Annotated in this window: 54 protein-coding genes and 1 tRNA gene (2 of these 55 only partly in view); 36 read left to right on the top strand and 19 right to left on the bottom strand. The window is 69.5% G+C overall.

Features of this window, described 5'->3' with window-relative positions:
- From gltB to ACO06I_RS08800, 3 genes are all read left to right on the top strand, one after another.
- On the top strand, positions 1 to 2136 hold the 3' portion of the coding sequence (gene gltB / locus ACO06I_RS08810) for a glutamate synthase large subunit (RefSeq protein ID WP_421932205.1). It extends 2505 nt beyond the left edge of the window; the window shows 2136 of its 4641 coding nt (coding positions 2506-4641); its start codon lies off the left edge, out of view; the stop codon is at positions 2134 to 2136.
- A 23-nt stretch (positions 2137 to 2159) separates the two neighbouring features.
- Positions 2160 to 3611 (top strand): glutamate synthase subunit beta, encoded by a 1452-nt coding sequence (locus ACO06I_RS08805; protein WP_421932204.1) that lies wholly within the window; start codon positions 2160 to 2162, stop codon positions 3609 to 3611.
- A gap of 65 nt (positions 3612 to 3676) precedes the next feature.
- Positions 3677 to 4120: a DUF2834 domain-containing protein gene (locus ACO06I_RS08800; RefSeq protein WP_421932203.1), complete on the top strand. Its 444-nt coding sequence runs from the start codon at positions 3677 to 3679 to the stop codon at positions 4118 to 4120.
- A gap of 4 nt (positions 4121 to 4124) precedes the next feature.
- Here the strand turns inward: ACO06I_RS08800 and ACO06I_RS08795 are convergent, their stop codons facing one another.
- Positions 4125 to 4661, bottom strand: coding sequence for a DUF4142 domain-containing protein (locus tag ACO06I_RS08795; protein WP_421932202.1), 537 nt, complete (start codon positions 4659 to 4661; stop codon positions 4125 to 4127).
- A 107-nt stretch (positions 4662 to 4768) separates the two neighbouring features.
- Here ACO06I_RS08795 and ACO06I_RS08790 point away from each other — a divergent pair, with 107 nt between their 5' ends.
- Genes ACO06I_RS08790 through ACO06I_RS08780 form a run of 3 tightly spaced genes read left to right on the top strand, consistent with a single transcriptional unit; the run spans position 4769 to position 7448 of the window.
- Positions 4769 to 5143, top strand: coding sequence for a capsular biosynthesis protein (locus ACO06I_RS08790; protein ID WP_421932201.1), 375 nt, complete (start codon positions 4769 to 4771; stop codon positions 5141 to 5143).
- A gap of 5 nt (positions 5144 to 5148) precedes the next feature.
- A complete protein-coding gene (locus ACO06I_RS08785) occupies positions 5149 to 6744 on the top strand; it encodes a hypothetical protein (RefSeq protein WP_421932200.1) in 1596 nt (531 codons plus the stop codon).
- Complete coding sequence (locus ACO06I_RS08780) at positions 6741 to 7448, top strand: glycosyltransferase family 2 protein (protein ID WP_421932199.1); 708 nt, start codon at positions 6741 to 6743, stop codon at positions 7446 to 7448. The genes ACO06I_RS08785 and ACO06I_RS08780 overlap by 4 nt, the downstream gene beginning before the upstream one ends.
- Here ACO06I_RS08780 and ACO06I_RS08775 read toward each other — a convergent pair.
- The gene (locus ACO06I_RS08775) at positions 7432 to 8604 is read right to left on the bottom strand and encodes a glycosyltransferase family protein (protein WP_421932198.1); all 1173 of its coding nucleotides are present in this window, start codon (positions 8602 to 8604) and stop codon (positions 7432 to 7434) included. The genes ACO06I_RS08780 and ACO06I_RS08775 overlap by 17 nt on opposite strands.
- An 84-nt stretch (positions 8605 to 8688) precedes the next feature.
- On the opposite strand from ACO06I_RS08775, the gene ACO06I_RS08770 reads away from it, so the two are divergent.
- The 6 genes from ACO06I_RS08770 to ACO06I_RS08745 all read left to right on the top strand — a co-directional run bounded on the left by ACO06I_RS08770 (position 8689) and on the right by ACO06I_RS08745 (position 14050).
- On the top strand, positions 8689 to 10041 hold the full coding sequence (locus ACO06I_RS08770) for an amidohydrolase family protein (protein ID WP_421932197.1): 1353 nt from the start codon (positions 8689 to 8691) through the stop codon (positions 10039 to 10041).
- The gene (locus ACO06I_RS08765) at positions 10038 to 11162 is read left to right on the top strand and encodes a dipeptidase (protein WP_421932196.1); all 1125 of its coding nucleotides are present in this window, start codon (positions 10038 to 10040) and stop codon (positions 11160 to 11162) included. The genes ACO06I_RS08770 and ACO06I_RS08765 overlap by 4 nt, the downstream gene beginning before the upstream one ends.
- Positions 11163 to 11299: 137 nt before the next feature.
- A complete protein-coding gene (locus ACO06I_RS08760; protein WP_421932195.1) occupies positions 11300 to 12049 on the top strand; it encodes an SDR family oxidoreductase in 750 nt (249 codons plus the stop codon).
- A 46-nt stretch (positions 12050 to 12095) separates the two neighbouring features.
- Positions 12096 to 12680 (top strand): glutathione S-transferase C-terminal domain-containing protein, encoded by a 585-nt coding sequence (locus ACO06I_RS08755; RefSeq protein WP_421932194.1) that lies wholly within the window; start codon positions 12096 to 12098, stop codon positions 12678 to 12680.
- Between the two features lie 22 nt (positions 12681 to 12702).
- Positions 12703 to 13167, top strand: a complete 465-nt coding sequence (locus ACO06I_RS08750; protein ID WP_421932193.1) for a carboxymuconolactone decarboxylase family protein — start codon at positions 12703 to 12705, stop codon at positions 13165 to 13167.
- Positions 13154 to 14050 carry a sigma-70 family RNA polymerase sigma factor gene (locus ACO06I_RS08745; RefSeq protein ID WP_421932192.1) on the top strand — a complete coding sequence of 299 codons (897 nt, stop codon included), beginning with the start codon at positions 13154 to 13156 and terminating at the stop codon, positions 14048 to 14050. The genes ACO06I_RS08750 and ACO06I_RS08745 overlap by 14 nt, the downstream gene beginning before the upstream one ends.
- A 19-nt stretch (positions 14051 to 14069) precedes the next feature.
- Here ACO06I_RS08745 and ACO06I_RS08740 read toward each other — a convergent pair whose 3' ends face one another.
- The 5 genes from ACO06I_RS08740 to ACO06I_RS08720 all read right to left on the bottom strand — a co-directional run bounded on the left by ACO06I_RS08740 (position 14070) and on the right by ACO06I_RS08720 (position 16735).
- Entirely contained in the window at positions 14070 to 15083 is a 1014-nt protein-coding gene (locus ACO06I_RS08740) for an inorganic phosphate transporter (protein ID WP_421932191.1), read from the bottom strand.
- A 4-nt stretch (positions 15084 to 15087) separates the two neighbouring features.
- Entirely contained in the window at positions 15088 to 15732 is a 645-nt protein-coding gene (locus ACO06I_RS08735) for a DUF47 domain-containing protein (RefSeq protein WP_421932190.1), read from the bottom strand.
- A gap of 93 nt (positions 15733 to 15825) precedes the next feature.
- A complete protein-coding gene (locus tag ACO06I_RS08730) occupies positions 15826 to 16104 on the bottom strand; it encodes a DUF5985 family protein (RefSeq protein ID WP_421932189.1) in 279 nt (92 codons plus the stop codon).
- Positions 16101 to 16364, bottom strand: a complete 264-nt coding sequence (locus ACO06I_RS08725; protein WP_421932188.1) for a DUF5985 family protein — start codon at positions 16362 to 16364, stop codon at positions 16101 to 16103. The genes ACO06I_RS08730 and ACO06I_RS08725 overlap by 4 nt, the downstream gene beginning before the upstream one ends.
- A complete protein-coding gene (locus tag ACO06I_RS08720; protein WP_421932187.1) occupies positions 16361 to 16735 on the bottom strand; it encodes a hypothetical protein in 375 nt (124 codons plus the stop codon). The genes ACO06I_RS08725 and ACO06I_RS08720 overlap by 4 nt, the downstream gene beginning before the upstream one ends.
- Before the next feature lie 227 nt (positions 16736 to 16962).
- Between ACO06I_RS08720 and ACO06I_RS08715 the strand changes: the two genes are divergently transcribed.
- The 5 genes from ACO06I_RS08715 (at position 16963) to ACO06I_RS08695 (ending at position 27975) form a co-directional block, all read left to right on the top strand.
- A complete protein-coding gene (locus tag ACO06I_RS08715) occupies positions 16963 to 18228 on the top strand; it encodes a HAMP domain-containing protein (protein WP_421932186.1) in 1266 nt (421 codons plus the stop codon).
- Positions 18219 to 22808, top strand: coding sequence for a HAMP domain-containing protein (locus ACO06I_RS08710; RefSeq protein ID WP_421932185.1), 4590 nt, complete (start codon positions 18219 to 18221; stop codon positions 22806 to 22808). The genes ACO06I_RS08715 and ACO06I_RS08710 overlap by 10 nt, the downstream gene beginning before the upstream one ends.
- A gap of 4 nt (positions 22809 to 22812) precedes the next feature.
- Positions 22813 to 24900: a response regulator gene (locus ACO06I_RS08705; RefSeq protein ID WP_421932184.1), complete on the top strand. Its 2088-nt coding sequence runs from the start codon at positions 22813 to 22815 to the stop codon at positions 24898 to 24900.
- A gap of 102 nt (positions 24901 to 25002) precedes the next feature.
- Positions 25003 to 26655, top strand: a complete 1653-nt coding sequence (locus tag ACO06I_RS08700; RefSeq protein WP_421932183.1) for an amidohydrolase — start codon at positions 25003 to 25005, stop codon at positions 26653 to 26655.
- Between the two features lie 57 nt (positions 26656 to 26712).
- Positions 26713 to 27975 (top strand): MFS transporter, encoded by a 1263-nt coding sequence (locus ACO06I_RS08695; RefSeq protein ID WP_421932182.1) that lies wholly within the window; start codon positions 26713 to 26715, stop codon positions 27973 to 27975.
- Here the strand turns inward: ACO06I_RS08695 and ACO06I_RS08690 are convergent.
- The 3 genes from ACO06I_RS08690 to ACO06I_RS08680 all read right to left on the bottom strand — a co-directional run bounded on the left by ACO06I_RS08690 (position 27972) and on the right by ACO06I_RS08680 (position 30915).
- On the bottom strand, positions 27972 to 28970 hold the full coding sequence (locus tag ACO06I_RS08690; protein WP_421932181.1) for an isopenicillin N synthase family dioxygenase: 999 nt from the start codon (positions 28968 to 28970) through the stop codon (positions 27972 to 27974). The genes ACO06I_RS08695 and ACO06I_RS08690 overlap by 4 nt on opposite strands.
- Entirely contained in the window at positions 28970 to 29695 is a 726-nt protein-coding gene (locus ACO06I_RS08685; protein ID WP_421932180.1) for a glutathione S-transferase N-terminal domain-containing protein, read from the bottom strand. Before ACO06I_RS08685 ends, ACO06I_RS08690 begins: the two co-directional genes overlap by 1 nt.
- Positions 29696 to 29856: 161 nt before the next feature.
- Positions 29857 to 30915, bottom strand: coding sequence for a glycine zipper 2TM domain-containing protein (locus ACO06I_RS08680; RefSeq protein WP_421932179.1), 1059 nt, complete (start codon positions 30913 to 30915; stop codon positions 29857 to 29859).
- A gap of 261 nt (positions 30916 to 31176) precedes the next feature.
- Here ACO06I_RS08680 and ACO06I_RS08675 point away from each other — a divergent pair, with 261 nt between their 5' ends.
- Positions 31177 to 31584: a response regulator gene (locus tag ACO06I_RS08675; protein ID WP_421932178.1), complete on the top strand. Its 408-nt coding sequence runs from the start codon at positions 31177 to 31179 to the stop codon at positions 31582 to 31584.
- A 122-nt stretch (positions 31585 to 31706) separates the two neighbouring features.
- Entirely contained in the window at positions 31707 to 34448 is a 2742-nt protein-coding gene (locus tag ACO06I_RS08670; protein ID WP_421932177.1) for a PAS domain S-box protein, read from the top strand.
- Here the strand turns inward: ACO06I_RS08670 and ACO06I_RS08665 are convergent.
- Entirely contained in the window at positions 34445 to 34918 is a 474-nt protein-coding gene (locus tag ACO06I_RS08665) for a hypothetical protein (RefSeq protein WP_421932176.1), read from the bottom strand. The two genes, ACO06I_RS08670 and ACO06I_RS08665, sit on opposite strands and share 4 nt — an antisense overlap.
- Before the next feature lie 32 nt (positions 34919 to 34950).
- Positions 34951 to 35811, bottom strand: a complete 861-nt coding sequence (locus tag ACO06I_RS08660; RefSeq protein ID WP_421932175.1) for an MBL fold metallo-hydrolase — start codon at positions 35809 to 35811, stop codon at positions 34951 to 34953.
- Between the two features lie 73 nt (positions 35812 to 35884).
- Between ACO06I_RS08660 and ACO06I_RS08655 the strand changes: the two genes are divergently transcribed.
- The 4 genes from ACO06I_RS08655 to ACO06I_RS08640 all read left to right on the top strand — a co-directional run bounded on the left by ACO06I_RS08655 (position 35885) and on the right by ACO06I_RS08640 (position 39173).
- On the top strand, positions 35885 to 36214 hold the full coding sequence (locus ACO06I_RS08655; protein ID WP_421932174.1) for an ArsR/SmtB family transcription factor: 330 nt from the start codon (positions 35885 to 35887) through the stop codon (positions 36212 to 36214).
- Between the two features lie 2 nt (positions 36215 to 36216).
- Entirely contained in the window at positions 36217 to 37002 is a 786-nt protein-coding gene (locus ACO06I_RS08650; protein ID WP_421932173.1) for a sulfite exporter TauE/SafE family protein, read from the top strand.
- Positions 37003 to 37057: 55 nt separating this feature from the next.
- A complete protein-coding gene (locus ACO06I_RS08645; RefSeq protein WP_421932172.1) occupies positions 37058 to 37657 on the top strand; it encodes a glutathione S-transferase family protein in 600 nt (199 codons plus the stop codon).
- Positions 37658 to 37739: 82 nt separating this feature from the next.
- Entirely contained in the window at positions 37740 to 39173 is a 1434-nt protein-coding gene (locus tag ACO06I_RS08640) for a coniferyl aldehyde dehydrogenase (protein WP_421932171.1), read from the top strand.
- Here ACO06I_RS08640 and ACO06I_RS08635 read toward each other — a convergent pair.
- A complete protein-coding gene (locus ACO06I_RS08635; RefSeq protein WP_421932170.1) occupies positions 39170 to 39520 on the bottom strand; it encodes an Hpt domain-containing protein in 351 nt (116 codons plus the stop codon). The genes ACO06I_RS08640 and ACO06I_RS08635 overlap by 4 nt on opposite strands.
- A gap of 93 nt (positions 39521 to 39613) precedes the next feature.
- On the opposite strand from ACO06I_RS08635, the gene ACO06I_RS08630 reads away from it, so the two are divergent.
- From ACO06I_RS08630 to ACO06I_RS08620, 3 genes are all read left to right on the top strand, one after another.
- Positions 39614 to 39689: transfer RNA gene (locus tag ACO06I_RS08630), tRNA-Lys, on the top strand.
- Positions 39690 to 39867: 178 nt separating this feature from the next.
- On the top strand, positions 39868 to 41679 hold the full coding sequence (locus ACO06I_RS08625) for a flavin-containing monooxygenase (protein WP_421932169.1): 1812 nt from the start codon (positions 39868 to 39870) through the stop codon (positions 41677 to 41679).
- 80 nt (positions 41680 to 41759) lie between these two features.
- Positions 41760 to 43391, top strand: a complete 1632-nt coding sequence (locus ACO06I_RS08620; RefSeq protein ID WP_421932168.1) for a Na+/H+ antiporter — start codon at positions 41760 to 41762, stop codon at positions 43389 to 43391.
- 4 nt (positions 43392 to 43395) lie between these two features.
- Here ACO06I_RS08620 and gcvA read toward each other — a convergent pair whose 3' ends face one another.
- On the bottom strand, positions 43396 to 44352 hold the full coding sequence (gene gcvA, locus ACO06I_RS08615; protein ID WP_421932167.1) for a transcriptional regulator GcvA: 957 nt from the start codon (positions 44350 to 44352) through the stop codon (positions 43396 to 43398).
- Positions 44353 to 44529: 177 nt separating this feature from the next.
- Between gcvA and cobA the strand changes: the two genes are divergently transcribed.
- From cobA to ACO06I_RS08585, 6 genes are read left to right on the top strand one after another with little or no spacing between them, the layout of a single operon-like run.
- A complete protein-coding gene (gene cobA / locus ACO06I_RS08610; RefSeq protein WP_421932166.1) occupies positions 44530 to 45378 on the top strand; it encodes a uroporphyrinogen-III C-methyltransferase in 849 nt (282 codons plus the stop codon).
- On the top strand, positions 45375 to 45734 hold the full coding sequence (locus tag ACO06I_RS08605; protein WP_421932165.1) for a DUF2849 domain-containing protein: 360 nt from the start codon (positions 45375 to 45377) through the stop codon (positions 45732 to 45734). Before cobA ends, ACO06I_RS08605 begins: the two co-directional genes overlap by 4 nt.
- A 5-nt stretch (positions 45735 to 45739) precedes the next feature.
- Positions 45740 to 47395: a nitrite/sulfite reductase gene (locus tag ACO06I_RS08600; protein WP_421932164.1), complete on the top strand. Its 1656-nt coding sequence runs from the start codon at positions 45740 to 45742 to the stop codon at positions 47393 to 47395.
- Complete coding sequence (locus ACO06I_RS08595; RefSeq protein WP_421932163.1) at positions 47379 to 47882, top strand: DUF934 domain-containing protein; 504 nt, start codon at positions 47379 to 47381, stop codon at positions 47880 to 47882. Before ACO06I_RS08600 ends, ACO06I_RS08595 begins: the two co-directional genes overlap by 17 nt.
- Before the next feature lie 2 nt (positions 47883 to 47884).
- A complete protein-coding gene (locus tag ACO06I_RS08590) occupies positions 47885 to 48622 on the top strand; it encodes a phosphoadenylyl-sulfate reductase (RefSeq protein WP_421932162.1) in 738 nt (245 codons plus the stop codon).
- Between the two features lie 19 nt (positions 48623 to 48641).
- On the top strand, positions 48642 to 49451 hold the full coding sequence (locus ACO06I_RS08585; protein ID WP_421932161.1) for a ferredoxin--NADP reductase: 810 nt from the start codon (positions 48642 to 48644) through the stop codon (positions 49449 to 49451).
- Here ACO06I_RS08585 and ACO06I_RS08580 read toward each other — a convergent pair.
- Positions 49418 to 49987: an AAA family ATPase gene (locus ACO06I_RS08580; protein WP_421932160.1), complete on the bottom strand. Its 570-nt coding sequence runs from the start codon at positions 49985 to 49987 to the stop codon at positions 49418 to 49420. The two genes, ACO06I_RS08585 and ACO06I_RS08580, sit on opposite strands and share 34 nt — an antisense overlap.
- A 96-nt stretch (positions 49988 to 50083) precedes the next feature.
- Positions 50084 to 50563 (bottom strand): 3D domain-containing protein, encoded by a 480-nt coding sequence (locus ACO06I_RS08575; protein WP_421932159.1) that lies wholly within the window; start codon positions 50561 to 50563, stop codon positions 50084 to 50086.
- Positions 50564 to 50730: 167 nt separating this feature from the next.
- Between ACO06I_RS08575 and ACO06I_RS08570 the strand changes: the two genes are divergently transcribed.
- The 3 genes from ACO06I_RS08570 to ACO06I_RS08560 are packed head-to-tail and all read left to right on the top strand — an operon-like array spanning position 50731 to position 52807.
- On the top strand, positions 50731 to 51312 hold the full coding sequence (locus tag ACO06I_RS08570) for a glutathione S-transferase family protein (RefSeq protein ID WP_421932158.1): 582 nt from the start codon (positions 50731 to 50733) through the stop codon (positions 51310 to 51312).
- A 41-nt stretch (positions 51313 to 51353) separates the two neighbouring features.
- Positions 51354 to 52361, top strand: coding sequence for a S1/P1 Nuclease (locus tag ACO06I_RS08565; RefSeq protein WP_421932157.1), 1008 nt, complete (start codon positions 51354 to 51356; stop codon positions 52359 to 52361).
- On the top strand, positions 52361 to 52807 hold the full coding sequence (locus ACO06I_RS08560; RefSeq protein ID WP_421932156.1) for an NUDIX domain-containing protein: 447 nt from the start codon (positions 52361 to 52363) through the stop codon (positions 52805 to 52807). The genes ACO06I_RS08565 and ACO06I_RS08560 overlap by 1 nt, the downstream gene beginning before the upstream one ends.
- 22 nt (positions 52808 to 52829) lie before the next feature.
- On the opposite strand, the gene ACO06I_RS08555 is transcribed toward ACO06I_RS08560, so the two are convergent.
- Entirely contained in the window at positions 52830 to 53330 is a 501-nt protein-coding gene (locus ACO06I_RS08555; RefSeq protein ID WP_421932155.1) for a low affinity iron permease family protein, read from the bottom strand.
- Positions 53331 to 53411: 81 nt separating this feature from the next.
- On the opposite strand from ACO06I_RS08555, the gene folD reads away from it, so the two are divergent.
- The gene (folD, locus tag ACO06I_RS08550) at positions 53412 to 54308 is read left to right on the top strand and encodes a bifunctional methylenetetrahydrofolate dehydrogenase/methenyltetrahydrofolate cyclohydrolase FolD (RefSeq protein ID WP_421932154.1); all 897 of its coding nucleotides are present in this window, start codon (positions 53412 to 53414) and stop codon (positions 54306 to 54308) included.
- Between the two features lie 163 nt (positions 54309 to 54471).
- Here folD and ACO06I_RS08545 read toward each other — a convergent pair whose 3' ends face one another.
- On the bottom strand, positions 54472 to 55104 hold the full coding sequence (locus ACO06I_RS08545) for an ABC-type transport auxiliary lipoprotein family protein (RefSeq protein ID WP_421932153.1): 633 nt from the start codon (positions 55102 to 55104) through the stop codon (positions 54472 to 54474).
- Positions 55101 to 55800, bottom strand: the 3' portion of a protein-coding gene (locus ACO06I_RS08540) for an MlaD family protein (RefSeq protein ID WP_421932152.1). It continues 239 nt past the right edge of the window; only the last 700 of its 939 coding nucleotides appear in the window; the start codon falls outside the window, past its right edge; the stop codon is at positions 55101 to 55103. Before ACO06I_RS08540 ends, ACO06I_RS08545 begins: the two co-directional genes overlap by 4 nt.

The following is a 55800-nucleotide window of genomic DNA, read 5'->3' as shown; positions in this document are numbered from 1 at the left end:
CGCGGCAACCTGCCCGACGAGTACAAGGCCTTCGCCGCCGGCATCAACGAACAGTCCCAGCGCCTGCTGACCATCCGCGGCCTGATGCGCTTCAAGTTCGCCGAGACGCCGCTTTCCCTCGACGAGGTCGAGCCGGCCAGCGAAATCGTCAAGCGCTTCGCCACCGGCGCCATGAGCTTCGGCTCCATCAGCCGCGAGGCCCACACGACCCTGGCCATGGCCATGAACCGGATCGGCGGCAAGTCGAACACCGGGGAGGGCGGCGAGGAGTCCGACCGCTTCAAGCCTCTGCCCAACGGCGACTCCATGCGCTCGGCCATCAAGCAGGTGGCCTCGGGCCGCTTCGGGGTGACCACCGAGTACCTGGTCAACGCCGACGACATCCAGATCAAGATGGCCCAGGGCGCCAAGCCCGGGGAGGGCGGCCAGCTGCCCGGCCACAAGGTGGACGCCAACATCGCCCGGGTCCGGCATTCCACGCCGGGCGTCGGCCTGATCTCGCCGCCGCCGCACCACGACATCTATTCCATCGAGGACCTGGCCCAGCTCATCCACGACCTGAAGAACGCCAACTCCAAGGCCCGCATCTCCGTGAAGCTGGTCTCGGAAGTCGGCGTCGGCACGGTGGCGGCGGGTGTGGCCAAGGCGCGCGCCGACCACATCACCATCTCGGGCTTCGAGGGCGGCACAGGCGCCTCGCCGCTGACCTCGCTCACCCACGCCGGCTCCCCCTGGGAGATCGGCCTGGCCGAGACCCAGCAGACCCTGCTGCTGAACGGCCTGCGCACCCGCGTGGCGGTTCAGGCCGACGGCGGCCTGCGCACCGGCCGCGACGTGGCCGTGGCCGCCCTGCTGGGGGCCGACGAGTTCGGTTTCGCCACCGCGCCGCTGATCGCGGCCGGCTGTATCATGATGCGCAAGTGCCACCTGAACACCTGTCCGGTGGGGGTGGCGACCCAGGACCCGATCCTGCGGGCCCGGTTCACCGGCCAGCCCGAGCACGTCATCAACTACTTCTTCTTCGTCGCCGAAGAGCTGCGCGAGATCATGGCCCAGCTCGGCTTCGCCACGATGAACGAGATGATCGGCCAGGTGGAGCGCCTGGACATGCGTGAGGCCGTCGACCACTGGAAGGCCGGCGGCGTGGACCTGTCCAAGCTGCTGCACGCCGTGCGTCCCGAGGGCCAGAAGGGTCTCTGGAACATGGACCGCCAGGACCACGGCCTGGAGAAGGCCCTGGACAACACCCTGATCGCCGACGCCAAGGACGCGCTCGCCAACCGCACCCCGATGCGCGGCGAGTACCCGATCAAGAACATCAACCGCACCGTGGGCGCCATGCTCTCGGGCGAGGTGGCCCGCGCCTATGGCCACGCCGGCCTGCCGGAGGACACCATCTCGCTCACCTTCCACGGGGCGGCGGGCCAGAGCTTCGGCGCCTTCGCCGCGCGCGGGGTCAGCCTGGAGCTGATCGGCGACGGCAACGACTATGTGGGCAAGGGCCTGTCGGGGGGGCGGGTGGTCGTGCGCCAGCCCAAGGAATCCACCCGCGACCCGACCCAGAACATCATCGTCGGCAATACGGTCCTCTACGGCGCCATCGCCGGGGAGGCCTATTTCCAGGGCGTGGCCGGCGAACGCTTCGCCGTCCGCAACTCCGGCGCCGTCACGGTGGTGGAGGGCACGGGCGATCACGGCTGTGAGTACATGACCGGCGGCGTGGTGGTGGTGCTGGGTGACACCGGGCGCAACTTCGCGGCCGGCATGTCCGGCGGCATCGCCTATGTCTACGACCCCAAGGGCCGGTTCACCCCGCTGTGCAACACCGCCATGGTGGACATCGAGAAGGTCGCGCCCGCCAGCGGCGGCGCCGATGATCCCGGCCGTCCGAGCCAGCGCTCGATCTCGGTGGAGAACAACGGCATGGGCGACATGCTGGCCTTCGACGCCGAGCGACTGAAGATCCTGGTGGAGCGGCACCTGCTCTATACGGGCAGCGCCCGGGCCCGGGAGATCCTGGAGAACTGGGACACCTGCCTGACCTCCTTCGTGAAGGTCATGCCCAAGGACTACCGCCGGGCGCTCACGGACATGGCCGCCGAACGGCTGGCGGCCGCCGCCGTCGCCGCCGAATAGCATTTCAGAGTCGGAGTAGACCCATGGGCAAGCCCACCGGCTTCCTGGAGATCGAGCGCCAGGATCGCGGCTATGAGAGGCCGCAGGACCGCCTTCGCACCTGGAAGGAATTCGTCCATCCGCTGCCGCAGGAGACCCTGAACAAGCAGGCTGCGCGCTGCATGGATTGCGGGATTCCGTTCTGCCACACCGGCTGTCCGGTCAATAACCAGATCCCGGACTTCAACAACCTGGTCTATCGCGACCAGTGGAAGACGGCGCTGGAGAACCTCCAGTCCACCAACAACTTCCCGGAGTTCACCGGCCGCATCTGCCCCGCCCCCTGCGAGGCGTCCTGCACCCTGAACATCATCGACAGCCCGGTGACCATCAAGACCATCGAGTGCGCCATCGTCGACAAGGGATGGGAAGAGGGCTGGATCACACCGCAGATGTCGCCGCGCGGCACCGGCAAGCGGGTCGCCGTGGTGGGCTCCGGCCCCGCGGGCCTGGCCTGCGCCCAGCAGCTGGCCCGCGCCGGCCACGCGCCGACGGTGTTCGAGAAGAGCGACCGCATCGGCGGCCTGCTCCGCTACGGCATCCCCGACTTCAAGATGGAGAAGCACCTCATCGACCGCCGCGTGGCGCAGATGGAGGCCGAAGGCGTCATCTTCCGCACCAATATGGAGATCGGCGTCACCGTCTCGGTCCAGCGGCTGCTGGACGACTACGACGTGCTGGTGATGGCCGGCGGGGCCGAGAATCCCCGCGACCTGGAGGTCCCCGGCCGCGAGCTGGACGGCATCCATTTCGCCATGGACTTCCTGGTCCAGCAGAACAAGCGCAACGCCGGCGACGACGAACTGCGCGCCGCGCCGACCGGCGCGATCTCGGCCACCGGCAAGCATGTGGTGGTGATCGGCGGCGGCGACACCGGCTCCGACTGCATCGGCACCTCCAACCGCCACGGCGCGGCCTCGGTGACCCAGTTCGAAATCATGCCCGAGCCGCCGGCCCGGGAGAACAAGTTCATGACCTGGCCCGACTGGCCCATGAAGCTGCGCACCTCGTCGAGCCATGAAGAGGGCTGCGAGCGCGACTTCGCCGTGGCCACCAAGCGCGCCATCGGCTCCAACGGCAAGGTCGAGGCCCTGGAATGCGTGCGCATGGAATGGGCGCCGGGTCCTGACGGCCGTCAGGCGCTGAAGGAAGTCGAGGGCAGCACCTTCCAGATCAAGGCCGACCTCGTCCTGCTGGCCATGGGCTTCGTCTCGCCGCGCCACAACGCCTTCACCGAGCAGGCCGGCGTGGAGTTCGACGCCCGCGGCGCGGTCAAGGCGCCGGTGACCGACTACAAGACCACCACGCCCAACATCTTCTCCTGCGGCGACATGCGCCGGGGCCAGTCCCTGGTGGTCTGGGCCATCCGCGAGGGCCGCCAGTGCGCCCAGGCGGTGGACGCCTTCCTGATGGGGGCGAGCAAGCTGCCGCGCTGAGGTCGCCAGACTCGGCGCGAGGCGCCAAGCTCTGCGGTGGGTGATCCATCCGGGGAGGGCGCGGCGTGAGACAGAACCGGCAGTTGGCGGCGGTCTATGGACTGTTGGCGGTCATCGCCCTGGTCCTGACCTGGAGCCAGAACCTCGCCTATTTCGGCGGCGGCGGCGGCCTGTCTGCGTTTCCGGCCTTCCTGCGGGACGCGGCGGTCAATCCCGCCAGCCGGTCGGTGACCTTCGACATCGCCCTCGTGCTCTACGCCGCGGCGGTCTGGATGGTGTTCGAGGGACGGCGGCGGCGCATCCCCTTCGTCTGGGCCTATGTGATCGGCGGATTGCTGGTGGCGATCAGCGTCACCCTGCCGCTATTCATGGCCGCCCGCGAACTGAAGTCCGGCGCGGCCCCCGAGATCGAGGGCCGGCCGGGCCTGCTGGACGGCGTCGGCCTGGGGGGCCTGGCCATCCTGGTCGTCGGGCTGTGCGCCTTCGTCCTCAAGGCGCCTGCGGGCTGAGGCCCTACCGCCCCGGCAGGTTGTTCACCGCGTCGAGCTGATCGGCCACGCGGGCGGCCGTATCCACCGCGTAGTCCCGCAGGATGTCGTTGTCGCCCTCGGCGGCGTAGCGCTGGTGCAGGGCCAGCGCCTCCTGCTGGGAGCGGCGTTGCTGGGCCAGGTAGGTGTCGTCGAAGTCACGGCCGGTGGTCTGGGTCAGGGCGTCCATCTGCGCCCCCTTGGTCATGTCTCCGGACGGCGAGGTGGGCGGCGGCACATTGGCGGTCTCGGCGGCGGTGAGCAGGGCGTTGGTGGTCATCTCCGCGTCGTCGATCATGCGCTGGGCCAGTTCGCGGACGGCCGGGTTGCGCGAGCGCGCCAGGGCCAGCCGGCTGGCGGTGACCTCGAAGGCGTCGGCGGCGAAGGCTTCGTCCACGTAGGACGCGGCGTCGGTGGGGGTGGGGGCGGGACGATCGGCCGGGCCCAGGCTGGGCTGGGCGAGGCTCGGGGAGGCGGCGGCGAGGGCGGCGATCGAGGCCGCGGCGACGAACGAGGCACGCATGGGGTTTCCTTCCGTTCGGAACGTGAACTGAAGGGGCAAACCGGCGCCGGGCCGCGAGGTTCCGGCGGCGCGCGGGGTCGGGGCTCGAATCGTCCTACATCTGACCCATGAAACGGCTGGTCTTCGATCTCGACGGCACCATCGCGCTCGACGATCCGTCGCGGACCTATGCCGAGCGCGAGCCCAACCTGCCGGTGATCGCCCGCCTGCGCGAGTACCGCGAGCAGGGGTTCTCCATCATCATCGCCAGCGCGCGGAACATGCGCACCTATGGCGGCCAGATCGGCCTGATCAACGCCAACACCCTGCCGGTCATCCTCGACTGGCTGGCCCGCCACCAGGTGCCCTATGACGAGGTGCATGTGGGCAAGCCCTGGTGCGGAACCGAGGGCTTCTACATCGACGACCGCGCCGTGCGGCCCTCGGAGTTCCTGACCCTGTCCCTCGACGAGATCGCGGCCCTGATCGCCGCGGAGGCCTGAGGCCGATGACCGTCCGCCTGATCATGTCCGGGGCGGTGGTGGGCCAGGAACTGGCCGCCGAGTTCGGCCCCCTGCCGCCGTCGATGCTGCCGGTGGGGGTGCAGAAGCTCTACGAACTGCAGCTGGCCGCGGTCGGCGGACACGGCGCCGTCCACCTGGTGCTGCCCGAGGCCCACGCGGTCTCGCCCTACGACAGCGACCGCCTGGCCGCCCTGGGGGTGGAGATCGTCCCCATCCCCGAGGGCCTGAAGCTGGGGGAGGCGGTGGTCTATGCGCTCAACGCCATCGGGGCGGGGGACGGGCCCGTCCACATCCTGCACGGCGACACCCTGATCTCCGATCCACCCCTGGAGGCGGCCGACCTGATCGTCGGGGGCCAGCGCGGCAACGAATACGCCTGGGCCGAGATGGAGATCGGGGAGGGCCGCCGGGTCCTGTCCCTGGTCAACAGCGCCGCCGGCGAGGATGGCCACGAGGGCTGGCCCGTCGCCACCGGCTATTTCGCCTTCGCCTCGGGCCTGGACCTGCTGCGGTCGCTGACCCGGATGCGCGGCGACTTCATCGAGGGCGTGAACCATTACCTGGCCGAGCACGCGGTGCGTCTGGTCCCGGCCCAGGGCTGGCTCGACTTCGGCCACCTGCAGACCTTCTTCCAGTCGCGGCTGGCGGTGACCACGGCGCGGGCCTTCAACACCGTGCGCATCGACGGCCTGACGGCGCGCAAGTCCAGCGCCGACCAGGCCAAGATCTGGGCCGAGACCCACTGGCTGCAGGAGGCGCCGCCTGCCGTCCAGGTCTATTGCGGCCGCCTGCTGGGCTTCGGGGCCGAGGAGGGCCGGGTCTTCTACGAGACCGAGTACGAGTACCTGCCGGTGCTCTCCGAGCTGTTCGTGCACGGGGCGGTGGGGCGCAAGCCCTGGCTGCGCATCCTGGCCTCCTGCGCCGATTTCCTGACCGCCTGCGCCGCCCACAAGGGCCCGGGCTCCGGCGACGCGGCGCTCCGGCTGCTGGTGGCCGACAAGACCCCCGCGCGGCTGGAGGCCTTCGCCAGCCAGTCGGGGTTCGACATCGACCAGCCCCTGTCGCTCTCGGGCAAGCCCATGCCGTCCCTGCGGGCCATCAGCGAGGCCCTTGTCCCGGCCTATGGCCTGGACGCCGGGCGGCCGGACTCCATCCTGCACGGCGACTTCTGCTTCTCGAACATCCTCTACGACAGCCGGGTGCGGCGCATCAAAGCCATCGATCCCCGCGGCCTGGTGGGGGACAGGCCCACCATCTATGGCGATCTGCGCTACGACCTGGCCAAGCTCGCCCATTCCATCGTCGGCCGTTACGACCAGATCATCGCCGGCCGCTGCGCGGTCACCGTCGAGGGGTCCGACTACGCCATCGCCTTCGAGGAGATCGCCTGCCAGCCCTGGCTGGAGGCCGGCCTCGCCGATCTGCGCGTCGATGGGGTGGCGGGGCTGTCAGCTGAGGTGCGCGCCATCATGGTCAGCCTGTTCCTGTCCATGATCCCCCTGCACGCCGACCGGCCCGACCGGCAAGAGGCCTTCGTGGCCAACGCCCTGCGGCTCTATGCGGAGCTCGAGGCGGCGTGATCGTCATCCCCATGGCCGGCCGCTCGCAGCGGTTCTTCGACGCCGGCTACGGTGAGCCGAAATATCGGCTGGACCTCAATGGCGTCAGCGTCTTCGCCCATGCGGTGGAGAGTTTCCGCGGCCAGTTCGAAACCCACCCCTTCCTGTTCATCGTGGCGGCAGAGGCCCTTGAGTTCGTTCGGGAAGAGGCTCGCCGCCTCGGGGTGAGGGAGGTCAGGGTCGTCGCCTTGCCGGGCCCCACGGCGGGCCAGGCCGAGACGGTGGAGCTGGGGCTGGCCGGCGAGGGCGACGCCACGCCCCTGACCATCTTCAACATCGACACCTTCCGCCCGGGCTTCGCCTTCCCGGGGCCCTGGTACGAGGCCCTGGACGGCTGGCTGGAGGTGTTCGTTGGCGAGGGGGACAACTGGTCCTATGTCCGGCCCGCGCCCGGCGACGCGCCCCTGGCCCTGGAGACCGCCGAGAAGCGGCCGATCTCCAACCTCTGCTGCACCGGCCTCTACCACTTCGCCCGCGCCGGGGATTTCCGCGCCGCCCTGGCCGCCGAGCGGCTCGCGCCCCAGGCCAGGGAGCTCTATGTCGCCCCGCTCTACAATCACCTGATCGGCCGCGGCGCGCGGATCGGCTATCACCGGATCGGGCGCGACGAGGTGATCTTCTGCGGAACCCCGCAGGAATATCAGGGCCTTATCCGGCTTGCTTGACGATCTTGACGAGCTTGGCCGCCCGCGCGGTCCAGGTGTGTTCGGACAGCGCCCGCTTGGCGCCTGCCCGTGCGAGGGCGGCCAGGGCGTCCTGGTCCTCCAGCAGGGCGGCGATCTGGCCCGGAACCCGGTCGAGCTTGTCCCAGGCATAGACCGCCATCTCGCGGCCGGGCTTGAAGGCCTCGGCATAGTAGCGGTTCTCGTCGGAGATCACCGCCGCGCCGCCGCACATGGCGGTGAAGACCCGCTCGTGCCCGCCGGCCACGAAGCCGTTGTTGGAGTTCAGCACCAGCCTCGTCCGCCGCAGCAGATGCAGGGTCTCCTCGAAGCTGCCGGCCCCGCCATAGACGAAGGACCTGTAGCGCTCCAGCAGCGGCTCCCAGCCATTGCCGTAGATGTGGATCGGCGTGCCCGCCTGGCCCAGGGTGTTGAGCAGGGCGTTGCGGTGGTGGGCCTCGGCGTAGAACTGCGGGGCCTGCAGCAGGGGCAGGAACTCCTCGAACAGGTCCGGGGTCAGCTCCCCGCCCAGGCGGGCGATCACCGCCTTCAGGGCGTCCAGCACCGCGAGCTTGCCGTCGGCGGCCATCCGCTGGGCGATCTCCTCCACCGCGTCGCGGCCGATGCTGGGGGGTTCGTCGCGCCAGGGGGCGAGGGGTTCGCCGCGATAGGTGCCGGTGAACAGCAGCGGGATGTCGCGGGCCAGGAAGGCGCCGTCGGTGGTCTCCAGGGGCTCGTCGATCTGGTTGGCGCCCGGCGGCAGGAAGGCGAGCTGCGCGAAGCCCCGGCCCTTGGACCAGGCGGTCATGAACTGGACGTGGCTGCGGTCGAGGAACAGCCCCACCTTCTTGCGGATCGGAACCGAGAGCCGCTGGGTGTGGTGGATCGGATGATCGACATAGAGCGAGGCGTAGGTGGCCCCGATGGCGTCGTAGACCGAGGCGTTCCCGACCTGGATCTCGGCCCCGATGCCGCTGATCCCGAAATAGCAGTCGGCCGGGGCGGCGAAGCTGGCGTTGACCTTCTCCACCGCCTCGGGGGCGGTGAGGTCGATGACCGCCGCCTCGTGCCCCAGCCCGGCGAGGGCGGCGGCCAGCTGGTCGATGTGCAGCCGCAGCGATCCGTACTGCGACTGGCCTTTGAACAGGACGAACCGCACGCGAACCCCTCACAATCCCAAGGTCGGCAGAGTCCGCCGATTCCGCGCTCGCCCCAAATCGCGACCTGGGGCTATGTCGAGGGCATGATCGCCAAGCTCCTCCTCGCCGCCGGCCTCTCCCTCGCCGCCCTCGCCGCCCAGGCCGCCGAGCTGCCCTATGTCGTCTATCGCGGCGCCAGCGTCATCGACGGGACTGGCGCCGGTCCCAGGCCCCACATGAGCATCCTGGTGAAGGGCGACCGGATCGAGAAGGTCTGGGACGCCACCCAGCTGGCCTTGAAGCTGCCGCCCGACACCAAGGTGGTGGACGTCGAGGGCCTCTACGCCCTGCCGGGCCTGATCAACAGCCACGAGCACCTGGCCACCCCGCCGGTCCGCGCCTTCGCCCAGGCCCAGCTGAAGCGCGACCTCTATGGCGGGATCACCGGCGTCCGCGACATGGCCGACGATCTGCGGCTGGTGGGGGATCTGGCGCGGGAGACGAGGATCGGGGCGATCCCGGGGCCGGACATCTACTACGCCGCCCTGATGGCGGGGCCCGAGTTCTTCGACGATCCCCGCACCCACGCCGTCACCGCCGGCGCCGTGGCCGGTCATGCTCCCTGGATGCAGGCCATCGAGGCCAGGACCGACCTGAAGGTCGCCGTGGCCCTGGCCCGCGGCACGGGCGCCTCGGCCATCAAGATCTATGCCGACCTGCCCGGCGAGCGGGTCAAGGCCATCACCGCCGAGGCCCACCGCCAGGGCGTGCCGGTCTGGGCCCACGGGGCGGTCTTCCCGGCCAGTCCGCAGCAGGTGCTGGACGCCCAGGTCGACGCCGTGAGCCATGTCTGCATGCTGGCCTACCAGGCCTCCAAGGCCCTGCCGCGCGCCTATCACAACCGCGCGCCCGTCGACTATTCCGCCTTCATGAACGGCGACAACCCGTTGATGACCAAGCTGTTTTCCCAGATGAAGCGGCAGGGGACGGTGCTGGACGCCACGGTGCTGGTCTATGCCGGCCTGGACGCGCGCGCCGCCGCCAATCCCAAGGGCCCCAAGCCCTACTGCACCGCCGACCTGGCCGCCAGGCTGACCCACCAGGCCCTGCGCGCCGGCGTCACCATCTCCGCCGGCACCGACGGATTCTCCGAGCCCGACGACGCCTATCCGGGCCTGCACGACGAACTGGAGCTGCTGGTGGCCAGGGCGGGCTTCACGCCGCTGCAGGCCATCTCGGCGGCCACCCTGGGCGGGGCGCTGGCGGTGACCAAGGACCCCGACTTCGGGACCCTGGCGCCGGGCAAGCTCGCCAACTTGGTCTTCGTGGCCAAGGACCCCAGCGCCGACATCAAGGCCCTGCGGACCGTGGTCCTCACCGTCAAGCGCGGGGTCGATTACCCCCGCGCCGACTACGACCCCCAGAGCGACGCCGCGGCGCGCAAGGAGCCCCAATGATCTCGCGCCGCAGGACTCTCGGCCTCGGGGCCGCCGCCCTGGCCGCCACGGCCTTCCGCCCCGCGATGGCGGCCGGCGACCCGATCATCGTCAATGCGCTCGGCGGCCTGATCAATCCGAACCGCGCCATCGGCCGCACGGGCCCGCCGCCGCCCATGGAGGCCGACTTCGACGCCCGCTCCATCGCCGACGCCAAGGCCTCGGGCCTGACGGCGGTGAACACGACGCTCGGCTACGTCTTCGGCCCCGGCGATCCCTATGCGGAGACGCTTCGCAGCCTCGACGCCTGGGACGCCATCCTCGCCGCCCATCCCGCCGACCTGATGAAGATCACCAAGGCGGCCGACTTCGCCAGGGCCAAGGCCAGCGGCAAGGTGGGGCTGATCTACGGCTTCCAGAACGCCGTCCAGGTGGGCGACCACCTGGAGCGGGTGGACGAGTTCGCCGCCCGCGGCGTGCGCGTCATCCAGCTCACCTACAACCCGGAGAACAGCCTCGGCGACGGCGCGATGGCGCCGGCCAATCGCGGCCTGACCGAGCAGGGCCGCAGGGTGGTGGCCAAGCTGAACGAAGCCAGGGTGATGGTGGACCTTTCCCACTCGGGCGAGCGCACCTGCCTGGACGCCATCGCCGCCTCCAAGGTCCCGATCTCCATCAACCACACCGGCTGCCGGGCGCTCACCGACCTGCCGCGCAACAAGACCGACGCCGAGCTGCGGGGCGTGGCCGAGCGGGGGGGCTTCGTGGGGATCTACTTCATGCCTTTCCTGACCCTGGACGGCCACCCGAAGGCCGTCGACGTGGTCGCCCATATCGAGCACGCCCTGAAGGTCTGCGGCGAGGACCATGTCGGCCTCGGCACCGATGGCTCGATCACCACCATCGACGACCTGGCCGCCTATCAGGGCGCCCTGGAGAAGGAGATCGCCGAGCGCCAGGCCGCCGGCATCGGCGCCAAGGGCGAACGGGCCGACACCTATCCCTTCGTGGTGGACCTGCGCGGCGTGGACCAGTTCCGCAGGCTGGCGGGCCTGCTGGCCGCCCGCGGGATCAGGCCGCGGGTGATCGACAAGGTGCTGGGGAGCAACTTCGTGGACTACGCAAGGCGGGTGTGGGGCTAGGCACGCCCTGGGGCCTCTCGAAGATTAATTCCGCCGGTCGTGTCACTTCGCGTTCCGTCATCTCGTCTCACTCCCGAACGTCCGCCTGGCCCTTGGACTTCCCCAGGGCCTGAGCCGGACGCGATGGGAACACCGATATGAAGATCGTCGTCATCGGCGGAACCGGCCTGATCGGCTCCAAGGTCGTCGCCAAGCTGCAGGCCCTGGGTCACGAGGCCCTGGCGGCCGCCCCCAACACCGGGGTCAACACCCTCACTGGCGAAGGGCTGGCCCAGGCCCTGGCCGGCGCCCAGGTGGTGATCGACGTGGCCAATTCGCCCTCCTTCGAGGACGCCGCGGCCCTGGACTTCTTCCAGACCTCAGGGCGAAACCTGCTGGCCGCCGAGCAGGCGGCCGGGGTGGCCCATCACGTCGCCCTCTCGGTGGTGGGGACCGAGCGCCTGCAGGCCAGCGGCTATTTCCGCGCCAAGCTGGCCCAGGAGCGGCTGATCGAAACCTCGCCGGTTCCCTACACCATCCTGCGCTCCACCCAGTTCTTCCCCTTCGTCGTCGGCATCATCCAGTCGGGGACGGTGGGCGACACGGCGCATCTGTCATCGGCGAAGGTCCAGCCGGTCGCCGCCGACGACGTGGCCGCCGCCCTGGTGGAGATCGCCCTCTCCGAGCCGCGCAACGCCATGGTGGAGATCGCCGGACCGGAGGCCCTCGGCCTGGACGCTTTCGCCCGCCGCTACCTCGACGCCCGGCACGACACGCGCAGGATCATCGCCGATCCGGCCGCGCTCTACTTCGGGGCCGTGCTGGACGACCGGTCGCTGACACCGGGCGACCATCCGCGCCTGGGCAAGGTCTCCCTCGAGGACTGGCTGCGCGAGCTGCCCGCCTGATCGGCCGCGGCGCCCGCCCACATCCTCTCCCTCGAAGGACCCCCTCATGAAACTCTACTATTCACCCCTGGCCTGCAGCCTGGCCGACCACATCGCCCTGCGCGAGGCAGGTATCGCCTTCGACATGGAACGTGTCGACCTCAAGACCTGCCGGACCGAAGCCGGGGCCGACTTCCGCGCCATCAGCGCCAAGGGCTATGTCCCGGCCCTGGTGCTGGATGACGGCGAGCTGCTCACCGAGAATGTCGCCGTCCTCGACTGGATCGCCACCCAGGCGCCGAGCCTGGCGGTCGAGGCGCCGCTGGGCCGCACCCGCGTGCTGGAGGCCCTGACCTACATCACCACCGAGATCCACCGCGCCTTCAAGCCGATGTGGCACGCCGGAACCGCCGAGGCCAAGGCCGCCGCCGCCGTCACGGTGGCCAAGCTGTTTCGCCCGCTCTCGGACGGCCTGAAGGACGACTACCTGTTCGGCGATCGCCCCAGCGTGGCCGACTTCTACCTCTTCGTGATGCTGCTCTGGGCCGAGCGGTTCGCGGTCGAGACGCCCGCGCCGCTGATCGCCCTGCGCGACCGCGTCCGTGCCCGCCCTGCGGTGCGGGTGGCGCTCTCCGAAGAAGGCCTGATCTAATCCCCTGTCCCAGGAGCTCGACATGACCCCCCGCGTGAAAACCCCCTTCAAGCACATTCCCGACGGCCTCAAGGCGATGATGGCGGTCGAGTCCAGCGTCGCGGCCAGCGGCCTGGAGCACAGCCTGGTGGAGCTGGTGAAGCTGCGCGCCTCCCAGATCAACGGCTGCGCCTTCTGCATCCACATGCACGTCACCGACGCCCGCGCCCACGGCGAGAGCGAGATGCGGCTGTACATGCTGAACGCCTGGCGTGAGTCTCCCCTCTACAGTGATCGGGAGCGGGCCGCGCTCGCCTGGACCGAAGCCCTGACCCTGCTGGCGCAAACCGGCGCGCCCGATGAGGATTACGAGATGTTGAGGGCCCAGTTCAGCGAGGCCGAGCAGGTGAACCTCACCCTGGCCATTGGCGCCATCAACCTTTGGAACCGGCTGCAGGTGGGGCTGCGAGCCGTCCATCCCGTGGACGCCGCCGATGTCGCCATCTGACGCCAGCGCAATCTTCGAGGCCGAACGGCCCCGACTGGTGCGCATCGCCTACCGCATGCTGGGGTCGATGGCCGAGGCCGAGGACGTTGTCCAGGATGCCTGGCTGCGGTGGCGGTCGGTGGACTCAGGCGAGGTGCGTCACCCCGCTGCGTTCCTCGCCCGCACCGTCACCCGCCTCTGCCTCGACACCATGAAGTCCGCCCGCGCCCGGCGTGAGACCTATGTCGGAAGCTGGCTGCCCGAGCCGATCTTCGAGGCCGAGGAAGAGGTCCTGCCCCTGGACGAGCTGACCCTGACCCTGATGCTGGCCCTGGAGCGGCTCTCGCCCCTGGAGCGGGCGGCCTTCCTGCTTCACGACGTCTTCGACGTGCCGATGGAGGAGGTGGCCGTGACCCTGCAACGCGACGCCGGCGCCGTGCGCCAGCTTGCGGTGCGCGCGCGCAAGCACCTGCAGGCCGCCCGGCCTCGCTATCCGGTAGAGCGCACCGAGGGCGAACGCATCGCCCAGGCCTTCTACGCCGCCTCAAGTCAGGGCGACGTGGCCGGGCTGCGGGACATCCTGGCCGACACGGTGGTCCTGCAGTCCGACGGCGGCGGCAAGGCCTACGCCTTCCTGCGGCCGATCATCGGGCTGGAGAAGGTGGTGCGGATGTTCGCCGGCATCCGGAAGAAGTTCGCGGCCACCCCGTCGGTGTTCGTGGAATGGGCGTGGATCGACGGCCTGCCGGGCTTCATCAGCTATGAACGCGACGGCGCCCTCCAGACCACCGCCCTGGAGATCGAGGACGGCCGCGTCGCCGCCGTCTACATCATCCGCAACCCGGACAAGCTGAGCCGCGCGGCCCGTCATGGCGGTCCCCGCGCGGGGGAGGCGCGCCACTGAGCGCGGGTCGAGGCGCTGGCTAGCCCATCCAGCGCCCCACCAGCCAGAAGGCGCCGGCCGAGATCAGGGCGGCGGCCGGCATGGTGAGGATCCAGGCGGTGACGATGTCCTTGGCCACGCCCCAGCGCACCGCCGAGGCCCGCCGCGCGGCGCCGACCCCGACGATGGCGCCGGTGATGGTGTGGGTGGTGGAGACCGGGACCCCCAGGCTGGTGGCCAGGAACAGGGTGATGGCCCCGCCGGTCTCGGCGCAGAATCCCTGCATGGGCGAGAGCCGGGTGATCTTCGAGCCCATGGTGTGGACGATCCGCCAGCCGCCGAACAGGGTGCCCAGGCCCATGGCCGCCTGGCAGGACAGCACCACCCACAGGGGCACGTGGAACTCGCCGGTTCCGGACCCCATGCCGTGGGCGATCAGCAGGGCGGCGATGATGCCCATGGTCTTCTGGGCGTCGTTGCCGCCGTGGCCGAGGGAATAGAGCGAGGCCGAGACGAACTGCAGGCGGCGGAAGGTGGAGTCCACCGCGAAGGGCGTGAACCTCACGAAGGTCCAGGAGACGATCAGCACCAGCAGCAGGGCCAGCAGGAAGCCGGTGCCGGGCGACAGGACGATGGCGATCACGGTCTTGTTCAGGCCCGCCCAGATCACCGCGCTGAAGCCAGCCTTGGCGATCCCGGCCCCCACCAGGCCGCCGATCAGGGCGTGGGAGGACGAGGACGGGATGCCGGCCCACCAGGTGATCAGGTTCCAGGCGATGGCCCCCATCAGGGCCGAGAAGATCAGGCCGTCGGAGACCAGGTCCGGCGAGATGATCCCCGACCCCACGGTCTTGGCCACGTGCAGGCCGAAGAACATGAAGGCGATGAAGTTGAAGAAGGCCGCCCAGATCACCGCGTATTTCGCCGAGAGCACCCGGGTGGAGACGATGGTGGCGATGGAATTGGCCGCGTCGTGCAGGCCGTTCAGCAGGTCGAAGGCGAGCGCCGTGACGACCAGGATGATCAGGAGCGGCGTGACCCCGGCGAAATCCACGGGGTCAGACCTGTTCGATGACGATGCCGCTGATGCGGTTGGCCACATCCTCGAAGCGGTCGAGCACCTTCTCCAGGTGGCTGTAGACGTCGACGCCGACGATAAAGGCCATCGGGTCGTCGTGGCGATGGGCCGCGAACAGCGCCTTGCGGCCCTGGTCGTAGATGGTGTCGGACTTGTCCTCGATGTGGGTGATCTGCTCGGTGATCTGGTTCAGCCGGTGGGCGTTCTGGCGCATCTTGCCCATCAGGCCCACCGCTTCGCGGGTCAGTTCGGCGGCCTGGACGATGATGTCGGCCATCTCCTGCATCGGCGCCTCGAAGTCCCGCAGCTCGAACAGCATGATGACCTTGGCGGTCTTCTGCATCTGGTCGATGGCGTCGTCGAGGGAGGTGATCAGGTCCTTGATGTCGCCGCGGTCGAAGGGGGTGATGAAGGTCCGGCGCACCGCCAGCAGCACGTCGCGGGTGATCAGGTCGGCCTCATGCTCGAAGGCCATCACCTTGGCGCAGTCCTCGAGCACCCCGTCGCCGCCCTTCAGCACCCCGCGCAGGGCCCGGGCGCCGGAGACCAGGGTCTCGGCATGGGCCTCGAACAGGTCGAAGAACTTGTGCTCCTTGGGCATCATCGCCTGGAACCATGAGAGCATCGTCGATCCGCCGTCTGAAAGTCCGGGCGCGGAGGACTCAGCGCCGCCGTTCGGCCGCTCCATAGCCTGTCGCGCGCCGCGGCTGAAATGGAATCACGGCCGGGGGCCTCCGCCGAGGTTCTTCCCCAGCACCGCCACGATGATCAGGATGAAGGCGCCCAGCCGCAGCAGGTAGATCCCGCTCTGGTTCTCGCTGGCGATGTCGAGCAGGACCGGCAGGGCCTGGTTGAGGGCCATCAGCCAGAAGGCGCCCGCGAAGGCCAGGAACAGGGCGTCGCGGGTCCGCGTCCAGAACCGCAGGAAGAAGGCGCCGGCCACCACATAGCCCAGGGCGATGGCGCCGCTCACGAAGGCGATCAGGACGGGGGTCATTCGGCCTCCCGGATGAAGCCGAACAGCAGGACGCCGATGGCCGCCAGCGCGCTGGCGTGGCGCAGGGGCCGGAAGTCGATGTCGGGGAACACCACCAGGTCGGCCACGAGGAACAGGTTGTTCAGGGCCAGGAAGGCGAAGCACAGGGCGGTCCACAGCAGCAGGCTGGTCCGCGCCCGCAGATAGGCGCGCGCCAGCAGGCCCGCGCACGCCAGGCTGGTGGCCAGGCACAACAGGTAGACGGCGGTCGGCGCGGTCACTTGGGGTCCCTCTTGATCCGGAAGGCGTCGGCCAGGGCCTGCATCCTGTCGGGCGGGGTGACGATGGCGTTGATCACCGCCACCGACCGCTCACGATAGGCATGGTCGAGTTCGTCGCAAAGCCGCGCCAGGGCCGGGGCGGCCGGCTCGAACCGGTAACGCCCGTCCTCCGTCCGCAAGACCAGGCCCGCGCGCTCGAAGCGGGCCAGGTTGTCGCCGACGATGCTGGTGGAGGCGCGCAGCTCGCCGAGCAGCTCCTCGACGCCCCAGGCGCGCTCGGGCGACCGGCGCAGGAGCAGCAGCAGCTCCAGCGCCCAGACGGACCTCACATTCTCCCGAATGAAGCCCAGAAGGTCCTGATCCACCGACACGCCGCGCGTCTTCCCCCCGCCGAAGGCCGCGGAAGCTAGGCCGGCCAGCCGATTTTCTCAGCTCAAAATCTGTTGTTCGCGAGAAGGGAACCGTTTTTCACCGAAGGGCGTTTCGCGCAATAGGGCGGGGGTGCGTGCCGCTTTGAGGGGGAGATGTCGGTCCGCGGAGGCGCGGCGCCATGGACCTCGGCGCGCCGTCCCGCGGGTTCGCACCGTTCGGGGGAAACATGCCTGCATCTGCCACCCTTCAAACCACCTCCAAGTCCCGCCGCGCCAATGGCCGGGAGCCCCTGGGCCTGGAGACCCGGGAGCTGCTTGCGGCCCTGCGCGCCTTCCGGCGCGGGGACTTCTCGGTTCGCCTGCCGCGCGGGCTGGACGGCGCCGACGGGGAGATCGCCGAGGCGTTCAACGAGGTCGTCGAGCTCAATGACCGCATGACCAAGGAGTTCGAGCGGCTCGGCGACGTGGTGGGCAAGCAGGGCAAGATCAATCACCGCGCCAAGCTGCCGGCGGCCACCGGCTCCTGGGCCGCCAGCGTCGACGCGGTCAACACACTGATCACCGACATGGTCCACCCCACCGCCGAGATGGCCCGGGTGATCGGCGCGGTGGCCAAGGGCGACCTCTCCCAGACCATGGACCTGGAGAACGAGGAGCGGCCCCTGCGCGGGGAGTTCCTGCGGATCGGCAAGGTGGTGAACACCATGGTGGGCCAGCTCGGCTCCTTCGCCTCCGAAGTGACGCGGGTGGCGCGCGAGGTCGGCACCGAGGGCAAGCTGGGCGGCCAGGCGCAGGTGCGCGGGGTGACCGGCGCCTGGAAGGACCTCACCGACAACGTGAACTTCATGGCCGCCAACCTGACCGGCCAGGTGCGCAACATCGCCGAGGTGACCACCGCGGTGGCCAACGGCGACCTGTCGAAGAAGATCACCGTGGACGTGAAGGGCGAGATCCTGGAGCTGAAGTCCACGATCAACACCATGGTCGACCAGCTCAACTCCTTCGCCTCGGAAGTGACCCGGGTGGCCCGCGAGGTGGGCACCGAGGGTAAGCTGGGCGGTCAGGCACAGGTGAAGGGGGTGGCCGGGACCTGGAAGGAGCTCACCGACAACGTGAACCTGATGGCCGGCAACCTCACCGGCCAGGTCCGCAACATCGCCGAGGTGACCACCGCCGTGGCCCGCGGCGACCTGTCGAAGAAGATCACCGTCGACGTGAAGGGCGAGATCCTGGAGCTGAAGAACACCATCAACATCATGGTGGACCAGCTGAACGCCTTCTCCTCCGAAGTGACCCGGGTGGCGCGGGAAGTGGGCACCGAGGGCAAGCTGGGCGGTCAGGCCCGCGTGGAGGGCGTCACCGGCGCCTGGAAGGATCTGACCGACAACGTGAACTTCATGGCCGGCAACCTGACCGGCCAGGTCCGCAACATCGCCGAGGTGACCACCGCCGTCGCCAACGGGGATCTCTCAAGAAGATCACCGTGGACGTGAAGGGCGAGGTGTTGGAGCTGAAGAACACCATCAACATCATGGTGGACCAGCTGAACGCCTTCTCCTCCGAAGTGACCCGGGTGGCGCGCGAGGTGGGTACGGAAGGCAAGCTGGGCGGCCAGGCCCAGGTCCGCGGGGTCGGCGGCACCTGGAAGGACCTCACCGACAATGTGAACATGATGGCCGCCAACCTGACCGGCCAGGTCCGCAACATCGCCGAGGTGACCACGGCGGTGGCCATGGGCGACCTGTCCAAGAAGATCACCGTCGACGTGAAGGGCGAGATCCTGGAGCTGAAGAACACCATCAACACCATGGTGGACCAGCTGAACGGCTTCTCCTCCGAAGTGACCCGGGTGGCCCGTGAAGTCGGCACCGAGGGCAAGCTGGGCGGTCAGGCCCAGGTGAAGGGGGTGGGGGGCACCTGGAAGGAGCTCACCGACAATGTGAACCTGATGGCCGGCAATCTCACCGGCCAGGTCCGCAACATCGCCGAGGTGACCACCGCCGTCGCCAACGGGGATCTCTCCAAGAAGATCACCGTCGATGTGAAGGGCGAGATCCTTGAGCTGAAGAACACCATCAACACCATGGTGGACCAGCTGAACGGCTTCTCCTCGGAAGTGACCCGGGTGGCGCGCGAGGTGGGCACCGAGGGCAAGCTGGGCGGTCAGGCCCAGGTGAAGGGCGTGGCCGGGACCTGGAAGGAGCTCACCGACAACGTGAACTTCATGGCCGCCAACCTCACCGGCCAGGTCCGCAACATCGCCGAGGTGACCACGGCCGTCGCCATGGGCGACCTGTCCAAGAAGATCACCGTCGATGTGAAGGGCGAGATCCTTGAGCTGAAGAACACCATCAACACCATGGTGGACCAGCTCAACTCCTTCTCCTCCGAAGTGACCCGCGTGGCGCGTGAAGTCGGCACCGAGGGCAAGCTGGGCGGTCAGGCCCAGGTGAAGGGGGTGGCCGGGACCTGGAAGGAACTCACCGACAACGTGAACCTGATGGCCGGCAACCTGACCGGCCAGGTCCGCAACATCGCCGACGTCACCACCGCGGTGGCCAAGGGCGACCTGTCGAAGAAGATCACCGTGGACGTGCGCGGGGAGATCCTGGAGCTGAAATCCACCATCAACACCATGGTGGACCAGCTCAACGGCTTCGCCTCGGAAGTGACCCGGGTGGCGCGTGAAGTGGGCACCGAGGGCAAGCTCGGCGGCCAGGCCCAGGTGCCTGGCGTGGCCGGGACCTGGAAGGACCTCACCGACAATGTGAACATGATGGCCGCCAACCTGACCGGCCAGGTGCGCAACATCGCCGACGTGGTGACCGCGGTGGCCGAGGGCGACCTGAAGCGCAAGCTGACCCTGGACGCCAAGGGCGAGATCGCCAGTCTGGCCGACACCATCAACGGCATGATCGAGACGCTCGCCACCTTCGCCGACCAGGTGACCAACGTGGCCCGAGAGGTGGGGATCGAGGGCAAGCTCGGCGGCCAGGCCCGGGTGCCCGGCGCGGCGGGCCTGTGGCGCGACCTCACCGACAACGTGAACGAACTGGCCGCCAACCTGACCACCCAGGTCCGCGCCATCGCCGAGGTGTCCACCGCGGTGACCAAGGGCGACCTGACGCGCTCCATCACCGTCGAGGCCTCGGGTGAGGTGGAGGAGCTGAAGAACAACATCAACGAGATGATCCGCAACCTAAAGGATCAGACCTTCAAGAACACCGAGCAGGACTGGCTGAAGACCAACCTGGCCCGCTTCACCCGCATGCTGCAGGGCGAGCGCGACCTCTCCACGGTGTCGAACCTGGTGCTGTCGGAACTGGCCCCCCTGATCAACGCCCAGCACGCGGTCTTCTACGTCACCGACACCGACGAGGAGGGCCAGGACATCCTGACGCTGGCCGCCAGCTACGCCTTCAACAACCGCAAGCACCTGGCCAGCCAGTTCCGCCTGCGGGAGGGCCTGATCGGCCAGTGCGCGGCCGAGAAGTCCCGCATCCTGCTCACCAACGTCCCCAAGGACTATGTGCAGATCAGCTCGGGCCTCGGCGAGGCCGCGCCGCTGAACATTATCGTCCTGCCCGCCCTCTTCGAAGGCGACGTCAAGGCGGTGATCGAGCTGGCCACCTTCGGCGAGTTCAACGAGACTCAGCAGGCCTTCCTCGACCAGCTGATGGAATCCATCGGCATCGTGCTCTCCACCATCGCGGCCAACATGCGCACCGAGGGGCTGCTCAAGCAGTCCCAGCTGCTGACCTCCGAGCTGCAGGCCCAGCAGGAGGAGCTCACCAAGACCAACGACCGGCTGGAACAGCAGGCCGCCTCCCTGCGCCAGTCGGAGGAGCTGCTGCGCACCAAGCAGGACGAACTTCAGCAGACCAACGCCGAGCTGGAGGAGAAGGCCCACCTGCTCTCGTCCCAGAACACCCAGGTGGAGGCCAAGAACCGCGAGGTGGAGCAGGCCAAGATCGCGCTCGAGGAAAAGGCCGAGCAGCTGGCCCTGACCTCGAAGTACAAGTCGGAGTTCCTGGCCAATATGAGCCACGAGCTGCGCACGCCGCTCAACAGCCTGCTGATCCTCTCCAAGCTGCTGGCCGACAACAGCCAGGGCAATCTGTCGGACAAGCAGGTGGAGTTCGCCAAGAACATCCACGACGCCGGCGCCGACCTGCTGGGCCTGATCAACGACATCCTCGACCTGTCGAAGATCGAATCCGGCACCACCACCCTGGACATCAGCGAGATGTCCTTCGCCGGGCTGAGCGATCAGGTGGACCGCACCTTCTCGCAGATCGCCAGCAACAAGCGGCTCGACTTCATCATCGACATCGACCCGGCCCTGCCGCGCTCGATGCTCACCGACGACAAGCGGCTGCAGCAGATCATCAAGAACCTGCTCTCCAACGCCTTCAAGTTCACCGAGACGGGCCATGTGAAGCTGAAGGTCAGCCGCGCGGTCTCCGGCTGGAGCCTGGCCAACGACCATCTCAACACCGCCGGCCAGGTCCTGGCCTTCGCGGTGGAGGACAGCGGCATCGGCATCCCGGAGGAGAAGCAGCGGATCATCTTCGAGGCCTTCCAGCAGGCCGACGGCACCACCAGCCGCAAGTATGGCGGCACGGGCCTGGGCCTCTCCATCAGCCGCGAGATCACCCGCCTGCTGGGCGGCGAGCTGCGGGTGGACTCAAGGCCGGGCCAGGGCTCGACCTTCACCCTGTTCCTGCCCCTGAACTTCAGCCCCGCCCAGGCCCCGGCCGCCACGCGCAATCTGCCCAGCCCGCCGCGCGCCCTGACGCCCCTGTCCCTGCCGGAGTCCTCGGCCGAGCCGGTGGCCGACGACCGCGACACCATCGCCGAGGGGGATTCGGTGGTGCTGATCGTCGAGGACGACCCGCGCTTCTCGGCCATCCTGCTGACCATGGTGCGCGACTCCGGCTCCAAGGGCGTGGTGACCGCCGAGGGCGGGGCCGTGCCCTCGCTCGCCCGCCGGTTCTCGCCGGACGCCATCATGCTCGACCTCGGCCTGCCCGACATGGACGGCCTGGCCCTTCTGGATCTGCTCAAGCGCACCAGCGAGACCCGGCACATCCCGGTCCATGTGATCTCCGCCGACGACCAGCGAGGCCTGGGCCTGTCCATGGGCGCCTTCGGCTTCACCCACAAGCCGGTGGAGCGCGAGGAGGTGGTCTCGACCCTGCGCGAGGTGAAGAGCTTCGTGGAGAAGGATGAGCGCCACCTGGTCCTGGTGGGCGGCGAGGGGGAGGCGGCCGACACCCTGCGCGACTGCTTCGCGGGCATGGAGCTGTCGGCTGACCTGGCCGGCGTCCTGGCCCGCGACCCGGACGAACGGCCCGAGGCTCTGGTGATCGACGTCAGCGCCGTCGCGGCGGCCGAGACCGTGGATCTGCTGAAACAGGCCCGCGGCCCGATCAATCCGGTGGTGATCTACGCCCCGGAGGAGCTGGCGCCGGAGGTGGAGCGTCGCCTGCGGCTGGCCGTGTTCGGCGGTCTGGCGCGGCTGGCCCGGACCCTGGACCAGCTCGTCGACCAGGTCTCGATCCTGCTGCACGAGCCGGTGGAGCGGCTCTCCGATCCGGCCCGCGCCAAGCTCGGCCAGGTCCGCAACGAGGACGCCATCCTGGCCGGCCGGAAGATCGTGGTCATCGACGACGACATCCGCAATATCTTCTCCCTGGCCAGCGCCCTGGAGGAGTACGGGGTGGAGATCTCCTACGCCGAGAGCGGCCGCGCGGGGCTGGAGATCCTGGGCGAGCGCGACGACATTGACGTCGTCCTGGTGGACATCATGATGCCGGACATGGACGGCTACGAGACCATCCGCGAGATTCGCGCCCGCCCGGGGATGTCGGACCTGCCCATCGTGGCTGTGACCGCCAAGGCCATGAAGGGCGACCGGCAGAAGTGCATCCAGGCCGGGGCCTCGGACTATGTCTCCAAGCCGGTGAACATCGACCACCTGGTCTCGGTGCTGCGAGTCTCGATCCAGCGTGGTGACGCCCAGCGCCTGGCCGCCGACCCCGTCATATCCCTCATTCCCCAGGCCGGGTGAGCGCGTGAGCCACTCCATCCCCCTGCGTCCCGGCCGTCTTCGAAGCGCCGACCCGCCGCCGCCGGACATGGAGGCGCCGCTGCGGGCCAAGGTGCTGATCGTCGACGACGATGAGCGCAACGCCTACGCCGCGGTCCACGCCCTGGAGGCGCTGGGTCACGACCTGGTGGTGGCGCGCTCGGGCGACGAGGCCCTGCGCAAGATCCTGGAGGACGAGTTCGCGGTTATCCTGCTGGACCTGCACATGCCCGGCATGGACGGCTTCGAGACCGCCAGCCTGATCCGCCAGCGCAAGCGCACCAACCGCACCCCCATCGTCTTCGTGACCGCCATCTTCCGCGACGAGGCGCACGTCTTCCAGGCCTACTCGGCCGGGGCCGTGGACGTGGTGTTCAAGCCGGTTGACCCCTTCATCCTGCGCTCCAAGGTCACCGTCCTGGTGGACCTCTATCTGAAGACCGAGGAGGTGAAGCGTCAGGCGGCCTACCGCCAGTGGCTGCTGGACGAGAACGCCCGCATCCAGGCGGCCAAGGCCTCGACCGAGCGCGCCCTGCGCCGCACCGAGGCCCGCCAGGAGGCCATCCTCCGCTCACTGCCGGTGGTCTTCCACTCCCGCCGGGCCGAGGCCCCCTTCGAGGTGCTGTTCGTCAGCGAGTCGGTGTTCGACATCACCGGCTACACCGCCGAGGAGATGATGTCGGCCCCGGACTTCGGCTCCAGCCGCATCCATCCCGACGACCTCGACATGGTGGTGGAGAAGGTCTCGGCCGCGACCCGCACGGGGTCCTATGCCGTGGAGTTCCGCTGGCTCTGCGCCGACGGGACCTATCGCTACCTGCAGGATCAGGGGGTCCTGGCCCCCGGCGAGGACGGGGAGACCCGCGAGCTGTTCGGCGTCATCCTCGACGCCACCGACCGCCGCAGCCTGGAGGAGCAGCTCGCCCAGGCCCGCAAGATGGAGGCCGTCGGACAGCTCACCGGCGGGGTGGCCCACGACTTCAACAACCTGCTGACGGTGGTGCTGGGCAATGTCGACATCATGGGCCGCAAGGTGGAGGACGAGGACCGACGCGCCCGTCGGATCGACGCCATCCGTCAGGCCGCCGAGCGCGGCCGCGACCTGACCCGCCAGCTCCTGGCCTTCTCGCGCCGCCAGCAGCTCACCCCGGTCACCCTCGACGTCAACGCCCTGATCCGCAACTTCACCCCCCTGCTGCGCCAGGCCGCCGGCGAGGCCATCGACCTGGAGCTGGCCCTGCAGGAAGACGAGCTGCGCGCCCACGTCGACCCCACCCAGCTGGAGACCGCCCTGCTGAACCTGGCGGTCAACGCCCGCGACGCCATGACCGGCGGCGGCCGCCTCACCCTGGGCAGCCGCCGGGTGACCGACCTGGACGGCCAGGCCGGCGACTGGGTCTGCATCGAGGTCCGCGACACGGGCCACGGCATGGAGCCGGAGATCCGCGCCCGGGTCTTCGAGCCCTTCTTCACCACCAAGGAGGTGGGCAAGGGCTCGGGCCTGGGGCTCTCCCAGGTCTACGGCTTCGTCAGCCAGTCGGAGGGCCATGTGCGCATCGACAGCGCGCCGGGGGCCGGGTCCACCTTCCGCCTGCTGCTGCCGGCCACCCAGGCCCCGGCCCAGGCGGTGCTTGGTCCGACCCCGGTGACCGAGTTGCGCGGCGGCGGCGAGCGCCTGCTGGTGGTGGAGGACGATCCCCAGGTCCTGGCCCTGACCCAGGACATGCTGGTGGGGCTGGGCTACCAGGTGGAGACCGCCACCAACGCCCGCGACGCCCTGGAGATCCTGGAGCGCCGGCCGGAGATCGAGCTGCTGTTCTCCGACGTGGTCATGCCGGGCGGGCTGAGCGGGGTGGACCTGGCCCGCGCCGCCCGCGAGCGGCGGCCCGACCTGCGCATCCTGCTCACCTCGGGCTTCGTCGGCGAGGGCGCCGTGCTGGAGACCGACGAGTTCCCCCTGCTGGACAAGCCCTACGAGGCGGCCGGCCTGATGGCCAAGCTGCATCGGGTGCTCAAGGCCAAGCCCCGGCGCCGCAAGGCCGCCGGCGGCAGGGCGGTGGCGGCTACGGCCTAGGCAGAAGCGGTCGCCCGCCGCGAAAAGCGCCTCGGCGTGCTTTCCTCGCCCGCCGGGATCGTGGCTCTATGCCGCCACCATCCAGGGGGAATCGTCTCGACCATGCGCCGCCAACTCGCCTGCCTCGCCGCCGTCGCGAGCCTTGCCGCCGCGGGGGCGGCCCAGGCCGCCGACCTGCTGATCTTCGGCGGGCCGATCTATACCGGGGTCGACAGCGCCCCCAAGGTCGAGGCCCTGGTGGTCCGCGACGGCAAGGTGGCCTTCGCCGGCGCCCTGGCCCAGGCCCGCAAGACCGCCGCCAAACCCCAGGCCATCGACCTGAAGGGCGCCGCGGCCTATCCGGGCTTCGTCGACGCCCACGGCCACCTGATGGGCATCGGCTTCCGGGAGATGACCCTGAACCTGGAGGGGACCCTCTCCATCGCCGAGATGACCGCCAAGGTGAAGGCCTGGTCCCTGGCCCATCCGGGGCCCGAGGTGCTGTCGGGACGCGGCTGGATCGAGACCCACTATCCGGAGAAGCGTTTCCCCACCCGCGCCGACCTCGACGCCGTGGTCTCCGACCGCCCGGTGGTCCTGACCCGGGCCGATGGCCACGCCCTGGTGGCCAATTCGAGGATGCTGGCCCTGGCCGGGGTGACCCGCGACACCCCCGACCCGGCCGGCGGCCAGATCCTGCGCGACGCGGCGGGCGAACCCACCGGCATGCTGATCGACAACGCCAAGGCCCTGGTCACCTCCAAGGTCCCGCCGCCGTCACCGGCCCAGATGCGCGAGGCCGCCCGGCGCGCCGTCGACCTGTATGCGTCGCGCGGCTGGACCGGCATCCACAGCGTCAGCGTGGCGGCGGCCGACGTCGCCATCCTGAAGGACATGGCCGCGGCCGGGACCCTGCCGATCCGGGTCGACAACTTCATGGACCTGGCCTCGGCCGGCGACCTGCTCACCACCGGCCCCTCCGCCGACCCCACCGGCCTGGTCCGCATCGACGGGATCAAGATGTACATGGACGGGGCGCTGGGCTCGCGGGGCGCGGCCCTGCTGGCGCCCTATGACGACGCGCCGGGCACGGGCCTGCTGCTGACCCCCGCCGACGTGATCGCCAGGACCCTGGCGGCGGCGCGCAAGTCCCACGCCCAGATCGCCATCCACGCCATCGGCGATCGCGGCAACCGCCTGGTGCTGGACGCCTTCGAGACCGCCTTCGACGGCGATCCCGCCGCGCTGCGCGCCGCCCGCTGGCGGATCGAGCACGCCCAGGTCATCTCCCCCACCGACATCCCGCGCTTCGCCGACGACGGCGTCATCGCCTCGATGCAGCCCTCCCACGCCATCGGCGACCTCTATTTCGCCCCGGCCCGCCTGGGGGCGGCCCGGCTGAAGGGCGCCTATGCCTGGCATGACCTGCTGACCAGCGGCGCCCCCATGGCCATCGGCACCGACGCGCCGGTGGAGAAGGGCGATCCCCTCGTCGAGTTCTACGCCGCGACCTACCGCCACGACCTCAAGGGCTACGCTGGTCCCGACTGGGGCCTGGACGAGGTTCTGACTCGGCCCCAGGCCCTGGCCCTGATCACCAGGGGCGCGGCCTACGCCGTGTTCCGGGAGAAGGACCTGGGGGATCTGTCGGTGGGCAAGGCCGCCGACCTCTCGGTCTTCTCCGTCGACCTGATGACTGCGCCGTTCCCCGAGATCGCCAAGGCCCACGCGGTGATGACCATCGTGGGGGGCAAGGTGGTCTATCGTGTGCATTAGGATAACTGCGGCCAGCCTGGCCTTGCCGGAGCCGGAGCGGCGCCCACCTCTGGCGCCATGAGCACCCTGCGCAGGCCCTTCGGCCAGAACTACGCCTTCGTGGTCGCCGCGGCGATCTTCGTCGCCCTGCTGGCCGCCGCCGGCCTGCGCTCGGCGCCCGGCGTCCTGATCCTGCCCCTGGAGCACGCCTTCGGCTGGAGCCGCGCCACGGTCTCGACGGCGGCGGCGGTGGGCATATTCCTCTACGGCCTGACCGGGCCCTTCGCCGCGGCCCTGATGCAGTCCTTCGGGGTGCGCAGGACCGTGACCCTGGCCCTGCTGCTGATGGCGGTCTCCACGGGCCTGTCGTCGATGATGACGGAGCCCTGGCAGTACATCGCCACCTGGGGCGTGTTCGCCGGCTTCGGCTCGGGCGCGGTGGCCATGGTGCTGGGGGCCACGGTGGTGAACCGCTGGTTCGTGGCGCGGCGCGGCCTGATGATGGGCCTGCTGACGGCCTCGACGGCCACCGGGACCCTGATCTTCCTGCCGGCCATGGCCTGGCTGGCCGAGACCGCCGGCTGGCGGCCGGTGGTGCTGACCGTGGCCGCCGTCACCGGGATCCTGGCGCCCATCCTGTGGTTCGTCCTGCCGGAGAAGCCCGCCGACATCGGCCATCTGCCCTATGGCGCGCCGGCCGACTACGAACCCCCGCCGCCCCCGGCCAACGGGGCGCTCAGCGTCGCCTTCGGGGCCCTGGCGCGGGCGTCGAGGACGCGGACCTTCTGGCTGCTGTTCCTGGGCTTCTTCGTGTGCGGCCTCACCACCAACGGCCTGGTGGGGGTGCATTTGATCGCGCTCTGCGGCGACCACGGGGTGGCCGAGGTCCAGGCCGCGGGCCTGCTGGCCATGATGGGGCTGTTCGACCTGGTGGGCACCACGCTGTCGGGCTGGCTCACCGACCGCTACGACCCGCGCAAGCTGCTGTTCGTCTACTACGCCCTGCGCGGCCTTTCCCTGATCGTCCTGCCCTATACCGACTTCTCCATCGTCAGCCTCGGCGTCTTCGCGGTCTTCTACGGCCTGGACTGGATCGCCACCGTGCCGCCGACGGTGCGCCTGGCCACCGAGACCTTCGGCGACCGCGACGGCCCCATCGTCTTCGGCTGGATCGCCGCCGGCCACCAGGCGGGCGCCGCGACGGCCGCCGTCACCGCCGGGATCATCCGCACGATGCAGGGCAGCTATCTGGAGGCCTTCGTCCTGGCCGGCGCCGCGGGCTTCCTGGCCGCCGCCGCCTCCCTGATGATCCGCCGCGGCGCCGTGGCCCAGGCTGTCTAGGCCAGGGCCTCGTCCACGAGGTTCGGGAACACCTTAGCGACCTTCCCAAGCAGGTAGTCGCCATAGGTCCCCTCGAAGTCGTGCACGCTGGCGCCGTCCCAGCGACCCTCCGCGCCTGTCACCGCCTCCGCGCCGGGAAGGGGGACCATCCGGGCGGTGAAGTCGGGGTCGAAGAACAGCGGGAAGGACAGCCGGTCCTGGCCGCTGACATTGCGCACCCGGTGTGGGGTCGAGCGGTAGCGGCCGCCGGTCAGCCGCTCCAGCATGTCGCCGATATTGCAGACCAGGGCGCCCTCGAGGGGCGGCGCCTCGATCCAGCCGCCGGGCGCCTTGACCTGCAGCCCCCCGTGCGCGTCCTGGGCCAGCAGGGTCAGCAGGCCGTAGTCGGTGTGCTCGCCGACCCCCCAGGACCGGCTCCAGTCCTCGCCGCCCGGCCCCAGGGCCGGATAGTGGAAGATGCGGAACAGCACGGTCGGCGCGCTTGTGTAGGCGTCGCGGAAATAGTCGTCGTCGAGGCCGAGGCTTAGGGAAAACCCCTCCATGAGCGCCGCCGCCGCCCGGGTCGCGCCGGCCATATAGGCCTCGGCGGCGACCTTCAGGCCGGGCAGGGCGGCGGGCCAGAGATTGGCGCCGTGCATCGGCAGGCGGGCCTTCACGCGGGGATGGTCGGCGGTCAGGTCGATCCCCAGATAGAGCCCCTCCTTCAGGTCCGGCACGCCGGAGGTCAGCTCCCCGCCCACCGGGAAGAAGCCCCGCCAGGCCCGTCCGCCGCGCGCCATGTCGATCGCCAGCTTCTCCTCGAGCGGCAGGGCGAAGAACCGCCGGCTCTGGGCCTCCAGTTCGCGCTGCGTCTCCAGCCCGATCCCGTGGCCGGTGAGGTAGAAGAAGCCGTGCGCCTCGCAGGCCCGGGCGATCTCGTGCGCCACCCGCGCCCGGCCCGCCGCGTCGCCGCGGTCGAACAGGGCGCCCATGTCGATGACGGGGAGGGTCTCCATCAGGCGGCCGGCGCGGGCCGGGCGCGCTGGTTGTACAGCAGCTTCATGCGGCGCTCGCGCTCCTCGGGCGTGACCGTCGCCGGATCCTCCGGCGGGCCGGCGGTGACCGCCATGCCCTTCACTACCGCGGGGCGGGCCGACATCGTGTCCCACCAGCGCTTGAAGTATTTGAACTCGCCCATGTCGATCCCCTGCAGCTCCCAGCTGGCGGTCCACGGGTAGGAGATCATGTCGGCGATCGTGTAGTCGTCGCCGGCGATCCAGGGCCGGTCATAGAGGCGGTTGTTGAGCACGCCGTAGAGCCGGTGGACCTCGTCGTTGAACCGCCGCTGGGCGTAGGACTGGTCGCCGTGCTTGGGATCGACCCGGCTGAAGTGGCCGCGCTCCCCGGTCTTGGGACCCTGATTGGCCATCTGCCAGACGACCCACTGGTTGACCTCGTACTTGCCGCGCACGTCCTGCGGCCAGAAGCGCCCGAACTTCTCCGCCAGGTACATCATGATCGAGCCCGACTCGAACACGCTCAGCGGCGGCCCGCCGTCGGCCGGTTCGTTGTCCACCAGCACCGGCATGCGGTTGTTGGGGCCGATCTTCAGATAGGCGTCGGTGAACTGGTCGCCCTTGCCGATGTTCACCGGCACGATGTTGTAGGGGACCCCCAGCTCCTCCAGCAGGATGGTCACCTTCTTGCCGTTGGGGGTGGGCCAGTAGTGGAGATCGAGCATGGGGCCGCCTCGTCAGGATTTTCCGGCGCCAAGCCTAGGCGCGGACCCCGCTGCCTCAACCCCACAAAATCTGAAAACCGGCCCAGCCTGAACGCAAACGGGCCCCCGACGATGCCGGGGGCCCGAAGCGTCATCGGCGAAGGACGCCGATGTCAGGGGTCTCAGTAGCCGCGCGGACGGTCGTCGCGGTCACGACGGTCGAGGCGGATATTGGCGGCCACGGTGTCCAGCTTGGCCTGGATGATCGCGGCGTCGCGGCGGCCGAGCTGGCCGTTGCGGTAGTGACGCATGCCGCGTTCCTGGCGGCTGATCATGTTGAGCGAGCGCAGGGCCGTATTGGCCTCGGCGCGCGACAGGGAGCCGTCGTTCATGCCGGTGCGGATGCGCTGCTCCAGCCAGGCGGTGCGGCCGCGGATATCCTGCGGGGCGCTGGCCCAGCCGGAATTGGCCTCGTAGCTGGCGTTCTGGCCATAGGCGCCGGCCGCGGGGGCGGTGGCGATCCAGCGGCCCTGGGCGTCGTAATAGCCCGTGGCCGGACCGGCGCGCCAGCGACCGTTGGTGTCGTAATAGCCGGGCTGGGCGTCGGCGACCCACATGCCGTTGGCGGCGCGGTGACCGGCGGGTTGGCCGGAGATCCAGCGGCCGTTGGAGTCATAACGACCCGTGGCCGGACCGGCGATCCAGCGCCCGTTGCCGTCGTAGTAGCCGCTGGCCGAGGCGCCGACCCACTGGCCGTTGGCGTCGTAATAGCCGCCGGCCGAGGCCGGGACGTAACGGCCGTTGCGGTCATAGTAGCCGCTGGCCGAGGCCGCGGTGTTGGCGGCGATCCAGCGGTTCTGGTTGTCGTAGTAGCCGTTCGGGGCGCCATCGACCCAGCGGCCGTCACGGTCGTAATAGCCGGCCGCGCTGGCCTGATCGACGGTGTTGGCGTGCCAGGCGCCATTGGCGTCGTAGTAGCCGTAGGCGTTGGCGCTGGTGCAGTTGGAGCGCGACTTGGCGATCTGGTTGCCCGCGATCGCGCCGCCGATGGCGCCGATCACCGAGCCCTCGGTCTTGGCGCCGTGGCCGGCGACCTGGCTGCCGAGGATGGCGCCGAGGCCGGCGCCGATCACGGTGCCGGCGACGCGGTTGTTGTTGGGTTCGCAGGTCTGTTGCGCCAGGGCGAAGGTGGGCAGCAGGGCGGCCGCGGCGATGCCGGCGGCGAGAAGGGTCTTACGCATTGTGGTGAAGCTCCTGGATTGGACATGTGTCCGTCCGTCGGAGGCTCAACGCGATGACGTGGTGGAGGTTCCGGACCCCGTCGCCCACGTCGCGCCGAATAAGTCATTATTCGTCAGAGGGAACCGGCGGGCAGGTGCTAGAGTGCGTTTGCCGACATAACCGGTCGCTTGCGGAAATAAGCCGCAATTGGGCGGTCTCCTAACTCTCTCGAATGCGAGTCGCATTCTTTAGGTCAATGCTGTCCGGCCAAACCGACGACGTTGGCGTCTTCGGCTCTGACCGCCTCGGCCGAAGGAAATCCGATCGCCAACATCCTGATCGTCGAAGACGACGTCTTTGTCCGCGAGATCGCGGGCCTGATCCTCGAAGACCTGGGCCACGTCACGGCCCAGGCTGGCGACATGAGCGAGGCCCTCGGCTTCCTGAACTCCGCCCAGCCCTTCGACGCCATGTTCTCCGACATCCGCCTCAAGACGATGTCGTCGGGCGGCTACGACCTGGCCGACCGCGCCGTCGGCCTGCGGCCCCTGCTGCGCGTGCTCTACACCACCGGCAACACCCTGACCGACGGGATGCGCGCCCGGTTCGTGGAGGGCGCCCGCTATCTCCAGAAGCCCTACAGCGAGAAACAGCTGCAGGACTCCGTCACCCAGCTCCTCGCCGACTGATCGCCGACCGACGCCAGACCCCGGCGCGCGAACGCCCTATAGCCACGGGACAGAACAGCATCGAAACTCAACGCCTCGAGGCCCGCTCCCGCCTCGCCGTCGCGCAGGCCGCCGACGACACCATGCGCGAGCAGGCCGAGGAGGCCCTGCTGAAGGCCGGCGCCCTGCAGAGCGCGATCTTCAACAGCGCCAACTTCTCCAGCATCGCCACCGACGCCAATGGGGTGATCCAGATCTTCAATGTCGGCGCCGAGCAGATGCTGGGCTACGCCGCCGCCGAGGTGATGAACAAGATCACCCCGGCCGACATCTCCGATCCCCAGGAGCTGATCGCCCGGGCCGAGGAGCTGAGCATGGAGCTCGGAACTCCCATCACCCCGGGGTTCGAGGCCCTGGTGTTCAAAGCCTCGCGCGGCATCGAGGACATCTACGAGCTGACCTATATCCGCAAGGACGGCAGCCGCTTCCCGGCCGTGGTCTCGGTCACCGCCCTGCGCGACGTCCGCGGCGACATCATCGGCTACCTGCTGATCGGCACCGACAACACCGCCCGCAAGCAGGCCGAGGAAGCCCTGCTGAAGGCCGGCGCCCTGCAGAGCGCGATCTTCAACAGCGCCAACTTCTCCAGCATCGCCACCGACGCCAATGGGGTGATCCAGATCTTCAATGTCGGCGCCGAGCAGATGCTGGGCTACGCCGCCGCCGAGGTGATGAACAAGATCACCCCGGCCGACATCTCCGATCCCCAGGAACTGATCGCCCGAGCCGACGAGCTGAGCATGGAGCTCGGAACTCCCATCACCCCGGGGTTCGAGGCCCTGGTGTTCAAGGCCTCGCGCGGCATCGAGGACATCTACGAGCTGACCTATATCCGCAAGGACGGCAGCCGCTTCCCGGCCGTGGTCTCGGTCACCGCCCTGCGCGACGTCCGCGGCGGCATCATCGGCTACCTGCTGATCGGCACCGACAACACCGCCCGCAAGCAGGTGGAGGAGGAGCAGAAGAAGTCGGACCAGAAGCTGCGGGATCAGCAATTCTACACCCGCTCCCTGATCGAATCGAACATCGACGCCCTGATGACCACCGACCCGTCGGGGATCATCACCGACGTGAACCGGCAGATGGAGGCGCTGACCGGCTGCACCCGCGACGAACTGATCGGCGCGCCCTTCAAGGACTACTTCACCGACCCGCGCCGGGCCGAGGCGGCGATCAAGCGTGTGCTGCGCGAGAAGTCGGTCACCGACTACGAGCTGACCGCGCGGGCCCGCGACGGCGTCCAGACGGTGGTGTCCTACAACGCCACCACCTTCTACGACCGCAACCGCAAGCTGGAGGGGGTGTTCGCCGCCGCCCGCGACGTCACCGAGCGCAAGCGGTTCGAGGCCGAACTGCAGCAGGCCCGCGCCGTGGCCGAGAGCGCCAGCCGCACCAAGTCCGACTTCCTGGCCAGCATGAGCCACGAGATCCGCACGCCGATGAACGCGATCATGGGCATCGCCGACCTGCTGGCCAAGACCTCGCTCACCGCCGAGCAGGACAAGTACGTGCAGATCTTCCGCCGCGCCGGCGACAACCTGCTCAACCTGATCAACGACATCCTGGACCTCTCCAAGGTCGAGGCCTCGCAGCTGGAGCTGGAGCAGACCGGCTTCCGGCTCAACGACCACCTCGAGAAGGTGATCGAGATCGTCGCCGGCCGGGCTCAGGAAAAGGGCCTGACTCTCGACTGGGTGATCGCCTCGGACGTTCACCTGGACCTGGTGGGGGATCCCACCCGCCTGCGTCAGGTCCTGCTCAACCTGCTGGGCAACGCCATCAAGTTCACCGAGACCGGCGGGGTCAGCCTGCGGGTGGAGCTCGACACCGAGTCCTCCAGCCCCACCGCCCTGCGGTTCGTGGTCACCGACACCGGCATCGGCATCCCGCAAGACAAGCTCGGGCGGGTGTTTGAACGCTTCACCCAGGCCGACTCCTCCACCACCCGCCGGTTCGGCGGCTCAGGCCTGGGCCTGACCATCTGCAAGCGCCTGGTGGAGCTGATGGGGGGGCGCATCTGGGCCCAGAGCGAGATGGGCACGGGCAGTGTCTTCACCTTCACCGCCCCGCTCGAGGTCTGGGCCGATGTCGACCGCCCGGTCCTCGAACAGGCGGGGGAGGGGACCCAGGCGCCCCTGCCGCCCCTGCGCATCCTGCTGGCCGAGGATTCCCCCGACAACTGCACCATCACCCTGGCCTATCTGGAGGACACCCCCTACCAGGTGGAGATCGCCGAGAACGGCGCCGTGGCCTGCGAGATGTTCGCCGCCGCCCGCTACGACCTGGTGCTGATGGACCGCCAGATGCCGGTGATGGACGGCCTGGCCGCCACCCGGACCATGCGCGCCTTCGAGCTGGCCAACGGTCGCGCTCCGACCCCGATCGTGGCCCTCACCGCCGCGGCCCTGAAGGGCGACCGCGAGACCTGTCTGGCGGCCGGTTGCACCGCCTTCCTCACCAAGCCCATCAAGCAGGACGTGCTGCTGCGGGCGATCCGCGAACAGGCGCCCGCCGCGGCCGCTCCGCCAGCGCGGGATCCTGCGGCCCTGGCCCGCAAGATCGCCGCCCGCGTCCCGGCCTATCTTCGCAACTGCCGTCAGAGCGCCGCCGCCATCCTCGAGGCCCTCGACGGCGGGGATTTCGAGACCGTCACCATCCTGGGCCACAACATGCGCGGTTCAGGCCTGGCCTATGGCTTCCAGGCCATCACCGACCTCGGCGCGGCCCTGGAAGCCGCCGCGGAGACCGCCGACCTCGCCGCCGCCCGTCAGGGGCTCACCGACCTCACGGCCTGCCTCGACCGCGCCGAGGCGGTGGCGGCCTAGAGGCTCGCCACGAAGTCGTCGACCTCCCGGTCGGTCCGCAGCCGCACCACCGGAATCTCGGCTCCGTACTGCGCCCGCGCCGCCTCGATGCGGGGCCGGTTACGGCGATTGAAGCCCCAGATGAACCGCAGCACGGTGAGCAGATCGCCGGGCCGGTGCATCTCGCCGGCCCGGAACACCCGGGAGATGGCCCGCCAGGCGCAGACCAGCCGCGGCCGCTCCAGCCACACCACCAGGTCGGCGCGGGGCAGGCGGATATCGAAGGTCACGGCGGCGAAGTTCCCGTCGCTGACCCAGGCTTCGCCGGCGTGCAGACGGGCCAGGGTGTCGCGGAACTCCGGAGTCGTCTGGGACCGTGCGCGCCAGATCTCGTCCAGGTCGATCAGCGGCGCCGCGGTCGCGGCCGCGAGGCGCCGCGCCAGGGTGGTCTTGCCGGCGCCGGCGCAGCCCAGGAGGATGATGCGGGTCATGCCCGACACATAGCCGGGCGGCGGAGGCGGGCCTAGGCCATCGTCACCGGCAGCTTCAGGAACACCCGGCCCGCGGCCGAGGCCTGGGGCAGGGCGCCGGCGCGTATGTTCACCTGCAGGGCGGGCAGGATCAGGGTCGGCGGGGCCAGGGTGGCGTCGCGGGCGTGGCGCATGGCCACGAAGGCGGCCTCGTCGACGCCCTCGTGAGCGTGGACATTGTGGTCGCGTTCGTCGGCCACCGTGGTCTCCCACCTGGGCTCCGTGCGCCCCTCCGGCAGGTAGTCGTGGCCCACGAAGACGCGGGTCTCCGGCCGCAGGGCCAGGATCTTCTGGATGGACCGGTAGAGGGTGGTGGCGTCGCCGCCGGGGAAATCGGCCCGCGCGGTCCCGTAGTCGGGCATGAACAGGGTGTCGCCGATGAAGGCCGCGTCGCCGATCAGGTAGGTGACGCAGGCCGGCGTGTGGCCGGGCGTGTGCAGGACCGAGATGGTCAGGTCCCCCAGAGGGAGTTCGTCCCCCTCCCGCACCAGCCGGTCGAAATCGCCGCCGGCGGGCTTCAGGTCCTCGACCTCGAACAGCGGGGCGAAGACCTTCTGCACCTGGGTGATCTCGGCGCCGATCACCACCGGCGCCCCGGTCCGGCGGCGGATGTGGTCGGCGGCCGACAGGTGGTCGGCGTGGGCGTGGGTCTCCAGAACATAGGCGAGCTTCAGGCCTTGCTCGGCGATGGCGCCTAGCACGGCGTCGGCTGAGCCGGTGGAAAGCCGGGCGCCCTTGGGCTCGAAGTCCAGAACCGGGTCGATGATCGCGGCCGCCTTGGTCGCGGGATCGGACACCAGATAGGTGGCGGTCGAGGTGGCGGGATCGAAAAAGGCCTGAACCCTGGGTGTCATGAAAGGAGCCTCCAATGGCGCTGGCACGTACATAAGCATTTGCTAATTTAGAATCAACTGATATATAGGAGCCATGGTCGATCTCGCGAACTTCGACATCACCCTGTTCCAGCCCCGGGCCGCCGAGGCGGCGAAGCTGCTGCGCGCGCTCGGCAACGAGCGGCGCCTTCTGATCCTGTGTCAACTGGGGGACGGTGAGCGATCGGTGGGGGAGCTCCAGCCCCGCGTCGGTCTGTCCCAGTCGGCCCTGTCCCAGCATCTGGCGGTGCTGCGCGAGGAGGGGATCGTCGCCACCCGCCGCGACGCCCAGACCATCTGGTACCGGATCGCCGACCCCGCCGCGATGCGGGTGGTGGCGACCTTGGCGGAGATCTTCTGTCCGCCCGAAGGCGAGGCGATCTGACCATGGACCTACCGATACTCAGCCTGGTCCTCGCCGTCGTCGGCGGGGCGGTGATCGGCCTGCTGCTCTCGGTGTTCGGGGGCGGGGGCTCGGTCCTGGCCACGCCCCTGCTGCTCTATGTGGTCGGCGTGCGCGATCCTCACGTCGCCATCGGCACGTCGGCCGCCGCCGTGGCGGTGAACGCCCTGGTGGGTCTCGGCGCCCAGGCCCGGGCCGGCCGGGTGAAGTGGCGCTGCGCGAGCGTGTTCGCCGTCTCCGGCCTGATCGGCTCCCTGATCGGCGCCCACCTGGCCAAGCAGATGGACGGCGGCGACCTGGTCCTGTGGTTCGCCGTGGCCATGGCCGCGGTGGGGGGCTCCATGCTGATCCCGCGCAAGGCGGCGGGCGATCCCTTCGTGACCCTCACCCCGGCGCTCACCGCCAAGCTGGCGCCGCTGGGCCTGCTCGTGGGCCTGGCAGCCGGCTTCTTCGGGATCGGCGGCGGCTTCCTCATCGTGCCGGGCCTGATGGCGGCCACCGGCATGACCATGGCCCATGCGGCGGCCTCGTCCCTGGTCTCGGTGGTGCTGTTCGGGGCGGCCACCAGCGCCAGCTACGCGGTCTCCGGCCAGATCGACTGGGCGGTCTTCCTGGCCCTGGTGGCGGGCGGCGGCCTCGGCGCCCTGGCTGGCGGCCCCGTCGCCAACGCCCTGGCCGATCGGGCCGCCATCGCCCGCCGGGTCTTCGCCCTCTTCGTCATCGCCACCGCGGCCTATGTCGCTCTGCGCGCCCTCCACATCCTGGGCTAGCCCCTGGCGCGGCCCTGCGACATAAGGCGGGACATCCTCGGCGCGGAGACCTCCCATGAAGCTCTTCTATTCCCCGGCCTCGCCCTATGCCCGCAAGGTCCTCGTCGTCGCCCAGGAGCTGGGGATCGCCCTGGAGGTGGTGCAGGTCAGCGCCAATCCCGCCGGCGCCCCCGACCCGGCGCTGGCCGCCGCCAATCCCCTGGCCAAGATCCCGGCCCTGCTGCGCGATGACGGCGTGGCGATCCATGACAGCCGGGTGATCTGCGAGTACCTCGACAGCCTGGCCGACAAGCCCCTCACGCCCCCGGCCGGCGAGGCCCGCTGGTCGGTGCTGACGGAGGTGTCGGCCGCCGACGGCCTGCTGGATGCGGCGCTGCTGGCCCGCTACGAGGTCGCCCTGCGCCCCGAGCCCCTGCGCTGGCCAGACTGGCTGGCCGGCCAGGTGGGCAAGATCGACCGTGCCTTGGACCTCTTCGAGACGGGTCGCCGCGACGCCGAGAACCCCAGCCTGGCCGACATCGCCATCGCCTGCGCCCTGGGCTATCTGGACTTCCGCTTCGCCGACCACGACTGGCGCGCCGGCCGCCCGAAGCTGGCCGCCTTCTTCGCCGCCATCTCGCAGCGCCCCTCGCTGAAATCCACCGCACCGGCCTGACCCAACGGCAGGGCGAAACCCTGTTATCCTGTGTCCGCGGCGGCCGACCCAAGAGCCGCGCACGACCGGAGGACAGACGACCATGGCCCACGACGCCGCCTCGATGAACGCCCTGCTGGCCAAGCAGAAGGCCGCCCACCTGCGCGACGGCGCGCCCACCGCGCAGCAGCGGATCGCGCGGATCGACCGCTGCATCGGCCTGCTGATCGACAACCGCAAGGCGATCGAGGACGCCCTCAACACCGACTTCGGCTCCCGCTCGCGGGAGGCCACAGCCTTCACCGACATCGCCGGCTCGATCGGGCCCCTGAAGCATGCCCGCGACAACCTCACCAAGTGGATGCGGCCCGAGAAGCGCAAGACCACTCCGGCGATCCTGGGCCTGTTCGGCGCCAAGGCCGAGGTCCGCTTCCAGCCCAAGGGCGTGGTGGGGATCATCAGCCCCTGGAACTTCCCGGTGAACCTGACCTTCGCGCCCCTGGCGGGCGTGCTCGCCGCCGGCAACCGCGCCCTGATCAAGCCCTCGGAATTCACCCCGGCCACGTCGGAGCTGATGGCCACGATGTTCGCCAGCGTCTTCTCCGAGGAGGAGATCGCGGTGATCACCGGCGGGCCCGAGGTGGGCCAGGCCTTCTCCGACCTGGCCTTCGACCACCTGATCTTCACCGGGGCGACCTCCATCGCCCGCCATGTGATGAAGGCGGCGTCGGCTAACCTAGTGCCGCTGACCCTGGAGCTGGGGGGCAAGAGCCCGGTGATCCTGTCCAAGTCCGCCGACATGGCCACCGCGGCGGCCCGGGTGATGAACGGCAAGACCCTCAACGCCGGCCAGATCTGCCTGGCGCCCGACTATGTCATGGCCCCCAGGGACCAGTTGGAGGACTTCATCGGCCACGCCCAGGGCGCGGTGGCCAAGATGTTCCCCACCATCCGCGACAACCCCGACTACACCGCCATCGTCGCCGACCGGCACTATGACCGCATCAAGGGCTATGTGGACGAGGCCCGCGCGCGGGGCCTGCGCGTCATCGAGATGAAGCCCGAGGGCGAGGACCTGACCCAGCAGGAGCACCGCAAGATCGCGCCGACCCTGATCATCGACCCCACCGACGACATGAAGGTCATGCAGGAGGAGATCTTCGGGCCCGTCCTGCCGGTGAAGACCTATGGCGGCCTCGACGAGGCCATCGCCTATGTGAACAGCCACGACCGGCCGCTGGGCCTCTACTATTTCGGAGACGACGCCGCGGAGAAGGAGAAGGTCCTGGCCGGCACCACCGCCGGCGGGGTGACCATCAACGACGTGATCTTCCATGTCGCCCAGGAGGAACTGCCCTTCGGCGGCGTCGGCCCCTCGGGCATGGGCAGCTATCACGGGGTCGACGGTTTCCGCGAGTTCAGCCACCGCAAGTCCATCTACACCCAGATCAAGAAGGACATCGGTCCCCTGCGGCAGATGCGCCCGCCCTACGGCCCCGGCATCCGCAAGTATCTGGACGGCGCGATGAAGCGCTAACCCCTCGGGGTCTTCAGGGATTGCAGCGCCCGCTCGTGGGCGTAGGCGGCCACATCGGCCAGGGCGGCCTGGAGGGCGACCCGCACGCTCTCCAGGCGCACGGCGCCCTCGGTCTCGGCGGTCTCGCAGGCGTCTCCCAGGGCGAAGGCCCCAACCCCGCGGGCCGCGCCCTTGATGGTGTGCACCGCGTCGAGCCAGCCCTCGCTGGTCGCGTCGAGCATCGTCGACCACATCGCCGCCTGTTCCCGGAACAGGGCCAGCACCTCGTCGATCACCTCGGCGTCGCCCGCGGCGAAGTCCTCGAGGAAGCCAAAATCCACCGCGCCGGTGAGGTCTCGCCTGGCCAAAAAATTCGTCCCCTTACCCGCCTTGCTTTCGGCGAGGCTTCAAGTATGTTCCGCGCCCTTGCCGCCAAGCCCCTCGCGGGACTCGAACGGTACGGGTGCATAGCTCAGTTGGTAGAGCAGCTGACTCTTAATCAGCGGGTCGTAGGTTCGAATCCTACTGCACCCACCATTCGCTTGGTGGACGAACCTCTTCAAATTCTTCTGACCGCCAGGGCCGCCTCCGCGCCGCCCTGAAGCACGTCTGTGTCTGGCGCGGCCGGCCGCCATACTCTATCTTCTAAGACGCGGCGCGGTCCGGGGCGGGCACGTGCTTGTATTCTTTGATGATTAGGTCTGAGGCCATTTGAATGACGACTGCGACCACGGCGGATCGCCAACCCATCGACAAGAAGGCCCTGCTGGCCAAGTACATCGCCGAGCGCGACAAGCGCCTGCGAGCCGACGGCAACGCCCAGTATCTTCAGGTGAAGGGCAATCTGGCCCACTATCTCGACGACCCCTACACCCCGCGCGTCGAACGCGAGCCCAAGACCGACCACGTCACCTTCGCCTTCGTCGGCGGCGGCTTCGCGGGCCTGGTGACCGGGGCCCGTCTGGTGGAGCAGGGCGTCACCGACGTGCGCATCATCGAGAAGGGCGGCGACTTCGGGGGCACCTGGTACTGGAACCGCTATCCGGGCGCCCAGTGCGACACCGCCTCGATGATCTACATGCCCCTGCTCGAAGAGACCGGGCATATGCCGACGGAGAAGTACGCCCACGCGCCGGAGATTCTCGAACAGTGCCAGCGCATCGGCAAACAGTACGGCCTCTATGACAACGCCCTCTTCCACACCGAGGTGGAGGACCTGTCGTGGGATGACGCCAACTCCCGTTGGGTGATCTCCACCAACCGCGGCGACCGCTTCACCGCCAGCTTCATCGGCCTGGGCACCGGGCCGCTACACGTGCCCAAGCTGCCGGGCATTCCGGGGATCGAGAGCTTCAAGGGCCATTCGTTCCACACCAGCCGGTGGGACTACGACTATACCGGCGGCGACCCCAAGGGCGCCAAGATGGAGAAGCTGGCCGACAAGCGGGTGGCGATCATCGGCACCGGCGCCACCTCGGTGCAGGCCGTGCCGCACCTGGCCAAGGCCTGCCAGCAGCTCTACGTCGTCCAGCGCACGCCCTCCTCGGTGGATGTGCGCGCCAACAGGCCCATCGACCCGGAATGGTTCGCCTCCATCGCCACCCCGGGCTGGCAGCAGCGCTGGCTGGAGAATTTCACCGCCAACCAGGCCGGCGGGAACGCCGAGGAGGACCTGGTCCAGGACGGTTGGACCGACCTGTCGCGCCGCATCCGCGCCAAGATCGCGCAGCTGCCTAGCGAGGACCTGACCCCGCAGAAGATGCTGGCGGCCTATGAGGACAGCGACTTCGAGAAGATGGAGGAGATCCGCGCCCGCGCCGAGGCCATCGTCAAGGACCGCGAGACCGCCGAGAACCTCAAGGCCTGGTACCGCCAGCTCTGCAAGCGGCCCTGCTTCCACGACGCCTATCTGCAGGCCTTCAACGAGCCCAGCACGACCCTGATCGACACCGACGGCCAGGGCGTTGAGCGCATCACCGAAAAGGGTTTCGTGGTGGCCGGGGTCGAGCACGAGGTCGACTGCATCATCTACGCCTCGGGCTTCGAGGTGGGCACCGAGTACAAGCGCCGCGCCGGCTTCGACCTGGCCGGCCGCGACGGCCTGAAGCTGTCGGAAGCCTGGGGGGAGGGCATGAAGTCCAAGCACGGCATTCACGTGCACGGCTTCCCCAACGCCTTCTTCGTCCAGCCCACCCAGGGCGCCAACCTGATCTCCAACGTGCCCCACAACCTGACGGAGTCGGGCCGCACCATCGCCATGACCGTCAAGCACGCCCTGGACGTCGGCGCCAAGCAGGTGGAGGTGACCCAGGAGGCCCAGGACGCCTGGGTCCAGCTGCTGCTCACCGGCATGGGCCGCATGATGGGCGCGCCCGACTGCACGCCGGGCTACTACAACAACGAGGGCCAGGATCCCGGCCCTGCGGCCAAGCTGAACGTCGGCTATCCGGCCGGCGCCACGGCTTTCTTCAAGTACATCGACACCTGGCGCAATTCCGGCCAGTTCGAGGGCCTGGCCTTCCGCTGAGCTTTCGAAGCCCGGCCCCCTGACGCATAGTCCCGCGAGTCACCGCCGGCCCTCGCCGGTGGTGACGGCAGGGAGCGCTCTTGGAGTCCGTCGTCACCATCCTTCTGCTGCTGCTGGCGGTGATCCTCAGCGGCTCCCTGGCCCGCCTCACCCGGCTGCCCCTGCCCCTGGTCCAGATCGCCCTCGGGGCGGTGATCGCCCTCTCCATCGTCCCGACGGTGGAGCTTGAGCCCGAGCTCTTCTTCCTGCTGTTTCTGCCGCCGCTGCTGTTCCTGGACGGCTGGCGGATTCCGAAGGACGACCTGCTGCGCGACCGGGCGACGGTCCTGGAACTCGCCCTGGGCCTGGTGATCCTCACCGTCGTCGGGGTGGGGTTCCTGATCCACTGGCTGATCCCCGCCATGCCGCTGCCCGTGGCCATGGCGCTCGCTGCCGTCGTCTCGCCCACCGACCCGATCGCGGTCAGCGCCATCGCCGCCCGCGCCCCGATCCCCAAGCGGATGATGCACATCCTCGAGGGCGAATCCCTGCTCAACGACGCCTCGGGCCTGGTCTGCATGCGCTTCGCGGTGGCCGCCATGCTGACGGGGACCTTCTCGTTCCAGGAGGCGCTTGCCACCTTCGTCTGGGTGGCGTTCGGCGGGGTCGCCCTGGGGGTCTGCGTCACCTGGGGCGTGGTGCGGGCCAAGCAGTGGGTGACCAGCTATCTGGGGGAGGACACCAGCGCCCAGATCCTCATCAGCCTGCTCATCCCCTTCGGCGCCTATCTGCTGGCCGAGCACTTCCACTGTTCGGGCATCCTGGCCGCCGTCGCCGCCGGGGTGACCATGGGGTTCATGGAGCAGACGGGCCAGGCCCTGGCCGTCACCCGCGTGCGGCGCACCGCCGTCTGGGACACCGTGCAGTTCACCGCCAACGGCGTGATCTTCGTCCTGCTGGGGGAGCAGATGCCCGGCATCCTGGCCAAGGCCGGCGAGACCGTCCTGCTCACCGGCCATAGCGAACCCTGGTGGCTGGCGATCTATGTCCTGGCCATCAGCGCCGCCCTGGGCGTCCTGCGGCTCGTCTGGGTCTGGGCCTCCCTGCGCTGGACCCTGTTCCGCGCCCAGCGCCGGGGGGAGAAGCCGCCGGCCGTGAACGGGCGGCTGGTGATCGGCATGTCCCTGGCCGGGGTGCGGGGCGCGATCACCCTGGCGGGGGTCCTGACCCTGCCGCTGACCCTGACCGACGGAACCGCCTTCCCCGGGCGCGACCTGGCGATCTTCCTGGCCGCCGGCGTGATCATCGTCTCCCTGGTGGTGGCCAGCGCCGGCCTGCCCAGGCTGCTGAAGAATCTCCAGCTGCCTCCCGAGCCCTCGCGCCAGGCCGAGACCGACCGGGCCCGCATCACCGCGGCCCAGGCGGCGATCAAGGCCATCGAGAACGCTCAGCACGCCCTGGGGGAGGGGCGTCCGGACGCCGACCTCTATACCGACGCCTCGTCCCGGATCATGGAGCTGTACCGCGAGCGGATCGACGGGCGCCTCGAGAGCCCGGAAGCCGCCGCCCTCAACCGCAAGGTCGAGCAGATCGAGCGCCAACTCCGCGTCGCCGGGCTCAGCGCCGAGCGTGACGAGATCTTCCGCATGGCCCGCGAGCACGAACTGGACGGCGAGACCGCCCGCAAGATCGTCCGCGAGATCGACCTGCTGGAGGCGCGCTACCGCCTCTGACCCGCTAGATTCCCGCCCCGTTGTCCAGCGCCTGCAACGCCAGTTCGTGGGCCTCGGCCTCGGCGGTGATCCAGGCGATGAAGGCCTTCACCTGGGGCAGGCGGCCCTTGGCCTTGGGGTGGACGACGTAATAGGCGAAGTCCACGGCCGTGGAGATCTGCAGCGGCGAGACCAGGCGGCCGGCGTCGATGTCGGCCTGGGCCAGGGTGCGCTTGGCGAGCGCCACGCCGCGGCCGTTGACGGCGGCCTCGATCACCATGCTGGACTGGTTGAAGCGGGGTCCGCGGGTCCCGTCCACCCCCTTCACGCCCCGGGCGGCCAGCCACATGGTCCAGTCGGGGCAGCTGTCGTCGGGCTCCGGCGAGCCGTCGTGCAGCAGGGTGTGGCCCAGCAGGTCGGCCGGCGAGTTCAGCGGATGGCTGGCGTGCAACTCCGGGCTCAGCACCGGGACCACGGTCTCGCCGATCAGCCGCCGGACCTCCAGGCCCGGATAGCGGCCGGCGCCGTAGCGGATGGCGACGTCCACCTCGCCGGCGGTGAGGTCCACCAGCTCCAGGCCCGCCGACAGCCAGACGTCCACCTGCGGATGCAGCTCCTCGAACTTGCCGAGCCTCGGCACCAGCCACTTGGCGGCGAAGGAGGGGGCGGCGGTCAGGGTCAGGCGGCGGCCATCCACGGCGGCCGTCAGCATGGAGGCGGCCTCGGCGAGCCGGTCGAAGGCCTCCCGCAGGGCGGGCAGGGCGGTCTGGGCCGCATCGGTCAGCAACAGGCCCTTGGGCGTGCGCTTGAACAGCGCCGCGCCCACATAGTCTTCCAGGTTCTGGATCTGCTGGCTCACCGCGCCGGGCGTCACCGACAGCTCGTCGGCGGCGCGGGAGAAGTTCAGGTGGCGCGCGGCGGCCTCGAACGCGCGCAGCGCGTTGAGGGGCGGCAATCGGCGGCGCTGTGCGTCGCGTTCCATGGAGTTTTCCTGACAGCCCCGGCAGAAGTCCTTGGCTTGCGAATTGGGGCCTGTCTCGCCAGTTTGCAAGCGTCCGGCGGTGTATAGGCCCTTTTCACCGGCGGACATCCAGCGGGGCGGGCCTTACACCCGTCCCGCTTCAAGTTTCAAGTCTGGTCGTTAGAGAACCTAAAGCCCATGCCGCATCGCGCGTCCAAGGCCAAGACCGCCAATCGCCTCGTCCTCCTGGGCGGCGAGGGCGTGCGCGAGGCCGGATCGGTCTGGCTGGTGGGCGCCGGCCCCGGCGACCCCGAGTTGCTGACCCTGAAGGCTTTCCGGGTGCTGGCGACCGCCGACGTGGTGGTCCATGACGGCCTGGTGAGCGACGAGATCCTCGACCTGGCCCCGGCCAGCGCCCGCCGGATCAGCGTGGCCAAGCGCAAGTCGCGCCATTCCTACGCCCAGGGCGAGATCAACCGGATGCTGGTGGCCTTCGCCCTGGAGGGCCTGACGGTGGTCCGGCTGAAGGGCGGCGATCCCTTCATCTTCGGCCGGGGCGGCGAGGAGCTGGAAGCCTGCCGCGAGGCCGGCGTCGCCTGCTACGTGGTGCCCGGCGTCACCGCGGCCCTGGCCGCCGCCGCCGACGCCGGCGCCCCGCTCACCCATCGCGGCGCGGCCCAGGCCGTGACCTTCGTCACCGGCCACGCCGCGGCCGGCGCCGAGCCGGACCTGGACTGGACGAGTCTCGCCAAGGCCAACCATACCGTCGTCATCTATATGGGCCTCTCCACCGCGCCGGGGATCGCCCAGCGTCTGATGGACGCCGGCCGCGCGGGCGCGACCCCGGCCCTGATCGTCGAGAACGCCAGCCGCGCCGACGAACGCCGCGTCGTCACCGACCTGGCGGGCCTGGCCGCCGCCGCCGCCGGGATTTCCGGCCCCGCCCTGCTGATCGTCGGCGAGGCCATGGCGCTGGCCCGAGCCGGGACCGCGGAGATTGTTCAGAGCCTCGAGGCTCGGGGCCTCGAACGGGGAGTGGGATCATGAAAGCCTTGACCGCCAATCGCCTGGAGGACGGCGAGGTCGTGTTCTGGAACAAGGGCGCCTGGGTGGAGCGGTTCGTCGACGCCGAGCTGTTTTCCGACGACGCCAGCGGCGAGGCCGCCGAGGGCCAGGGCAAGTCGCAGCCCAACACCGTGATCGACGTCTATCTGATCGACCTGATCGAGAGCGACGGGCTCTGGGCGCCGCTCAGCTTCCGCGAACGCATCCGGGCCCTGGGCCCTCTCAACCACCCGACCCATGGCAAGCAGGCCGAGGGGGGAGCGGCCATAGAGGCCCTGCGGCGCGCCGCCGGCGCCTCGCGCTCCACGGGCCGCGTCAACCTGATCAAGCGTAAGTAGGGCCGATGTATCAGTACGACACCCTCGACAAGGAATTCCTGGCCGACCGGGCCGCCGAGTTCAAGGAACAGGTGGCGCGCCGCCTGTCGGGCGAGATCACCGAAGACCAGTTCAAGATGCTGCGTCTGCGGAACGGTCTCTATCTGCAGCTCCACGCCTACATGCTGCGGGTGGCCATCCCCTATGGCTCGCTGAATGCGACCCAGCTTCGCAAGCTGGCCGAGATCGGCCGCAAGTACGACAAGGGCTACGGCCACTTCACCACCCGCACCAACCTGCAGTTCCACTGGATCAAGCTGCGCGAGACCCCGGCGATCCTGGAGGAGCTGGCCAGCGTCGACCTGCATTCGATCCAGACCAGCGGCAACTGCATCCGCAACGTCACCTCCGACCCCTATGCCGGGGCGACGGCCGAGGAGATCGACGACCCGCGCGTCTGGTCGGAGGCCATCCGCCAGTGGTCGATGCTGCACCCCGAGTTCAGCCACCTGCCGCGCAAGTTCAAGTTCGCGGTCACCGCCGCGCCGAAGGACCGCACGGCGGCCCGGGTCCACGACATCGGCCTGGTGGTCCGCCGCGCCCGCGACGGGACCATGGGCTTCGAGGTGATCGTCGGCGGCGGGATGGGGCGCACGCCCTATGTCGGCCCGACCATCCGCGAGTTCCTGCCGGCCAACCGGCTGTTCTCGTACCTGGACGCCATCCTGCGCGTCTACAATCGCCATGGCCGCCGGGACAACAGCTACAAGGCCCGGATCAAGATCCTGGTGGCCGCCCTCGGCGCCGAGGAGTTCCGCCGCCAGGTCGAGGAGGAGTGGGAGAAGGTCGGTCCGAACGCCGACATGCCCGACCTCGAGATCGCCCGCATCCGGGCGGCCTTCGCGCCGAAGTCCTTCGACACCCTGGTCAACCGCTCGGAAGCCTTCGAGGCCGCCAAGGCCGCCGATCCGGCCTTCGCCCGCTTCGCCCGCAACAACCTCAAGCCCCACAAGCGGCCGGGCTACACCATCGTCGAGATCTCCCTGAAGGGGATCGGCGAGACCCCCGGCGACGCCACCTCCGACCAGATGGACGTGGTGGCCGACCTGGGCGAACGCTACGGTCAGAACGACATCCGGGTGACGCACGAGCAGAACCTGGTCCTGCCGCACGTGAAGCTGGACGACGCCCATGCGGTCTTCACGGCCCTGGCCGCCGCGGGCCTGGCGACGCCCAACATCAACCTGATCAGCGACATCATCGCCTGCCCGGGCCTGGACTACTGCGCGCTCGCCAATGCGCGCGCCATCCCCATCGCCCAGGACATCGCCACCCGCTTCGCCGATCAGGATCGCGCCGAGCTGGTGGGGGAGCTGAAGATCAAGATCAGCGGCTGCATCAACGCCTGCGGCCACCACCATGTCGGCCACATCGGCATCCTGGGCGTCGATAAGAAGGGCGAGGAGTTCTACCAGCTCACCCTGGGCGGCTCCGGGGCCGAGGACGCCGAGGTCGGCAAGATGCTGGGCCCGGCGCTTCCCGCCGACCGCGTCACCGACGCCATCGACACCATCGTCGAGGTCTATCTGCGCGAGCGCGCCGAGGGCGAGCGCTTCCTCGACACCTTCCGCCGCACGGGCGTCGCCCCCTTCAAGGAGGCTGTCTATGCCGAAGCTCATTAGGATCATCGACGGCAGGTTCGTTTCCGCCGACGACCCCTTCACCTATGTCGCCGACGACCAGGGCCTGCCCCAGGGCGACGTGATCATCTCGCTCACCCGGTTCTCCGCCGAGGGCGACGCCCTGATCTCCCAGGGCCGCGCCGTGGGGGTCCGCATCGAGCCGGACGAGGAGGTCGAGGCGCTCGCCTACGACCTGCCCAAGCTGGCCGTGGTGGCCGTCGCCTTCCCGAAATACCGCGACGGCCGCGGCTTCTCCTCGGCCCACCTGCTGCGCGAACGCTTCGGCTTCAAGGGCGAGATCCGCGCGGTGGGGGAGGTGCTGCGCGAGGAGGCAAACTTCCTCACCCGCTGCGGCTGCGACTCCTTCGAACCCGCCGACGGCTCGAGTCCTGAGCAATGGGCCCACGCCGCCAATCGTCATCGTCACGTCTATCAACGCGCCGCCGACGGCCGCACCCCGGCCTTCACCGAGCGCGCGGAGTCCTGAGCATGGCCTTTGATCAACTGGAACGCCCGCAGATCGCCCTGCGCCTCGACGCCGAGCTGCGCCACGCCCATCCCGTGACGGTGCTGGAATCGGCCGTCGAGACCTTCGGCGACAAGCTGGCCCTGGTCTCCTCCTTCGGGGCGGAGTCCGCGGTGCTGCTGCACATGGTCTCCAGGATCAAGCCGGACATGCCGATCATGTTCCTCGACACCGGCATGCTGTTTGGCCAGACCCTGGACTACCGCCGCAACCTGGCCGCCAAGCTGGGCCTGACCGACGTGCGCGACCTGCGGCCGCTCTATACCGACCTGGCCACCGTCGATCCCAAGGCCAACCTCTGGCAGACCGACACCGACGCCTGCTGCAACATCCGCAAGGTGATCCCCCTCGACAGCGCCCTGAAGGACTTCGACGCCTGGATCACCGGACGCAAGCGCTTCCACGGCGGCGACCGCCTGTCCCTGCCGGTGGTGGAGCAGGCCGACGGCCAGGTGAAGTTCAATCCCCTGGCCAACTGGGGCAAGACCGAGCTGGACGCTTACATGGCCCAGCACGACCTGCCGGCCCATCCCCTGGTGGCCCAGGGCTTCCCCTCGATCGGCTGCTGGCCCTGCACCAAGCCGGTGGAAGAGGGCGAAGATGTGCGCGCCGGCCGCTGGGCGGGTTCCGAAAAGACCGAATGCGGCATACATGTCGCCCGCGCGCCCGACGCCGTGACCAATGTCGGCGGCGATATCTAGCTTCTGAAGCGAACTGATCATGACCGATGTGACCGCCGCCGCCCCGGCCAAGAAGGCCGGCGCCTTCCTCCATGAGACCGTGACCTGGGTCCAGCACTGGACCGACAGCCTGTTCTCGTTCCGCACCACGCGGGACCCGGCCTTCCGCTTCCAGAGCGGCCAGTTCGTGATGGTGGGCCTGGAGGTGGACGGCAAGCCGCTGCTGCGCGCCTATTCCATCGCCTCGCCGTCGTGGCACGACGAGCTGGAATTCTATTCCATCAAGGTCGAGAGCGGGCCCCTGACCTCGCGCCTGCAGAAGATCCAGGTCGGCGACCAGGTCCTGATCGGCAAGAAGCCCACCGGCACCCTGGTGCTGGACGGCCTGAAGCCCGGCAAGCGCCTCTACATGCTTGGCACCGGCACCGGCCTGGCCCCCTGGCTCAGCCTGGCGCGCGACCCTGAGGTCTATGACCGCTTCGACGAGGTCATCGTCACCCACACCGTGCGCAACGTCGCCGACCTGAACTATCGCGAGCTGTTCGAGCGCGACCTGCCCAATGACGAGATCCTGGGCGAGATCGTCGCGCCGAAGCTGCGCTACTACCCCACCGTCACCCGCGAGCCCTTCAAGCACCAGGGCCGGATCACCGACCTGATCGCCTCGGGCAAGATCTTCGAGGACCTGGGCCTGCCGCCCCTGGATCCCGCCGTCGACCGCCTGATGCTGTGCGGCGGCCCCTCGGTCCTGGCCGACCTCAAGGTGCTGCTGGAGGCCCGCGGCTATGTCGAGGGCTCGCTGGCCGCGCCGGGGGACTACGTGCTGGAACGCGCCTTCGTCGAGACCTGAGCGATCACGCCGCGCAGGAAGTCGGCGCGGGCGGCCACCGTGGTCCTGGGGACCTCCACCACCCGGTAGTCCAGGCGCCACAGGGTCGCGACGATGCGGTCATAGGTCCGCACCGCCTCGGCGAAGTCCTGCTTGCGCTCGGCGTCCTGCACATAGATCTCCGCCCAGGGCGGGAAGGTGAAGACGTGGACGTTGCAGGCCCGCGCCTCCAGCTGGGCCACCAGCTGAGGATCGGGCGCGAAGTCCGCCGTCCGCGCCCAGGCCAGGTCGTCCACCACCCCGCGGTCGAAAAAGACAGCTCGAGTCTCGCCGGCCAGGCCGTCATAGAGCGCGACGTCGCGGCGCGAGGTCTCCCGCCAATAGGCGCTGACATCGCCCCAGGGCAGGGCGGTCCCGCCGCTGGCCGCCTGCTGCCGGATCACCGCCCGCGCGGTCTCGTCGACGCAGAGCTCGCCCTGGCCGCGCAGGTGCTCGATCAGGGTGGTCTTGCCGCCGCCGGGGCCGCCGGTCAGGACAAAGAAGTTGGATTTCAGCATGGGAGTCCTCGAAGGCATGGAGTGTCGCGCCGGCGCAGGGGCCGACGGGGAGCCGTCCGGGGGAAATCGTCGCGCCTCAGCGGCGCGGGACCCTGCCTAGCGGGGCGGGCAGCCCTTGAACTCGCCGGCCTTGACGACCGTGAGCTGGGCCAGGTTCAGGGGCCGCATGGGCTTCATCGAGCCCGAGCCGATGCCGGTGAACAGGTCGATCCTGGCGCCCTTGATCGCGCCGCCGACGTCGGAGGCGTACCAGTAGCCGTCGTGGGTGGAGCCGTCGGGCATTGGCAGGCCGACGGTTTCCTTGATGAACAGGACGGTGCGGCGGGGGATCAGGTTGCGGTCGATGGCGGCGGTGCGCATGGCCACCACCTTGCAGCCCAGCGAGTCCAGTCCGCCCACGCCCTTGGCGCCGGCATGGTAGAGGGTGGCCTTCAGGCGGAAGTCGGCCGAACCGGGCAGAGTCCCGGTGATGGCGTTCATCAAGAGGTCCCCGATGGGGTCGGACGGAGCGGCGTGCGCTCCACCTCCGAAAGCCAGAAGGGGAAGGGCGGCCAGGGCGGCGAGGCGGCGTCCCATGACGGCGTCCTCCTTCGTCGTTGATCTGTCAGCGGCCGTCTGAGTACCGGGACTCTGGGGCCAGGGCAACCCCGCTATTAGGCTTACTCACAGGCGCCTGCAGACAGCTTCGATTGCGCGGCCAGAGTCATGGTCTATCAACAGCCGCCAGCAACGGGGGCGTGCACATGCGTATCTACGGCGACTCCATCTCGGGCAACTGCCTGAAGGTGAAATGGACGGCCGATCATCTCGGGCTTTCCTATGACTGGATCGAGACCGACGTCATGAAGGCGGCGACCCGCACGCCGGAATTCCTGGCGATGAACCCGGCCGGCCAGGTGCCCGCCGTGGTCCTGGACGACGGCCGGCCGCTGGCTCAGTCCAACGCCATCATTCTGCACCTGGCCGAAGGCTCGGATCTGATCCCCGCCGACGCCTATGAGCGGGCCCGCATGCTGGAATGGATGTTCTGGGAACAGTACAGCCACGAGCCCTATGTGGCCGTCGCCCGCTTCCAGGTGCGCTTCCAGGGCAAGCCCCTGGCCGACCTGGAGCCGCGGCTGGTGGAGCGCGGCAAGGCGGCCCTGCAGCGGCTGGAGGACGGCCTGGCCGCCCAGCCCTTCCTGGTGGGCGACCGCGTCAGCCTCGCCGACGTCGCCCTGGTGGCCTACACCCGCGAGGCCGGGGACGGCGGGTTCCGGCTGGCCGACTATCCGAGGGTGCAGGCCTGGATCGGCCGGGTCGAAAAGGCGCTCGCCATCGTCTAGCCGCGCTTGCCTTCGCCGACGCCGGGCTTCAAATCGCAGGCATGACGCTCAAGCCGCTCCGCCTCGCCCTGCTCCTGCTCGCCGCCGTCCCGGCCCCCGCCCTCGCCTGGGGCGGCGCGGGTCACCGCATGGTGGGGGAGGAGGCCATGCGGGCCCTGCCGCCCACCCTGCCGGCCTTCCTGCGCACCCCCTCGGCGGTGGCGGCCGTCGGCGAGCTGTCGCGCGAACCCGACCGGTCCAAGGGGGCGGGCAAGGTCCACGACTCCAACCGCGATCCGGGCCACTTCATCGACCTGGAGGACGACGGCCGCATCCTGGGCGGACCAGCCCTGGCCGCCCTGCCGCCCACCCGCGCCGACTATGAGACCGCCCTACGCGCCGCCGGCCAGGACAGCTGGAAGGCGGGCTATCTGCCCTATTCCATCGTCGACCAGTTCCAGCAGCTCACCACCGACCTGGCCTACTGGCGGGTGGAGATGGCCGCCGAACCGCGTCAGAAGACCCGCGCCCGCCGCGCCTGGATGCATGCCGACCGCCTGCGCCGCGAGCAGCAGATCCTGATGACCATCGGCTTCCTCTCGCACTTCGTCGGCGACGGCTCCCAGCCCCTGCACGTCACCGCCCACTACAACGGCTGGGGCGACTACCCCAATCCCAAGGGTTACTCGACTGCCAAGGTCCATGGACCCTTCGAGGAGGCCTTCGTCTTCGCCAATGTCCACGCCCCGGCGGTGCGGGCGAGGATGACCCCGTTCCGGTCCTGCGGCTGCCCGATCGAAAAGCGGGTCGCCGACTACCTGGCCGTGGCCGGCGGCCAGGTCGTTCCCTTCTACGAGCTGGAGAAGGCCGGCGGCTTCGCCGAGGCCGATCCGCGCGGCGCGGCCTTCGCCACCGTGCGGGTCGCCGCCGGCGCCTCGGAGCTTCGCGACCTGATCGCCGAGGCCTGGAACGCCAGCGCCGGCGTCAAGATCGGCTGGCCCGCCGTGGCCGTGCCGGACGCCGTCAGCGGCAAGGTCGATCCCTACGAATCCCTCTACGGCCGAAACTGATGGCCCCCCAGTTCGGCGCGCTGACCCCGGGCCTGACTCACGCCGACCGCCCGGCCGCCTTCGGGATCGCCGTGCGGGCGGGCAAGATCGCCTTGGTGCGGGTGGAGAAGCCGGGCTTTCCGCCCTGGCTGGACCTGCCCGGCGGCGCCCTGGACCCCGGGGAGGACGCGGCCCAGGCGGTGGTTCGCGAGTTCGGCGAGGAGACCGGCCTGAAGGTCGAGGCCGGGGAGGCCTATGCCCGGGCCGACCAGTATTTCGTCAACACCGAGGGGCAGGCCTATGACAACCGCGCCACCTTCTTCGAGGTCACCGTCACCGCCGAGGCGCCGCAGCTGAAGGTCGAGGACGACCACACCCTGGTCTGGGAAGATCCCCTGGCCGCCATCGCGCGCCTGAGGCACGAAGCCCACGCCTGGGCCGTGGCCGCCTGGCTGCGGCGGGGCTGACGGGCCGCCCGGCCGTCGGGCGTCAGGCGGCCTTGGACTTGCCGGCCGCCTTGGGCCGGGCCGCCTTGGCTGTGGTCGCCTTGGCCGGCGTCTCGCTTGGCTTCTTGCTGGCGTGCAGGGCGGGCAGGTCGCCGTTGCGCCCCTGCTTCTTGGTCACCAGGCGCAGCTCGGTGGCGTTCTTGTCGCACTCGGCCAGGATCGCCTCGAGCTCCTTGTCGGTCAGGTTCTCGATGCCGATGAAGCCGTTCTCGCCCTCCGACACGCGGATCAGCTCGTCGAGCTTGGCGTGCAGGGCGTTGCTGTCGCGGTTCTGGGTGTTCTGGATCAGGAACACCATCAGGAAGGTGATGATGGTGGTCGACGTGTTGATCACCAGCTGCCAGGTGTCGGAAAACCCGAACATCGGCCCCGACAAACCCCACAGCACCACCAGCACGCAGCAGGTGGCGAACACGATCGGCCGGCCGGTCCATTTCGAGACCGCCGTGGAGAATTTCGTGAAGAAGGCCGTGAACCCCGACATGCATCTGCTCCTGCCCGCATTGCGCGGCGCAGCCTGAACGGATAGTCGAACGCGCGAGTTCCGGCCCAAGAAGGAGCGTTTATGACCTCAGCCCACATCATCGACGTGAAGTCCCTGGCCGAGCAGGTCCGCGCCCAGGCGGCCGGCGAGACCGCCCTGCTGAAGACCGAGCATGGCGTCCAGCCGGGACTGGCGGTGGTGCTGGTGGGCGAGGATCCGGCCAGCCAGGTCTATGTGCGCTCCAAGGGCGAGCACTCCCTGGCCGCGGGCATGCATTCCCAGACCCACCGGCTGCCCGCCGACGCCACCCAGGACGAACTGATGGCCCTGGTGGAGCAGCTCAACGACGATCCGAAAATCCACGGCATCTTGGTCCAGATGCCCCTGCCCAGGCATCTCGACGAGAAGATGGTCCTGGCCGCCCTCGACCCCAACAAGGACGTGGATGGCCTGACGGTGGTCAACGCCGGCCTGCTGGCCAGCGGCATGCCCGCCCTGATCCCATGCACGCCGCTGGGCTGCATGCTGGTCCTGCGCCAGACCCTGGGGAACCTGGCCGGCAAGCGCGCCGTGGTGGTGGGCCGCTCGGTCTTGGTGGGCCGCCCGGTCGCCCAGCTGCTGCTGGCCGCCGACTGCACGGTGACCATCGCCCATTCCCGCACCGTCGATCTGCCCGCCGTCTGCCGCGAGGCCGACATCCTGGTGGCCGCCGTCGGCCGTCCCCAGATGATCAAGGGCGACTGGATCAAACCCGGCGCCACCGTGATCGACGTCGGCATCAATCGGGTGCCCTTCCGCGATCCGGTCAAGGCCGCCGCGGGCAAGACCAAGCTGGTGGGGGACGTGGACTTCAAGTCGGCCGAGAAGGTCGCCGCCAACATCACCCCGGTGCCGGGCGGCATCGGCCTGATGACCGTGGCCTGCCTGCTCTCCAACACCGTCACCGCCGCCAAGCGCATCCACGGCCTGGAGGGCTGATCTTAGATCCTCCCCCAGCGCGAAGCGCGGTTTGGGGGAGGTGGCGCGCGTCAATAGACGCGTGACGGAGGGGGCTTGCGCCCACAAACAAGGGTCAAAGTCCCCCTCAGGCGCTTCGCGCCAGCTCCCCCAGAGGGGGAGCATCTTTCCAGAGCAGCCGCGCTCAGGCGGGAGTCTGGCCGAGCGCTCCGGTCCAGGCCACGATGTCGCTCAGCACGCCGCTGACCGCGGTGTTGAAGCCGGCCACGATGGCCGTCTGGCGGTTGTCGCCCACCGGGACGGCCTGCGCGAAGGTGCGCTCGGCCACCAGGGTGCGGTCGGCGGAGCGGGTGAGGGTGGCGTGCACGCTCACCACCACCTGCGGTCTGGCCTTGGGGGTGTCGTAGGCGACCTTGAAGTCGGCGACGATCAGCTTGAGCACGTAGTCGGACTTGCCCATCTCGCCCCGGCCGATCAGCCGCGCCCGGCCGCTCTGGTCGAAGGCGCGGTTCACCGCCTCGTCGAAGAGCACCGAGGCCGCCGCCACCCAGCGGGCCTGGCCGATATAGGCCACGTCGCTGCCGCCGGTGACGGTGAGGATCTGGTCGCCGGCCGAGGGCCGGGTGAAGCTGTTGGCCAGCTTCATCACCCCGAAGGTCTCCCCCGACGCCGGCGTGGCCGCCGAGGCGGGCGCGACATAGCCGAAGCTGTAGAGCTGGGCCGGCTTGCTCTTGGGGAAGAGCGAGATGCAGCCGGTGAGGGCCACGGCCGTGACGGCCACGACGGTGAGCCGGAGAAGGCGCTGCAGGCGGATCATGGCTTCACCTCGAGTTCCTTGCCGGCCGGCTTGCCGACGGCGCCGCGGGGATTGGTCTGGAGTTCATTGGCCAGGCGTTCGAGCGCCTCGGCCGTGGCCTGGAGCTGGACCGCCGCGGCGGTGAGCTGGGGCAGGCCGGTGGTGGCGAAGTCGCTGGTGGGACCTTCGAGCTTGCCCATCATCGAACGCAGGTCCTTGGCGGCGGCCTGGGCTTCCTCGGCGGCGTCGGCGACGTTCTTCATGGTCCGCTTGCCGTCGCCGTCCAGCAGGTTCTGGCCCGATTGGCCGAGCGCGGTGATGGACTGGGCGGCGGTGTCGATGCTCTGCAGGGCCTTCTGGGCGTCGGCGATCACCGCCTTGCGCTCCCGCAGCTCGGCGGTCACCGCCTGGGTGTCGCTGAGCGCCGCGGAGAAGGTCTTCACGTTCTGGTCCGACAGCACCTTGTTGATGCGGTCGAGCGCCTCCACCGTGCGGCTCAGCACCGTGCCGCCGCCCTCCAGCAGGTCGGAAAGCGTGCTGCGCTGGCTGCGGATCACCGGCACCTTGCCGTCCGGCGTCACCTCCCGCAGCAGGGGCTTGGAGGGCGTGCCGGCGCTGATCTGGACATAGTTCACCCCGGTGATCCCCTGGGGCTCCAGGGTGGCCACGGAGTCCACGCGGATCGGGACGTCGGAGGTGACGCGGGCGCGGGCCACC

The sequence above is a fragment of the Phenylobacterium sp. genome (assembly GCF_965229015.1).
GTDB lineage: Bacteria > Pseudomonadota > Alphaproteobacteria > Caulobacterales > Caulobacteraceae > Phenylobacterium.
Note: the sequence above shows the minus strand (reverse complement) of the source record. Positions and strands in the feature narration are given on the sequence as shown.

Coding starts and splice junctions, on each gene's coding strand:
- ACO06I_RS08545 (WP_421932153.1), bottom strand. CDS start 55,104: ATGATCCGCCTGCAGCGCCTTCTCCGGCTCACCGTCGTGGCCGTCACG.
- ACO06I_RS08730 (WP_421932189.1), bottom strand. CDS start 16,104: ATGACCCCCGTCCTGATCGCCTTCGTGAGCGGCGCCATCGCCCTGGGC.
- ACO06I_RS08750 (WP_421932193.1), top strand. CDS start 12,703: ATGACCCCCCGCGTGAAAACCCCCTTCAAGCACATTCCCGACGGCCTC.
- folD (WP_421932154.1), top strand. CDS start 53,412: ATGACCTCAGCCCACATCATCGACGTGAAGTCCCTGGCCGAGCAGGTC.
- ACO06I_RS08680 (WP_421932179.1), bottom strand. CDS start 30,915: ATGCGTAAGACCCTTCTCGCCGCCGGCATCGCCGCGGCCGCCCTGCTG.
- ACO06I_RS08685 (WP_421932180.1), bottom strand. CDS start 29,695: ATGCTCGATCTCCACTACTGGCCCACCCCCAACGGCAAGAAGGTGACC.
- ACO06I_RS08715 (WP_421932186.1), top strand. CDS start 16,963: ATGCCTGCATCTGCCACCCTTCAAACCACCTCCAAGTCCCGCCGCGCC.
- cobA (WP_421932166.1), top strand. CDS start 44,530: ATGCCGCATCGCGCGTCCAAGGCCAAGACCGCCAATCGCCTCGTCCTC.
- ACO06I_RS08665 (WP_421932176.1), bottom strand. CDS start 34,918: ATGACCCGCATCATCCTCCTGGGCTGCGCCGGCGCCGGCAAGACCACC.
- gcvA (WP_421932167.1), bottom strand. CDS start 44,352: ATGGAACGCGACGCACAGCGCCGCCGATTGCCGCCCCTCAACGCGCTG.
- ACO06I_RS08765 (WP_421932196.1), top strand. CDS start 10,038: ATGATCTCGCGCCGCAGGACTCTCGGCCTCGGGGCCGCCGCCCTGGCC.
- ACO06I_RS08585 (WP_421932161.1), top strand. CDS start 48,642: ATGACCGATGTGACCGCCGCCGCCCCGGCCAAGAAGGCCGGCGCCTTC.
- ACO06I_RS08575 (WP_421932159.1), bottom strand. CDS start 50,563: ATGGGACGCCGCCTCGCCGCCCTGGCCGCCCTTCCCCTTCTGGCTTTC.
- ACO06I_RS08785 (WP_421932200.1), top strand. CDS start 5,149: ATGACCGTCCGCCTGATCATGTCCGGGGCGGTGGTGGGCCAGGAACTG.
- ACO06I_RS08640 (WP_421932171.1), top strand. CDS start 37,740: ATGGCCCACGACGCCGCCTCGATGAACGCCCTGCTGGCCAAGCAGAAG.
- ACO06I_RS08605 (WP_421932165.1), top strand. CDS start 45,375: ATGAAAGCCTTGACCGCCAATCGCCTGGAGGACGGCGAGGTCGTGTTC.
- ACO06I_RS08690 (WP_421932181.1), bottom strand. CDS start 28,970: ATGGAGACCCTCCCCGTCATCGACATGGGCGCCCTGTTCGACCGCGGC.
- ACO06I_RS08655 (WP_421932174.1), top strand. CDS start 35,885: ATGGTCGATCTCGCGAACTTCGACATCACCCTGTTCCAGCCCCGGGCC.
- ACO06I_RS08735 (WP_421932190.1), bottom strand. CDS start 15,732: ATGCTCTCATGGTTCCAGGCGATGATGCCCAAGGAGCACAAGTTCTTC.
- ACO06I_RS08590 (WP_421932162.1), top strand. CDS start 47,885: ATGGCCTTTGATCAACTGGAACGCCCGCAGATCGCCCTGCGCCTCGAC.
- ACO06I_RS08695 (WP_421932182.1), top strand. CDS start 26,713: ATGAGCACCCTGCGCAGGCCCTTCGGCCAGAACTACGCCTTCGTGGTC.
- ACO06I_RS08770 (WP_421932197.1), top strand. CDS start 8,689: ATGATCGCCAAGCTCCTCCTCGCCGCCGGCCTCTCCCTCGCCGCCCTC.
- ACO06I_RS08555 (WP_421932155.1), bottom strand. CDS start 53,330: ATGTCGGGGTTCACGGCCTTCTTCACGAAATTCTCCACGGCGGTCTCG.
- ACO06I_RS08760 (WP_421932195.1), top strand. CDS start 11,300: ATGAAGATCGTCGTCATCGGCGGAACCGGCCTGATCGGCTCCAAGGTC.
- ACO06I_RS08600 (WP_421932164.1), top strand. CDS start 45,740: ATGTATCAGTACGACACCCTCGACAAGGAATTCCTGGCCGACCGGGCC.
- ACO06I_RS08660 (WP_421932175.1), bottom strand. CDS start 35,811: ATGACACCCAGGGTTCAGGCCTTTTTCGATCCCGCCACCTCGACCGCC.
- ACO06I_RS08645 (WP_421932172.1), top strand. CDS start 37,058: ATGAAGCTCTTCTATTCCCCGGCCTCGCCCTATGCCCGCAAGGTCCTC.
- ACO06I_RS08580 (WP_421932160.1), bottom strand. CDS start 49,987: ATGCTGAAATCCAACTTCTTTGTCCTGACCGGCGGCCCCGGCGGCGGC.
- ACO06I_RS08650 (WP_421932173.1), top strand. CDS start 36,217: ATGGACCTACCGATACTCAGCCTGGTCCTCGCCGTCGTCGGCGGGGCG.
- ACO06I_RS08595 (WP_421932163.1), top strand. CDS start 47,379: ATGCCGAAGCTCATTAGGATCATCGACGGCAGGTTCGTTTCCGCCGAC.
- ACO06I_RS08700 (WP_421932183.1), top strand. CDS start 25,003: ATGCGCCGCCAACTCGCCTGCCTCGCCGCCGTCGCGAGCCTTGCCGCC.
- ACO06I_RS08670 (WP_421932177.1), top strand. CDS start 31,707: ATGCGCGAGCAGGCCGAGGAGGCCCTGCTGAAGGCCGGCGCCCTGCAG.
- ACO06I_RS08755 (WP_421932194.1), top strand. CDS start 12,096: ATGAAACTCTACTATTCACCCCTGGCCTGCAGCCTGGCCGACCACATC.
- ACO06I_RS08790 (WP_421932201.1), top strand. CDS start 4,769: ATGAAACGGCTGGTCTTCGATCTCGACGGCACCATCGCGCTCGACGAT.
- ACO06I_RS08570 (WP_421932158.1), top strand. CDS start 50,731: ATGCGTATCTACGGCGACTCCATCTCGGGCAACTGCCTGAAGGTGAAA.
- ACO06I_RS08795 (WP_421932202.1), bottom strand. CDS start 4,661: ATGCGTGCCTCGTTCGTCGCCGCGGCCTCGATCGCCGCCCTCGCCGCC.
- ACO06I_RS08625 (WP_421932169.1), top strand. CDS start 39,868: ATGACGACTGCGACCACGGCGGATCGCCAACCCATCGACAAGAAGGCC.
- ACO06I_RS08805 (WP_421932204.1), top strand. CDS start 2,160: ATGGGCAAGCCCACCGGCTTCCTGGAGATCGAGCGCCAGGATCGCGGC.
- ACO06I_RS08745 (WP_421932192.1), top strand. CDS start 13,154: ATGTCGCCATCTGACGCCAGCGCAATCTTCGAGGCCGAACGGCCCCGA.
- ACO06I_RS08565 (WP_421932157.1), top strand. CDS start 51,354: ATGACGCTCAAGCCGCTCCGCCTCGCCCTGCTCCTGCTCGCCGCCGTC.
- ACO06I_RS08560 (WP_421932156.1), top strand. CDS start 52,361: ATGGCCCCCCAGTTCGGCGCGCTGACCCCGGGCCTGACTCACGCCGAC.